Here is a 57,671-nt window from a genome sequence, read left to right on the forward strand (position 1 = left end):
AACACGTTCGGTTACTTTAATTCGTTTGGCAATTAATCTCGGATTTTCTGCAGGACCAGCAGTAGGTGGATTAATAATTACTTATTTAAGTTATAACGGACTTTTTTGGGTTGATGGAATTACTTGTTTGTTAGCAACTATTTTGTTGGTTAAAGTTTTAAATCCAAAGAAAACTAAGGAGCTTGATGTTATTGTAAATGAAAACCCAATATCAATAAAAAAAGATGCAGCTTTTTGGGTGTTTTTTATTGCTATGTTTTTATATGGATTTGTGTTTCTTCAGTATTTTTCTACAATTCCGTTATACTATAAAGACGCACATTTTTTGTCAGAATTTGAAATTGGCTTACTAATGGGAATGAATGGTTTTATCATTTTTGTATTAGAGATGCCACTGATTAAGTGGTTGGAAAGCAGTAAATATTCTACAGCATTTTTAATATTAGTAGGGATATTTTTAGTCGCTCTTAGTTTTTTTGTTTTAAACTTAACTTCTTGGACAGGAATATTGGTGATAGGAATGTTAATTATGACGATTGGAGAAATGATTGCTTTCCCGTTTTCAAATAAATTTGTTATCGATAGAGCCAAAAAAGGGAAACAAGGAGAGTATATGGCTTGGTATAGTATTGCCTTTTCTGCAGCACATATTTTTGGGCATAATTCGGGCATGCAATTAGTGGATGCGTTAGGGTTTGATAGAACTTGGACAATTATTACTGCACTTTCATTTGTAAGTGTTTTTGTTACTTATTTATTAATTAGAAAATTAAAAAGAGAATGAAATTAAATCAGATTACAATTCCATCTTTAGATGTACCAAAAGCAACTGAATTTTATAAAAAATTAGGATTGATTTTAATTGTTGATGCTTTACCAAGATATGTCCGTTTTGAATTGCCAGATGGCGATGCAACTTTCTCAATTCATGAAGTTGATAAATTACCAAAAGGAGAAGGTATAGCTATATATTTTCAAAATGAAAATTTAGATAAAGTTGTCGAAGAATTGCAGCAAAAAAGTTTTCAGTTCGATTTATTACCGACTGACCAACCTTGGTTGTGGCGTGAAGCTAGATTAAAAGATCTAGATGGAAATCAGCTTATTCTATATAAAGCTGGCGAAAACAGAAAAAATCCGCCATGGAGGGTTATTTAAACAGGTTTTCAAATGATTCCAAATCTTGCTAATATAAACCTAATAATAAAAGCTAGAATTCCTCCTATGATAATAAATATTATAGTAGTGATTATTAATACTAAAATGAATCTTATAAGTTTAGTAAATGATTTCCAAAACCTTAAACTATATAACTTCCCAAAAGAGTATAAATAGTAAAACATCAATAAAATCATACTGCCAGCAAAAATTTTAGGATGAATTAATAAACTAAGAAAGAAAAAAAATATAGAAAAATACATTGAGGTACCTTGTAAATAAGCATTTATTACAATATGTTCTCCATAATTATGAGGTTTTCTATAAGTCCATTTACTTAAAAATGCATAAAAAGGTATAAAAAGAAAAACAACAAAGTTGAAATTATGTAAGATAAAGTTTACATATTTTTCTAAAAAAACGATTGTTGTTTTAGCAGAATTTTGTTCAATTTGTAACTTTTTCAATTCTTTTTCAGAAAGGTTTTTTATTTTCGATAAATCTTTTTCAGCAGTCTCTTTCATTTTTTTTATTTGCCCTTCATTTAAAGAACTTTGTATTCTTTTATAATCTTCAGAGAAAAAATTAAAAACTAAAAGCGATAGTGCTGCACCTACAGCCAAATAAGCAAATGGATTAATATATTTTTTTCTAACTCCAATGATATATTCATTAATTACTATATGAGGAGCTGTAATCATTTTTTTTAATGTTAAAAAAAATTTACTATCTACTCCAAATACGTTGGTAAATAGTTCTATAATTAATAACTTAAAAGTTATTCTACTTTTAATCACTTTAGCGCCACAATTATCACAAAATTGAGCATTATCTTCTAGTGGGTCTTGGCAATTTTTACAATTCATAACCTTTTTATTTTAATATCGAAAATTGAATACTAGAATCAGTAAAAACAGTATGTGTTTGCGTTTTAAAATCCTCTTTATCGGCTTTAAAAATATTATCGACATAAGTTTGAGGATTCAAATCTATTAAAGGAAACCAAGTGCTTTGTACTTGAACTTGTAGTTTATGCCCTTTTTTAAATGTGTGAAAAACATCTTGTAATTTAATATTTACTTTCGTTTTTCTGTTTGGTGTAAACGGTTCTGGGGTTTCAAAACTATTTCTAAAACGACCTCGTAAAACTTCACTTCTTACCATTAAATGATAATTACTCATTTTTAAATGTCCTTGAAGTTTGTCGTTATTTTCTTCTGCATCTGCAGGATGTACATCAATTACTTTTACAATCCAATCTGCAGCCGTTCCTGTTGTTGCTACTTTTAGTTTGGCTAAAATATCACCCGCTAACGTGAAATCTTCTGTTAAAATATCAGTTTCAAAAACCAAAACATCTGGTCTTCTTGCTGCAAAACGTTGATCGTCTGTCATGTATTTTCTTGGTGTAAAAACGGTTTTAATATCTTCAGAATAAGGAACAGGACGTTTTACATCGCTTATAAAATTAATCTTAGAAGTATTTTTTTTATTTGAAGTTAGTTCTCCATTTTCAGATAAATACCAATCTTGTTTTACAATGTTTTTTGGCGGCCAAGAATCGTATGATTTCCAGTCTTTTCTTCCTGTATCATATACATAGGCTTCTGGTAAACCGGAGTTTTTATCACCTTTTCCTTTTAAGAAATGATTAAAGAATTTTGTTTCAATTTCTTTTTGAAATTTTATTGAAATAGAATCACCAAAATAATAGTTTCCTACTGCGTTTCTAACTCCTGAACTTGCCCAACGACCATGATCCCAAGGACCAAAAACCATGGTGTTGTAATTTTCTTTACCGTGTTTTTCTATTCCTTTATAAGTTTCTAATGGGCCGTATAAATCTTCAGCATCAAACCAACCACCAACAATCATTGTTGCTACTGATGAAGGAACTTTATTCATGTGTTGTATAATGCCTTTACTTTGCCAAACTGAATCATAATTTGGATGCTCAGAAATTTCTTTCCAAAAGAAATCGTCAATTCTATTTGGGTTTACAGGTTTGTTTCCATCAACAGTTTCATACTGAAAGTATTTGTTCAAGTTTTTTAAAGGGCCAGCATCTAAAAAGAATTGATATTGATCTTGTGTATTCATTTTAGGAAATGAATACCAAGCAGAATCTGTAGGTGTGTCTTTGTATTTTCCGAATAAAGAAATTGCTCTAAAATAACTTAATAAAAAAGCTCCGTTATGACGAAAATCATCAAAAAAGAAATCTCCAATACAGGCTTGTGGAGAAGCTGCTTTTAATGCAGGATGTGCGTCTATTGTAGAAACTGTAGCATAATGACCAGGATAAGAAATACCCCAAGTTCCTACTTTTCCGTTATTATTGTCAACATTTTTTATTAACCAATCGATAGTGTCATACGTGTCTGAAGCTTCATCAGATTGATTTTCTTTTTTATTAGGAATATATGCACGCATATTATCATAAACGCCTTCACTCATCCAACGTCCACGAACATCTTGATAGACAACAATATTTCCTTGTTTCATTAAATGCTTATTCGGACTGATTCTAGTCTTGTAAGAATCTTTTCCGTAAGGTCTACAACTATATGGTGTTCTTTGAAGTAGAATAGGATATGTCTTACTTTTATTTTTTGGAGAATAGACAACAGTATGAAGTCTTGTACCATCTCTCATGGTAATGTTCACTTCTTCTTTGTCATAATTTTCTTGAACGTAAGTGTCCTTCTTGTCAATTTTTTTTACAGTTTCTTTATTACAATTAAATAAAAAAATGATACAAATAAGGGATGAAAATGCTAATTGAATTGATTTTTTCATTTTAAATTCTAGTTAGTTTGCTATAAATCTACAAAAGAAAAATGAAAACTGTATATTTATAGAAATCTATTCTAAATGAAAAATTTCAAGGACAAAATAGTTGTAGTTACTGGAGCTGCTTCAGGAATGGGAAAAGCATATGCATTAGAATTTGCAAAATTAGGAGCTAAACTAGCATTATGTGATTTTAATTTTGAAGATTTACAAAAAGTTGCGTTAACAGTAGAATCAATAATTGGTAAAGAAAGCGTTTATACTCAAAACGTAGATGTTTCTGATAAAGATCAAGTTTTTGACTTTGCGGATAAAGTGAAATCAACTTTTGGTAATGCACATGTAGTAATTAATAATGCTGGAATAGAAGGAGCTGTGGTACAATTTAAAGATATAGATATATCCGACTATAAAAGGGTAATGGATATTAATTTTTATGGAGTTGTTTATGGGTCTAAAGCTTTTTTACCGCAATTAGAGGCGAACAATGAAGGTGCTTTAGTTAATGTAGCCAGTATATTTGGGTTAATAGGTGTTATAGCTAATACAGATTATTGTGCTTCAAAATTTGCTGTTACCGGTTTTACAGAATCATTAGTTTTAGAATATTATAAAAGTCCAATTTCTATCCATTGTTTACATCCAGGAGGTATCAATACTAATATTGCACATAAATCTGAGAATCAAGAATTTTCAAAAAAATATTTAATAACTCCTCCATCTGATATTGTAAAGTATGTTATTAAATCTATACAAGTTAATAGACCTAAAATAGTTTATGGTGAAGGTTCGTTTAAAGCGAGATTTGCAGCAAATTTTTTGCCTAAAAAACTCTACAACTTTTTAGCGTGGAAAGAATTTAAAAAAACATTAAAACATTAAAAGTTGAAAAACTTCAAAAATAAAATAGTAGTTGTTACAGGAGCTGCATCAGGCATGGGGAAATCGTATGCTATTGAATTTGCTAAATTGGGGGCTAAGTTAGCTTTATGTGATTTTAATTTTGACGGACTAAAAGAAGTTATTTTAGAAGTAGAGGCTATAATTGGTAAAGAAAATGTTTATATCCAAAAAGTAGATGTGTCTAATAAAGAACAGATATTTGACTTTGCCAATAATGTAAAAACAACTTTAGGAAATGCACATGTAGTAATTAACAATGCAGGAATTGAAGGTGATTTAAAACCTTTTTACAATATTGAAATTGATGATTTTAAAAGGTTAATGGATGTTAATTTTTACGGTGTTGTTTATGGTTCTAAAGCATTTTTACCACAATTAGTGGCAAATAAAGAAGGAGCTTTAGTAAATGTATCTAGTGTCTTTGGGTTAATTGCTCCTCCTATAAATTCTGATTATGCAGCATCTAAATTTGCTGTTCGAGGTTTTACAGAATCGTTAATGGCAGAATTTCATAAAAGCCCAATTTCTATCCATTGTTTACATCCAGGAGGAATTAAAACAAATATTTCCAAGAAAGAACATGTTGTAAAACATGTTGCTAAAAACTTAACAACTTCTCCAGAAAAAATTGTAAAACATGTTATAAAATCAATCGTTAAGAAACAACCAAAAATAGTTTATGGAAATGGTGCATTTAAGTTTTGGTTTATATCAAATTTTGTTCCTAAGAAATGGTTATTTTCATTTATGAGACGTGAATTAAAAAGTGATGTAAATACAGATTCATTTAAAACCTTTAATGCTAATTTTTAGTAAAAACTAAACGCTTTTCATTTATTTTATCAATCCTTAAAACTTTATAATCTAAAATAAAGTTTTGATACAATCTCCAAGGAAATCTATCACCTTGTTTAGGTAAAATGTCGATAGCTCTATGTATGTAACCAGAATCTAAATTGATTAAAGGGATTTGTCCTAAATTTTCTTCAATTACTTGTGATTTTACTGCGGAGTAATTATTTTTATCTAGGTATTTTAACATTCTAGAAATATACTCACTCGTTAAATCACTTTTTAAAGTCCAAGAAGCATTTGTATAGCCTGCAAAAACAAAAAAGTTTGGCAATTCACTTAGCATTAATCCTTTGTAAATAAATTGTTTTGTAATATCAAAAGGAACATTGTCCAAAGATATTTTTGCCCCACCAAAAGGTAAAAGGCTTAAACCTGTAGCGCTTACAATAATATCTGCTTCTACAATTTGACCTGAATTTAATTTGATGCCATTTTCTACAAAAGTATCAATTGTGTCTGTAATTACATCTGCTTTTCCAGCTTTTAAAGCCTTAAAAAAATCGCCATCTGGTACTAAACAAAAACGTTGATCCCAAGGTTTATAATTGGGTGTAAAATGAGGTTCTATAGGGAAATCGCCTAATTCTTTTTTTATTCCTTTGAAAATGAGTTTTTTCATTGTTTCAGGAAACTTTCTGCACAAATTAAAAAACAACATATCTGTTAAAATATTTTTAGTTCTCACTAAAGTATGTGCAATTTTACCTGGTAGTATTTTTTTTATAAAACCAGCAATTTTATCTTTGTTAGGAAGTGCTGCAATATAAGTAGGTGATCTTTGAAGCATGGTAACTTTTTGAACTTTATCAGCTATAGAAGGCACTATAGTTACTGCAGTTGCACCACTACCTATTACCACTACTTTTTTATTACTATAATCTAAATTAATATCCCATTTTTGCGGATGGATAAAAGTTCCTTTAAAATTTTCTAATCCTTTAAATTTAGGTGTGTAACCATGATCGTAATTATAGTAACCACTACAATTAAAAATATGATTTGAAGTATAGAAGGATTCTTCCTTGGTAATAGGATTGATCGTTTTTACAGTCCATAAATTGGTAGAAGTATCAAAATTACAAGAAATTACTTTTTGATTGAAAGTAATATTTTCTGTCACTTTAAATTCTTCTGAAGCCTCTTTTAAATATTTTAAGATTGAAGGTGCAGGTGCAAAAGATTTATCATCATCCCAAGTTTTAAAAGAATAACCAAATGTGTACATATCAGAATCTGAACGAATTCCTGGATATTTAAATAAACTCCAAGTACCCCCAATTTCTGTTCTTGCTTCTAAGATTTTGTATGTTTTGTTTTTGTTTTTTCTATGTAAATGGCAAGCAGCTCCAATGCCAGATAATCCTGCTCCTATAATAACGATGTCAAATTGATTTTTACTCATTTAATATTTTTAAAAGTGATTAAAAGTACGAAATAATTAATTGTAGAAAATTATCTTAAATTAATTGTAGAAAGAATTGTATTTTTAGATACTAAATTATTTAAATATGAAAAATATATTTTATGTTTTTTTGGTCGTTTTTTTAACTAGTTGCATGACTAAAGTTGATAAAGAAAATGTAGAACAAAGCGAAAAAAAGGTGTTTCCTAAACTAAAAAAAGATCGGTATAATGTTGCTTTTTTAATAATGGATGGAACCTATAATACAGAACTTACAGCTCCTTATGATATTTTTCAGCATACTATTTTTAGGAAAGGGATAAAACCAATGAATGTGTTTACGGTTGCAAATACAGATAAAGCAATAACTTCTTTTGAAGGAATGAGAATTCTTCCTGATTTCAATTATTTAAAAGATTCGTTACCTAAGATTGATATTTTAGTTGTGCCAAGTGCCGAACATCATTTAGATACAGATTTAGAAGATGAGAAATTAATAGCGTTTGTTCAAAAAGTTGATAAAGAAGCGCAATATATTACTTCTCATTGTGATGGTGCTTTTGTGCTAGCAAAGGCAGGAATTTTAGATGGTAAAGTATCTACTACTTTTCCTTCAGATATTGATAAAATGAGAATCATGTTTCCTGATTTAGACATAAGAAAAGAAGTTTTATTTGTTCATGATGGAAAATATATTACTTCAGCTGGTGGCGCAAAATCTTTTGAAGCAGCATTATATTTATGCGAATATTTATACGGACCAGAAATTGCTAGAAGTTTAGCAGGTGGATTAGTAATAGATTGGGATTTAGAAAAAGTGCCACATTTTATTATTAATGATTAAGAGTCTGGAATGATTTTTGATAAATTTTAACTATCTTTAAATCAGTATTCTAAAAAAAAAATATTATGAAAAAAACTACTTCTTTATTATTGGTTATGTTGTTTTTAGGATTGTCTGTACAATCTCAAACTACAAAAAATTCACTTCGTACAATTGCTGGAACTATCTCAAATGGGGAAAAAATAGTATCAAATGTTACTATTCTCAATAAGAATTCATTAAAAGGGACAGTAACAAATACTTACGGAAATTATGAAATTTCAGCAAAAACAAATGATGTTTTAGAATTTAGTTATGTAGGGTATAAAAAAGTAACTATTCAAATTGAAGACGTTACTAAAACGCTAAATATTACGTTGACTCAAGTACGAAATGAGTTAGATGAAGTAGTCGTAACAACCAAAAAAAGAGATAAAAGAACTCCCATAGAAAAAGCAATGACTATGGAGTTTACTAGTTTTGATGGGAGAAAAATTAAACCAGGAAGAAGTTCAGGTGCCGTATTTTATTATGATAATAAAGATTTGAAAGTATTTAACACGCAATTTTTAGATCAAGTATTAGCAAGTAGGTTTTTTAATGTTAGAAACTTGGATTATGATGGTGTTTTTTATAAAATTGCACAAGCACCACCAATAGAGTTTTCTGAAGTAGAGCATATGTTTGTTATGAAAAAAGCAAATTTAGTAATTATAAGAACAAAGAACCATCCAGATGTACGAAAAGCTAAGATAGCGGAAATAACTGCTAAAAACCAAAATCAATATTATTATGAAAAAGATGCATTGGCTATAAAAAAACTAAGTAAAGTAAAAGGAGAGTTAAAAAATATTACTGGTAGTGTTTCACACTTAGAAAATTCGTTAGAAGGTGTTCATGTTGTTAATAGAACTAGAAATTTAGGAGTAAAAACAGATGAAAATGGTCGTTATAGAATAGCAGTTAATACAGGTGATATTTTAAAATATTCTTATGTTGGGTTTAATTCAGTTCAGATAATTGTTGAAGATATTACTTCTGTATTAAATATAAAAATATCCCCAAAAGTTAGTCAATTAGATGAAGTAACTGTAGCAACTAAAAAAAGAGTTAAAAGAACGCCAATAGAAAAGGCAATGAAAATGGAGATTTCTGGTTTTGGGAAAGTTGCTAAAAGTTATGGAGCAGTATCTTATTTTGATAATGAAGCCATGAAAGTATTTGCACCAGGTCTCCCATTAGAAGAAGTGCTTAATGGTCGATTATCTTTAAGGAAAGAAAAAAATGATTTTGGTGAAGATGTTCTTAAGTTTAGAACTGTTTTTGGAGATTTAATAGAAGCTACTATAGATTATGATGGGGATTATTATAAAATAGCACCGCCAATAGATTTTTCTGAAGTGGAGCATATGTTTGTAATGAAAAAAGAGGCATTAATAATTATTAGAACAAAAAATCATCCAGATGTAAGAAAAGCCAAGATTGCTGAGGTAACTGCTCAGAATCAAAATCAAAATTATTATGAAGAAGATGCATTGGTTTTAAAAAAACCAAGTAAAGTTAAGGGAGGGTTAAAAAATATTACTGGTAGTGTTTCACACTTAGAAAATGCATTAGAAGGTGTTCATGTTGTTAATAGAACTAGAAATTTAGGAGTAAAAACAGATAAAAATGGTCATTATACAATAGCTGTTAATACAGGCGATATTTTAAAATATTCTTATGTTGGGTTTAATTCAGTTCAAATAGTTGTTGAAGATATTACTTCTGTATTAAATATAAAGATATCTCCAAAAGTTAACCAACTAGATAATGTAATAGTAACTAGTAAAAAGAAACAATTAAATAAAGTAGCATTGTATGGTCAAAAAGAAATAGCTACAATAAGTACTTCAGCTGGTAAATTAAATCTTAAAGGATCTGGTTTTGACGTTGATTATTTATCAGGAAAAGACCTACCATCTTACTGTGATGCAGCTCCAAAAGGAGCAAATCCATTAAAGTGTGCAGCTGAGAATAAATTTCCTTTTTTAGTTCGTTTACATGAGACTGATTCAGAACCAGTTTGGGATATAGATGGAGTTAAATATGATACTAATCAATTACCTCAATTTTCTGTTTCTGAAGTTACGGACATGTGGCTATTAAAAAATGCATCTGCAAGATTTGGCGCTAAAAAAGTGATTATTGTAAAAACGGTAAGAAACCTTGAAAATTTAAAAGCAGAAAAAGAGAAAGTTGCAGAAAAACATAAAAATCAACAATTTTATAAAGAGGATGCTTTTGTTGCCAAAAATAATATTTCTAATGAAAATAGTAAAAGGCAAAAAAGAAAAAATACTATAAGAATAATAATAGAAGGAAAAGTAGTTTCAAACAATGTACCCATAAGAGATGTAAATATTAGAGTAGAAGGAAGTGCTGTTGGTGTTTTTTCTAATGCTAATGGAGAATTTAAATTAGAAACCTATACTGGAGATATCTTACGTTTTAGTCATATTTCTTACGAAAATTTAGCTGTTGTTATAGAGAATGATACAAAAGTTTTAAACATTACTCTAACACCATTAATAAATGAGTTGGACGAAGTAACAGCTATAAATTTAAAATCGAAAGGCAGAGCCACTATTAAAGCTAAAAAAGCAAATAAAAAATTTGTTACTGCACGTGGTAATATCGATCCAAAAAGAACAGGTTTTGCAATGTCTTTTGTAGATGGAGAAGATATCTACAGTATATATCCATCAATAACTGATGCATTAGTTGGTAAAGTGCCCGGTGTTAGGAAAGATTTTATTACTGGAAAATTAATTATTAGAGAAAGTACTTCTATTAATACACCTTATTATGCTATTTGGGATGTAGATGGTTATATTTTTGAAGATGAACCTCCAATTGATTTAAATAATATTAAAAGTGTACGTATTTTAAAAACCTTAGCGGGTACAAATAAATACGGAACTAGAGGTGTTGGTGGGGTTGCAGTTGTAAAAACTAAATCAGGTAATTTTAACCCAAAAAATGCAGCACAAAATAAAATTAATGATAAATATACTAATAAAGAATTTTATAGAGATGATGCAGAAATTTTTGATCCTAATTCAAGTGATAATTCAATATTTGCAAATCTCTTAGAGAAGTTTAAAAGTAAGAAAGATGCATATGTTTACTATACACAAAATTTAAAAAATAAAGCTAAAAATTATTCAAATAATATTGATGTAGCACTTAAATTTATTAATCATTTTAAAGATCAAAACCTTGGAGTTTCAATATTTAAAGAAATTGCAATAAAGAATGATGAAAACCCTGAAATTTTAAAATCGATAGCCTACTATTATCAAGTTTTAAATGAAAGAAAAGAAGCTATTAAATTATATGAAAAGATTTATAGACTAAGACCAAAATATGCTCAATCCACAAGAGATTTGGGTAATGCGTATTTAGAAAATGATTTGTATAATAAAAGTTGGAAGCTTTACATGGGTTATTTATTAAAAGGGAATAATGTTAGTAAAGAAGGTATTGGTCAATTAATTTATAATGATATGGAGTGGCTGTATTTTCAAAGAGATAATCAGACTAAAATAACTCAAAAGTTCACACCTGTTAATAAGGATATTGATGAATTTAAAAATGATACAAGATTGGTTTTTGAGTGGAATACTTCGGAAGCAGAATTTGAATTAGAATTTGTGAATCCAGAATTAAGATCTTATGTTTTTGACCATAGTTTAGATGCAAATCCTGAACTAATCAAAGAAGAAAAAGCAATTGGTTATTCAAGTAAATACTTTTTCATTGATAACCTTCAAAATGGAGAATGGTTGGTGAATTTAAAATATAAAGGAAATAAAAAACCAGAACCTACATTTTTTAAAATAACAGCACATTATAATTGGGGTAAGCCTACAGAATATAAAAAAACCTATGTGTATAAAATGGAGAATCAAAGGAATAAAATCCAATTACTTAAAATTAATAAACAGCATTTAACGGTTGCAAATAATTAATTACTATTTTTAGGTTTAATTACTTAAAATCAGATTAATGAAACTTTTAAAAATAGTTTTTGCTATATTACTTTTTATAGCGAGTTCGATACATGCTCAAGATTCATATTTAGGAGAAGGTCCCTTTAAACAATTAATCATACGAGGAGTAACGCTTATAAACGGTGATGGATCACCTCCAAGAGGCCCAATAGATATTGTTGTAGAAAATAATAAAATTGTTAATATACAAGTTGTTGGTTATCCAGGGGTAAAAATTAATGAAGAGAAAAGACCAAAATTAAAATCAGGAGGAAAAGAATTAGATGCAGCTGGAATGTATTTGTTACCAGGTTTTGTAGATATGCATGGCCATATAGGTGGCGTTCATCAAGGAGCAGAACCAGAATATGTTTTTAAACTTTGGATGGCACATGGAATCACCACAGTTAGAGAACCAAGTGGAAGAGGTGTTGATTTTACTCTTAATTTAAAAAAATTAAGTAAAGAAAATAAAATCGTTGCACCAAGAATATTTAATTATACAGGCTTTGGTCAAACTTCAAAATCATTTAATCCATTAAATGATATTCCGATTAGCACTCCAGAACAGGCAAGGAAATGGGTGAGAGCAAATGCGAGTAAAGGCTCAGATGGAATTAAGTTTTTTGGTGCAGAGCCAGAAATAATGGCAGCTGCTTTAGATGAAAACAGAAAGCTTGGTTTAGGTTCAGCTTGTCATCATGCGCAATTAAGTGTAGCTAGATGGAATGTTTTACATTCAGCTAGAGCAGGTTTAACTACAATGGAACATTGGTATGGTTTGCCAGAGGCTTTATTTGATGATAAAACCGTGCAAGATTATCCTTTAGATTATAATTATCAAAATGAACAACATCGTTTTGAAGAAGCAGGAAAATTATGGAGTCAAGCAGCAAAGCCTTATTCAAAACATTGGAATAAAGTAATGGACGAATTATTGTCCTTAGATTTCACGTTAGATCCAACATTTAATATTTACGAAGCAAGTAGAGATTTACAAAGAGCTAGAAGGGCAGAATGGCACGAGGATTATACACTTCCATCTCTTTGGAAATTTTATGAGCCAAGTAAAATAAGTCATGGTAGTTATTGGCATTTTTGGGGGACAGAACAAGAAGTTGCCTGGAAAAAGAACTTTCAGTTATGGATGACATTTATTAATGAATATAAAAATAGAGGAGGTAGAGTAACCACAGGGTCGGATTCTGGATTTATCTATCAGTTATATGGATTTGCTTATATAAGAGAATTAGAATTATTAAGAGAAGCAGGTTTTCATCCACTAGAAGTAATTAGAGCTGCAACATTAAATGGTGCAGAAGCTTTAAAAATGGATGATAAAATAGGTTCAATTCAAATTGGAAAGTTAGCGGATTTTGTTATTGTTGATGAAAACCCATTAGTAAATTTGAAGGTTTTATATGGTACAGGAGCAATTAAATTAACGGAAGATAATAAAGTGATAAGAGCAGGAGGAGTTAAGTATACCATTAAAGATGGGGTAATTTATGATGCTAAAAGATTACTTTCTGATGTTAAGAAAATGGTAGATAAAGAGAAAGCTAAAACCAATTGGAAGTTATTACAGCCAGGTATTAAGAATTAAATAAAAACTTCAAGTAAAATTCTTGTATTTTTGCAAAATATGCAGGAAACTAAAAGACATCAATTAACAGATTGGTTACCAACTACAAACAAAGAAGTTAAAATTCGTGGTTGGGAACAATTAGATGTTATCCTTTTTAGTGGTGATGCGTATGTAGATCACCCATCTTTTGGTCCAGCAGTAATTGGGCGAATTTTAGAAAGTTATGGTTTACGAGTTGCTATTGTTCCGCAACCCAGTGTTACCGATAATCTCCAAGATTTTGAAAAATTAGGAAAACCTCGTTTGTTTTTTGGAGCAACTGGAGGCTGTATGGATCCAATGGTTTCTAATTACACAGCCAGTAAAAAACGAAGAGATAAAGATGCTTATACACCAAATGGAGATAAAGGGTTTAGACCAGATTATGCAACATCTGTGTATTCAAAAATATTAAAAGAAAAATTCCCAGATGTACCTGTTTTAATTGGTGGAATAGAAGCTTCGCTAAGACGTGTAACTCATTATGATTACTGGTCTGATAAACTATTACCAACTATTTTAGAAACTTCTAAAGCAGATATGTTGGTCTATGGAATGGGGGAACAACCCTTACGAGAAATTGTAGAATTATTACAAAAAGGCGTTCCATTTTCTAGTTTAAAAAACATCAAACAAACAGCGGTTTTAATCAATCAGAAAGAAGAAAAAATTCCTGTAATTAATGATTGGGAAGATGTTACTATCAATTCTCATGAAGCTTGTTTAAAAGATAAAAAAACATTTGCTTCCAATTTTAAAACAATTGAGCAAGAATCAAATAAATTAAAAGCAAGACGTATTTTTCAAGAAGTAGGAGAGAAGACGTTGGTTATTAATCCACCTTTTCCAACAATGACTTCAACCGAAATTGATGGTTCTTTTGATTTGCCTTATACACGACTACCACATCCAAAATATAACAAACGTGGTCCTATACCTGCGTTTGAAATGATAAAGTTTTCTATCAATATTCACAGAGGATGTTTTGGTGGATGTAGTTTTTGTACAATATCAGCACATCAAGGAAAATTTATTGCTAGTAGGAGTCAAGAATCAGTTTTAAAAGAAGTGGATAAAGTGGCAAATATGCCAGATTTTAAAGGCTATTTATCTGATATTGGTGGGCCTTCTGCAAACATGTATCAGATGAAAGGGAAAGTACAATCTATCTGTGACAAATGTGTTGCGCCAAGTTGTATTTCACCAGTGATTTGTTCTAATTTAGATACGTCTCATAAGCCGTTAACTGAATTATATCAGGCTGTAGATAAACACCCAAAGATTAAAAAATCATTTATTGGAAGTGGAATTCGACATGATATGTTAGTTCCAGAATTCAATAAAAATGCAGATCCAAAAGAGTTGGATGCGTATACAGAAGAGGTAATGACGAAACATGTTTCTGGTCGATTAAAAGTAGCGCCAGAACATACTTCAGATCCTGTTTTAAAGTTGATGCGTAAACCTTCTTTTACGTATTTCCATAAGTTTAAAGAGCGTTTTGATAGGATAAATATCAAGAAAAAGTTGAACTTACAATTGATTCCGTATTTTATTTCTAGTCACCCAGCAAGTGAGGTTGAGGATATGGCAAACTTGGCTGCAGAAACTAAGAATATGGGGTTTCAGTTAGAACAAGTTCAAGGTTTTACGCCAACACCAATGACAGTTGCTACGGTTATCTATTATTCTGGATTTCATCCGTATACAATGAAACCGACTAAAACTCCTAAGACTAAAAAGGAGAAAGAAGATCAACACAAGTTTTTCTTTTGGTATAAAAAAGAAAATAAAGATTGGATTAGAAACACCTTGAATAAAGTTGGTAGACAAGATTTATTAAAAGTGTTATTACCAGGGAACGATTCTTGGAAAAAGAATAAAAAAGCAAAAGAAACAAAAAATACGTTTGATGATGCTGTCCCTTTTAATCGAAGGAAAAAGAAAGCAACAAGATCAAAATCTAAAAAAAGAAGAAGGTAATTTGTTTTTAGTCCCAATAAATACTATTCTAACTTTTTAAATGGGTGTTAAAAAAATCAATTGTTCTTTTCCAAGATAAATCTGCAGATTCTTTGTCAAAACGCGGAGTTGTATTGTTGTGAAATCCATGGTTTGCATTTGGGTAAAAATGTGCTGTATGTTCAATTTTATTTGTCTTTAAGACTTTTTCGAAAGCTGGCCAACCTTTATTAACTCTTTTATCTAATTCACCATATTGTAATAATAAAGGTGATTTAATTTGAGCTGCCATTTCATCTGAAGGTTGCCTTCCATAGTAAGGAACAGCTGCACCTAAATCAGCTACTTGAACAGCCATCATATTCGAAATCCAACCACCAAAACAAAAACCTACAACACCAACTTTACCAGTACAGTTTTTATGGTTTTTTACAAAATTATAGGCAGCAATAAAATCTTCGAGCATTTCTAAACGATCTCTTTTTCTTTGCATTGTTCTTCCTTCGTCATCATTTCCAGGATAGCCTCCTAATGGTGTTAATGCATCTGGTGCTAAAGAAATAAAACCCTCTAAAGCGGCTCTTTTACCAACGTCTTTTATATAAGGGTTTAACCCTCTGTTTTCGTGTACTACAATAACTCCCGGTAACTTTCCTTTTGCGCCTTTTGGTAATGACAATAAACCATCAATTTTTAATCCACCTTTTGGAGAATCATAAGTAATCATTTGCGAATTTAATCGAGGGTCATCATCTTGAACAGTAATAGAATCGATATAATTTGGAGAAACAAAGCTTAAAAGAGCGGGTAAAGTAATTGCACCTACTGCATATAAAGATAGTTTGGCTAAAAATTCTTTTCTTGTAAGTTTATTATGAGCATAATCATCGTATAAATCGAATACTTCTTGGCTAATATCTTCTTTTTTAAGATCTATCATTTCGTTGAAATTTAAGTTGAGGTAAAATTTCATCTAATATAAATAAAAAAAAGAAGTACATTAACTACAAATTTTACAATCTTCTTTTTCTTGAATTTCACCAATTAGGTTTCCGTCAGAATTCATTACAAACCCACAACAATCCATAAACCCTTTTGCTATTAATTTACGAGCGCGTTGAATTTGAGATTTTGTAGTTGGTAAAGTTTGTTTTAGTTGAATTGCTACTTCTTGTTGTTTTAATCCTTTTATATCTGATAAAAATAAAGGGTCTCTGTATTTTTTTGGTAAGTTTTTTAAGATACCACGTAAACAATCTTTTTCCGTATGAACGTTTTCTGTAATTTCTGTTTCAGACTCAAAATTTGCTATTTCGAATGTTTGATTTGTAGTTTTCCAATAGTCTAAAATTGAGTTCCTAGCAATAGTAAAACACCATGGTTTCAATTTTTTGATATCTTGTAATTTATGAAGATTAGTATGAATCTTAAGAAAAGTATCCTGCAAAATATCATCAGCAATAGCAATATTTTTCACTTTGCTGATGATAAATCTTTTTAGATCTTCAGAATACTGTGTCCAAACTTGTTTTGTTGTCATTTAATTTAACAATTACAATTGTTACAAGAACAACTTTCACAAGTACAATTTGCACACTGTCCGTCTTTACATTGTTGACAATTACAAGTGCATTCGTTTTTATGTTTCATAATTTATCGTTTTAAAATTCATATAATAGACTAACAAATTACGAAAAAGATGCAGTTTTTTTATGAAATTATTTTTTTAATGTTTCAATTTCACTAATAATCATATCTAATTTGTTTAAATGTGTTGCATACAAAACTTTTGTTGATATACTAAATACAGTAAATGCTATTATTGAAGTTATTAATACAATTAATGAACCAATACCTAATATTTCAATAAATTTAGTTTCATTTGATATAAACTTATTTAAAAAACTTTTTTCTTTCACATAAAAAGTAATAACAAAAATTGATAATATAGCTATTGGAATAATAAATACTACAAGTTTTTTTGAAGATTTTGTGATTGAATTGATAACATTTTTATAGTTTTTTAAATAAGTGAGATTATCTGACTTTATATCTATATTATTAAAATTATTTAAAAGATTTCTATTATAAAAATATAAAAGAACCATTAAAAAAGAAGCATATATTCCTATAATGGCATTAGAAAATACAGACATTACGATTGCAAAAACAAGTGCTAAAGGTAGTAAGCTTTTATTGTCAATTTCATAAGTTCGTTTTATTTTATCAATTATTGATTTTGATTTTTGGTTATATAAATCATTTACTTTTGGTATTACTAATGAGTCTTCTTTAATAAAGGATTCATTCCAAATTTTTTCAATTGATTTTTCCATCTAATATTATTTTTAATTGTTTTTTTATTCTATTAATTCGAACAGCAATGTTATTAGAGCTTGTTCCTAATATATTTGCTATTTCTTGATAAGGATTTTCTTCTAAGTGCAATAAAATTATAGCTCTGTCAACATTAGATAATTTTTTAATTGCTTCATACAATAAATTTAAGTTTTCATTCTCAAAAGCTAGATTAGATTCAGATTTTTCTTTAATAAGTTCTTCTCTTTTAATTTTTCTATTCTTTTTCTTAGAAAGTGTTAAACAAATATTTAATGTAATTCTATATATCCATGTACTCCATTTAGATTTTTCTTGAAAAGCATTTCTACTTTTCCAAATTTGTAAGCAAACCTCTTGATAAAAATCTTCAAAATCTTCTTGAGTATCTGTATAGGCTCTGCAGATTTTAATTATAATACCTGAATATGGTAAAATTGATGATGTGTAAAAATCGTTACTCAAATTGTTTTTATTGTTTAGTATTCTTCAAATTAAAAATATTACAAGAAATTATATTTATTTTTTTGAAATAAAAAAATCCACACAAAATATGTGCGGATTTTCTTATTAAAATTAAGTGTTAGCTGTAAATTTATTTTGTTCTAACACCTACAAAATTATCAGACTTCAATTTAAATAATACATTAAAAGTGGTTAAGCTTCCATAGATTCTAGTAATGTACTGTTGTAAATCAATTTTATCTTGATCGTCTAACGTTTTACTTGAATTTATTTTTTGTTCCATCACTCTAATTCTATCTCTAACCATCACAATTTTATGGAAAAAAGTATCGATAGGGATTTCTTTCTCTGATAAATTAGAATCTTGTGGACGTAAAATAAGTGTTCCTTTTTTCCATCTATCTGCAATAGGAGCAATCTCTGTAACATCAGACCATTTTTGCAAAATGTCTTTTAAAGATTTTTCAACTTCGTAAAAACTAACAGTATCAACTTCATCTTCAACAGCATCAATCACTTCAAATTCACTTTCGATATCAATTGTTTCTAATCCATTTTTAATAAATGTTACCCAATAATGTTTACTTGTAACATTAGTTACAACACCAGAACCAAATTCTGAATGCTCAATTCTTGAGCCTATTCCTAATAATTTCATGTACTTTTTAATTTTTATTTAAAGATAATGATTTTAATAATTATCTGAAGGCATTACCTTCTACATATTCCTTCTATATTGTCCACCAACTTTAAATAAAGCTTCAGTAATTTGACCTAAAGAACAAACTTTTGTAGCTTCCATAAGTTTGTCAAATAAATTTTCATTCTGAATTGCTGCTTCTTGTAAAATTGCAATTTGCTCAACAACTTTAGTAGGATTTGCTTTATTAAGACTTTCTTTTGTATTAATTTGAAATTTCTTTTCATCTTCAGTAGCTCTAATAACTTCAGCAGGTTGAACTGTTGGCGATCCTTTAGAACTCAAAAAAGTGTTCACTCCAATAATTGGGAAATCACCATTATGTTTTAGCGTCTCATAATACAAACTTTCTTCCTGAATTTTAGAACGCTGATACATCGTTTCCATCGCTCCTAAAACACCACCACGTTCGGTAATTCTATCAAATTCTTCTAAAACAGCAGCTTCTACTAAATCAGTTAATTCTTCAATAATATAAGCACCTTGAATCGGATTTTCGTTTTTTGTCAATCCTAATTCTTTATTAATAATTAACTGAATTGCCATTGCTCTTCTCACAGAATCTTCTGTAGGTGTTGTTATCGCTTCATCGTAAGCGTTTGTATGTAAAGAATTGCAATTGTCGTAAATAGCATATAAAGCTTGAAGCGTAGTTCTAATGTCGTTAAAATCAATTTCTTGCGCGTGTAAAGAACGTCCAGAAGTTTGAATATGATACTTTAACATTTGCGCTCTTGGATTAGCGCCATATTTAAGTTTCATTGCTTTTGCCCAAATTTTACGAGCAACTCTACCTATAACAGCATATTCTGGATCAATTCCGTTTGAGAAGAAAAATGATAAGTTTGGACCAAATTTATTAATGTCCATTCCTCGACTTAAATAATATTCTACATAAGTAAAACCATTAGATAAAGTCAGTGCTAATTGAGTTATAGGATTTGCGCCAGCTTCTGCAATATGATAGCCAGAAATAGAAACTGAATAAAAATTACGAACTTGTTTTTCAATGAAATATTCCTGAACATCACCCATTAAACGTAAGGCAAATTCAGTTGAAAAAATACAGGTGTTTTGTGCTTGATCTTCTTTTAAAATATCAGCTTGAACCGTTCCTCTAACTTGCGCTAACGTATCTTTTTTTATTTGTTGATATACTTCTGATGGTAATACTAAATCACCAGTTAAACCTAAAAGAAGTAACCCTAAACCATTATTTCCTTCTGGTAATTTCCCTTGATATATTGGTCTTTCTAATCCTTTATAATCATAAACTTCTTTGAATTTTTCTTCAACATTTTTTTCAAGTTGATGTTCTTTGATGTATTTCTCACAATTTTGATCGATTGCCGCATTCATAAAGAATCCCAATAGCATTGGTGCTGGACCGTTAATCGTCATAGAAACTGATGTCATTTGGTGACTCAAATCGAAGCCAGAATATAATTTTTTAGCATCATCTAAACAGCAAATTGAAACGCCTGCATTCCCAATTTTACCGTAAATATCTGGTCTATGACCAGGATCGTTTCCGTATAAAGTAACAGAATCAAAAGCTGTAGAAAGTCTTTTAGCATCCATTCCTAAACTCACATAATGAAAACGTCTGTTAGTTCTTTCTGGACCACCTTCGCCAGCAAACATACGAGTTGGATCTTCACCAGTTCTTTTAAACGGATATAATCCAGCAGTATAAGGGAATTCTCCAGGAACATTTTCTTGTAAATTCCAACGTAATAAATCTCCCCAAGCTTTATATTTTGGCAAGCTTACTTTTGGTATTTTGGTGTGCGATAAAGACTCACTATGCGTTTCTATATTAATTTCTTTATCACGAACTTTAAACGAATAAATTAGATTTTTATATTTCTGAACTTTTTCATTCCAGTTTAAAATGATTTCCCAATTATAGGGATCAAGATTTAGTTTTACCTTTTCAAATTGAGCTAATAAAAGCTTCAAAAACTCTTTGTCATCTTGAGCACAGTCGAAAGACAGAATCTCATCAGTATTTAAACCAGTTTTTGTTAAAAAAGACTTCTCGACTGTGCTCGAAGTGACATCTGTTAACGATAATATTGTCTGATAAATACCATACAATTTTTGAGCAATGATAACTTGCTTATCAACTTTTTCATCATAATTCCTATTAGAATCAGCTATCTCTGATAAATAACGAACACGTTTAGGTGGAATTACAAATATCTTTTCAGACATTTTTTTGGTAATTTCTATATTCGATTTTAAATCTGTGCCAGTCTTTTCAACCAGTTTATCCATAATACGTTTGTATAACGTATTCATTCCTGGGTCGTTAAATTGTGAAGCAATAGTTCCAAAAACAGGCATGTCATCCATATGAACATCCCATAAATTATTGTTACGCATGTATTGTTTTTTTACATCACGTATCGCATCTAAAGCACCACGTTTATCAAATTTATTAATGGCTACTAAATCTGCAAAATCTAGCATGTCAATCTTCTCTAACTGAGTTGCAGCACCAAATTCTGGAGTCATCACATATAAAGAAGTATCTGAATGTTCAATAATTTCGGTATCTGATTGCCCAATTCCAGAAGTCTCTAAAATGATCAAATCAAACTCGGCAGCTTTTAAAACTTCGATAGCTTCATTCACATATTTAGACAATGCTAAATTAGATTGACGTGTTGCTAATGAACGCATATAAACTCGAGAATTATTGATTGCATTCATTCTAATTCTATCTCCTAAAAGTGCGCCACCCGTTTTTCTTTTTGATGGATCAACAGAAATTAAGCCTATTGTTTTATCAGGAAAATCAATTAAAAAACGACGAACTAATTCATCAACTAAAGAAGATTTTCCTGCGCCACCAGTTCCTGTAATTCCGAGAACTGGGGTGGAAGCCCCTTTTAATTTTCCCAAATGGGAAAAAAGCCTATCGAATTCTGTATGTTGATTTTCTGCAAAAGAAATTAATCTTGCTATTGTATTTGTATTTTTTTCTTTTAAAAAGTCTGCTATTTCCATCCCTTTGGGAAGGATTAAGGATGGGCTTTTGAAGTCTGATTTTTTAACCAAATCATTTATCATTCCTTGTAAACCCAATTCACGACCATCATCTGGAGAATAAATTCTTGTAATTCCATATTCCATTAATTCTTTAATCTCTTCAGGAAGAATTACACCGCCACCTCCGCCAAAAATTTTGATATGACCTGCACCTTTTTCTTGCAACAAATCATACATGTATTTAAAATACTCATTATGACCACCTTGATAAGATGTCATTGCAATAGCATTTACATCTTCTTGAATGGCACAGTTTACCACTTCTTCAACAGATCTATCATGTCCTAAATGAATGACTTCTACACCTGTAGATTGTATAATTCTTCGCATAATATTGATGGCTGCATCGTGTCCGTCAAATAATGAAGCTGCTGTTACAATACGAACTTTATGTGTAGGTTTATAAGGTTGAATTTGTTTCATTCGTAATAAATCAAGTGTTTTGAGGTTGCAATTTACGAAATTATCAATAAAAAAACGATTTTACTGATAATTATAAATAAGAAAAAAATGCCCAAGTTTTTCTTTTTTTAACATATTCGAGATTTTTTTCATGTTGATACGCTTCTCTTTCAAAACTTAAATTTTTATACGCAATATATCCGTTTTGATATTTCATATATTTTATAATCCATTCGATTCCGTAAAAAAGATAAAAGAAGATGATTAATAATTCGAGTTGTTGTTTTAAATGAATTTTTTCATGGTTGATTAGAATTATATCTTCTTTTAAATCTTTTCGTTTTAAAAAGATAAAAGGGAAAATTGTGATTCCAGTAAATCCTTTTGGAACCATAAATTTAGAAATAAATATCATCAGTATAAAAATAGACAAATATCAGTCCAATTTAAATATATTTGTAGAAACTTCATTAAAATGGATTTTATAACATTAAAATATAAAAAAAGGATTGAAGCTCAATATCACAGAGCAGATATCCGCTATCCATAGTTTTTGTCATTGATAGTGATTTTTTAATCAGTTTTTAATTTAATAAAATTAAAATTTAATAAAATGACATTTAAAGAACAAATACAAGAAGGAATTCCAACAGTTTTACCCGCTATAAAAAAGTATGATTTAGAAATTAATCATGCGCCGAAAAGAAAAGATATTTTAACTTCTGAAGAGAAGAAATTAGCATTAAAAAACGCGTTGCGTTATTTTGATAAAGAACATCATCAAGTGTTATTATCAGAATTTACTGAAGAATTAGAAAAATATGGTCGAATCTATATGTACAGATTTAGACCAGATTATAAAATGTTTGCAAGAGATATTTCTGAATACCCAGGTAAGTCTGAGCAAGCAAAGTCTATCATGCTCATGATTCAGAATAATTTGGATTATGCTGTGGCACAACATCCTCATGAATTAATTACTTATGGTGGAAATGGTGCTGTTTTTTCTAATTGGGCACAATATTTATTGACTATGAAATATTTATCAGAAATGACTGATAAACAAACATTAACAATGTATTCTGGTCATCCAATGGGGTTATTCCCTTCTAATAAAAATGCGCCAAGAGTTGTGGTTACTAATGGAATGATGATTCCTAATTATTCCAAACCAGATGATTGGGAGAAATTTAATGCATTAGGGGTTACCCAATATGGACAAATGACGGCAGGAAGTTACATGTATATTGGTCCTCAGGGAATTGTGCATGGAACAACAATTACTGTGTTAAATGGATTTAGAAAAATAAAAAAAGAACCTAAAGGAAATCTTTTTGTTACTTCTGGTTTAGGCGGAATGTCTGGTGCACAACCCAAAGCTGGTAATATTGCTGGTTGTATTACTGTTTGTGCAGAGGTAAACCCAAAAATTACTCAAGTTCGTTTAGACCAAGGTTGGATTGATGAAAAAATCACTGATTTAGACGAATTAGTTGCTCGCGTAAAAAAAGCAAAGTCAATTAAAGAAAGAGTTTCAATCGCTTATTTAGGTAATATTGTTGATGTCTGGGAAAAGTTTGATGTAGAAAATATTCATATCGATTTAGGATCAGACCAAACTTCTTTGCACAATCCTTGGGCAGGAGGTTATTATCCTGCTGATATTTCTTTTGAAGCTGCCAACGAAATGATGGCGAATCAACCAGAACTTTTTAAAGAAAAAGTACAAGAAACGTTAAGAAGACATGCGAAAGCAATAAATAAACATACAGAAAAAGGGACTTACTTTTTCGATTATGGAAATGCTTTTTTATTAGAAGCAAGTAGGGCAGGAGCAGATGTTATGAATCCGAATCCTACAATTGGAAGAGAATTTAAATATCCTAGTTATGTTCAGGATATTATGGGACCTATGTGTTTCGATTATGGTTTTGGACCTTTTAGATGGGTTTGCACTTCTGGAAAACCAGAAGATTTAGCAATAACTGATGCGATTGCTTGTAACGTGTTAGAAAAGATAAAAGAAAATTCACCGATTGAAATTCAGCAACAAATGGCTGATAATATCAAATGGATACAAGGTGCACAAGAGAATAAATTAGTAGTTGGATCACAAGCACGTATTTTATATGCTGATGCTGAAGGACGAATGAAAATTGCAAAAGCGTTTAATAAAGCGATTAAAAAAGGTGAGATTGGTGCTGTTGTGTTAGGAAGAGATCATCATGATGTTTCTGGTACAGATTCACCATATAGAGAAACATCAAATATCTATGATGGTTCTAGGTTTACAGCTGATATGGCGATCCAAAATGTGATTGGTGATAGTTTTAGAGGAGCTACTTGGGTTTCTATTCATAATGGAGGTGGAGTAGGCTGGGGAGAAGTGATAAATGGTGGTTTTGGCATGCTTCTTGATGGTTCTAAGCAGGCATCAAAGCGATTAAAATCAATGCTTTTCTGGGATGTTAATAACGGAATAGCAAGGCGTAGTTGGGCAAGAAATAATGAAGCTGTTTTTGCAATTAAACGCGCAATGGAAACAGAGAAAAAATTAAAGGTTACGCTACCTAATATTGTGGATGATGCATTGTTTAACAATAATTAAAATCCAAAGAAATGAAACGTAAACATTTACTTTTTTTACCCATACTAAGTTTGTTGGTAGCTTCTTGTAGTACTGTAAAAGTTGCTACAGATTATGATACCAAAGCAGATTTTACAAAACATAAAACATTCGCTTTTTATAAAAAAGGCATTGATAAAGCAAAAATTTCTGATTTAGATAAACGTAGAGTAATGCGTGCAGTTGAATCGGAATTAATTGCAAAAGGATTGCAAAAATCTGAAAATCCAGATATTTTGGTAAATATTTTTACAAAATCGAGAGATAGAGTAAATGTCAGGCAAAATAATTTTGGATATGGTTTTGGCTGGGGATGGAATCCATGGATGTGGAACGGAATGAATAATAATGTTAATGTTTCTCAATACACAGAAGGAACTTTATTTATCGATTTAATTGATAAAGAAAAGAAACAACTTGTATGGCAAGGTATTGGTACCGGTGCTTTATTAATGAGAAGCGCAGAGAAAAAAGAAATAAGAATAAAACAATTTGTTGGTGAGATTATGAAGAAATATCCACCAGAAAAACATAAAGATTAATTGTTGATTTATTAAAATCAGATTGGAAACGTCAAACAACTCATACTAGTTTAGTTTGACGTTTCTTTTTTTATGATATTTGTAGTATGTTTAAACCGCGGATTGAATTAGAGGATGGTGATTATTATCTTAATGATGATGGTTACAAGGTCTTTACAGAAAAATACCACCTAAAAAGAGGGCATTGCTGTAAAAGTGGATGTAAGCATTGTCCGTATGGATACGATAAAAAAACAGATAGTTTTAATAATTAATAAGTAAATAATGATAAAAAGAATTTTAGTTTTAGCAGTGGCAATTACATTTTCTGGATGTGCTGAATTACAAAAAGTGGTAAATACAGTATCACAAAGTGGTGTATTAAGTCAGGCACAAATTGGTAATGGATTGCGTCAAGCATTAGATAATGGAATTAAAAATCAGGTTTCTAAATTAACCGCAGCGGATGGTTTTTACAAAAATGAATTAGTAAAAATCTTATTGCCTAAAGAATTACAAGCTGTAAACGATGGTTTACGTAAAATTGGATTGGGTTCTGTTGCTAATGAAGGTATTAAAGCATTGAACAGAGCAGCAGAAGATGCGGTAAAAACGGCGACACCAATTTTTGTAAATGCGGTAAAAGATATTACGTTTGCTGATGCTAAAAATATATTATTAGGAGAACAAAATGCTGCTACTTCTTATTTATTGTCAAAAACTAATTCAGCTTTATACAATAAGTTTAATCCAGTAATTAAGAATTCTTTTGGTAAAGTAGGAGCAGATAAAATTTGGTCTGATTTAATTAATAAATATAATCGCATACCTTTTGTAAATAAAGTAAATCCAGACTTAACTGATTATGTAACTACCCAAGCATTAAAAGGTGTTTTTACTATGATAGAAGTAGAAGAAAAAGGGATTAGACAGAAAGTAGGTTTACGTAACACTGCATTGTTAAAACAAGTTTTTGCACTTCAAGATAATCGTTAAAATAATTAACATAATTAAGTTAAAATTCACTTAAATAAGAGTAAACTATTATCGGGAGATACCTAGTTAACGCTATTTTAACAAAAAATAACGTAAATTAGTAATTGGAATTTAAGTTTAACCAAGCTTATGAAGTCAATTAAAGTTTCCTTACTATTTTTATTAATATGCTGTTTTTTTAACAGTAAGAATTTTTATGCCTTCAATTTTGAAGAACGTAATCCAATAGCTACAGATAGTTTATTTATTGATAATCCTAATTTAAAAAAAGCAGCTTCCATTATAAAATGGCAAAAAGAGAATAGTTCTAAAAACTATACCGAAAACGAATTAAAAAACATTTCAATCTCTTATGCGCTTTTAAATAATAAAACTGAATCATTATTTTATTTAGAAAAATATATAAAGCAATATTATGATGTTTCAATCTTAGAAGAAAGTAATTTAAAAAATATAAAATCTTCAGAAGGGTATATCAACTTAGAAAAAAAATATAAGCCAGGAATTAATGGTTGGATTTTGTTTTTCTTCTCAACAGGTTTAATAGGATTGTTTTTGTCAGTGCTCATAAATCTTAGAAAGAAAGGAGATGTAATTGGAAACCTATTAATTAGTGTTTTTGTATTATTTCACTCTATTTTTATTATTCATCTATGTTTGTTCTTATCAAATTATAGTTTTAATTTCCCCCACACACTATATATATCTACTTCTTTTTCTTTTTTATATGGGCCACTATTATATTTTTACTTTATAAGAATATCTAGAAAGCACAAATTTAGACTGATAGATGGTTTGCATTTAATACCTTCTTTGCTATTGTTTTTATATTTCTTACCAATCTACTTATTGCCAGGTAGCGAAAAATTACACTTACTTTATAATAGAGATGAAGTGTTACATACTACTTTAATTTCTGTAGTTATTTTAAAATGTATTTCATTAATTGGTTATGCTTTTTTAATATTTAAAGTATATAGAAAAGTAAAAAGTAAAGAACAAAAACCTCATCAGAATATATTGAACTGGCAAAGAAATATGATGAGTCTTAACTTCTTATATGTGCTATTTTACATTATTTATGGTGCTGCTTTAATGAAGATTGTTACCTCTAATACGTTAATTTATCCTCAGATTTTTGCCATGTCTTTCATTATTTTATATGTTGGGTATACCGCGTATGTTCAGCCAAAAGTATTTAGCAAAAAATATCTTTTTAATAATTTTACGATTACTAAGTATAAAAAATCAGGATTAACAACAACTTTTTCTAATGAATTAAAAGAAGAATTAATAAGATTGTTGGAAGAAGAAAAGGTTTTTAGGCAAAGTAATTTAAACTTAGAATTATTAGCAGAGAAATTGGGAACTACAAGACATAATATCTCGCAAGTTATTAATGAGCATTTTCATGTTAATTATTTTAATTTAATTAATAAGTATAGAGTTAATGAAGCCATTGAAATATTAAAAAATGATTATAATAATAATCTAAATATTATTGATGTTGCCTACGATGTAGGATTTAATAACAAAGTAACTTTTAATAAAGCTTTTAAAGCTGAGAAAAACACGACTCCAAGTAACTACTTAAAAAACCTTGACAATCTAAGGCTTTCTAGAGCGTAAAAATTAAGTAAATATTTATCGGAAAAGGTAGTTATTATGGGATTTAACCCTATAAACTAATTAAAGCGGTTGATTTGAATTGTATTTGAATCAATTAAGCTGGTTATTATTTTAATTCACTTTATATTCCATTAAACTTTGACTTCATTCATAAGGCGTTTTTTATAATGCCAGCTTTTATTCAATTACACAACTTAATTCAAATGTTTAATTAAAAAAGTAATTTATGAAAGTAAAATTTTTTCTATTACTGATGATTTTGTTTATAAATGCATCAGTATTAGCGCAAGAAAAGACTATATCTGGAACCGTAACAGATAAGTCAGAACCTTTACCTGGTGTTAGTGTACTAATTAAAGGTACTAATCAAGGAACAGAAACAGATTTTGATGGAAAATATCAGATCAACGCAAAAAATGGCGATATCCTTGTTTTTAGATATCTAAGTTTTAATACCGTAGAAAGAACTGTAGGGTTATCAAGTAGTATTAATGTTTCAATGACTGAAAATAATACAGTTCTAGACGAAATTGTTGTTGTAGGATATGGTACACAAAGCAAAAGAAAATTAACCGATAATGTAGTTAAATTAAGTTCTAAAGATATTGATGGCATTCCTACACCCAATGTTTTTAACACAATTTCTGGTAAAGCTGCAGGTGTACAAGTGAATCAAACTAATGGTAAAGTAGAAGGAGGGCTTAATTTTAGAATTAGAGGTCAATCAAGTATTTCTGCAGGTACAAATCCTTTATTTGTGCTAGATGGTATTCCTTTAATTAGTGACGATGAATCTAATAATGGTGCACCAACAAATCCATTATTAACTTTAAGTCCAAATGAAATTGAATCTATAGATATTTTAAAAGATGCATCATCTGCAGCAATTTATGGAGCAAGAGGTGCAAATGGTGTTGTAATAATTACAACTAAACAGGGTAAATCTGGAAAAGCAAAACTTAATGTTAATTTATCTAATGGTTTTAGTTCTCCAGCAGGTAGTAGAGATTGGTTAAATGCAGATCAATATATAGAATTGTTTACAGAAGCAGCTGCAAATGGCTTGGCTTTTGGTGGTTGGCCTGGACCAGGTTTTGTTGAAGGCAGGTTTGATAGGTATTCTAATGGAACATGGAAAGAAAGAACCTACGACACAGATTGGGAAAGTCTAGCGTTGGTTAAAGGACATACTAGAGACTATGATTTTTCATTATCTGGAGGTAATGCAAAAACTACTTATTTTTTCTCTGGAGCATACAATGATACTAAAGGTATAGTAAGAGGTAATGAATTAAATAGAGTAAATGCTCGTTTAAACATTAAACATCAACTTTCTAAAAGGTTATCTACAGGAATGAATATGTCATTCTCAATAACAAATATTGATAGAATTGCTAATGATAATGCATTTGTTACACCATTACAAGCAATTGCACAATCGCCAATATCTCCGGCATTTGTAGATGGAGAGCCATTTGCAGGAACTGTGTATGCAAATTTCCTATTACAAGATAAACACTCATTTTTTAATACAAAAATTAGAAGAGTGACAGGTAAAGTATTTGGAAAACTAGAAATTCTACCAGAATTATCTTTTAATTCTGATTTAGCATATGATTTATATGATCAAACTGAAAATAGTTTTACTGGTAGATTAGCACCATTCCAATCAACAAATGGACAAGCTTTTGCTTCTGATGTTTTAACAGAGAACTTTATCTATAGTAACTATTTTACTTTTAATAAAGAATTTGGTGTTGATAATGATTTAAGTGTTGTAGGAGGAATGGAATTAACAAAAAGTAGAAGGCGTTTTAGTAGTGTTACTGGAACTCAATTCCCAACAGATGATTTTCAAACAATTAATAGTGCGGCAGAAATTACTGTAGGTCAAGGTAGTTTAACAGCCTATTCTTTTGTTGGATATTTCTTAAGAGCAACTTTTTCGTTAAAAGATCGATATTTCTTAAAAGCAAGTATAAGAAGAGATGGTTCTTCTAGGTTTGGTAAGGATAGTAGATTTGGAACTTTCCCCGCGGTTTCTGCTGGTTGGATTGTTTCTAATGAAGATTTTTTAGCTAATAATGATATTGTGTCATTTTTAAAATTAAGAGCAAGTTGGGGTAGAGTTGGAAATGCAGAAATTGGAAACTTTCCATCAAGAGGACTTTTTCAAGGAGTATCATATAATCAAAAGCCAGGTTTAGCGCCAACACAACCTTCTAATAAAGAATTAAGTTGGGAGTCTTCAGAACAAACTGATGTTGCATTAGAGTTTGGTTTTTTAGATGGAAGAATATCTGGGGAAGTTGCATATTATGAAAAAAATACAGATGATTTATTACTAAATGTGCCATTACCAGGAAGTTCTGGTGTACCAGATGTTTTGGGATTGCCAGGAGGAATAAATAAAAATATTGGAGAAATAACAAACAAAGGTTTAGAATTTACCTTACAGACTAAGAATATTCAAACAGAAAATTTTAGTTGGTCAACTAATTTAAATTTAGGACAGAATAATAATAAAATAAAATCTCTACCTAATAAAAATGACATTATAGCAGGGCAAAATATTTTAAGAGAAGGAGAAGTAATTAATGCATTTTATTTAATAGAATATGCAGGAGTTGATTCTACTAATGGAGATGCTTTGTATTATAAAAATACAGATACTAATGGTGTGTTAGATAAATCTACCACAAATGACCCGAATTTGGCAAGTAGAATTGTTACAGGTAACCCTTTCCCTACATTAGTAGGAGGGTTAACTAATACATTAACGTATAAGAAATTTGATTTAAATTTCACTTTACAAGGAGAATGGGGTGCAAGTATTTATAATGGAGCAGGTCGTTTTCAATCTACAAGTGCTTCTTGGTTTGATAATCAGACAGTAGATCAATTAAATAGATGGCAAAAACCTGGAGATATCACAGATGTGCCTCAAGCTAGATTAGGATATACAAATGGTGCAGGTCATTCAACAAGATTTTTGCAAGAGTCCGATTTTATTAGGCTTAGAAATGTCACTTTAGGATATAATATTCCTAAAAGTTTAACACAGAAATCAGGTATACAAAACATCAGATTATATTTAAGTGGATTTAATTTATTGACAATTACAGATTATGATGGTTATGATCCAGAAACAAGAAGTGATGCAGGTGGAGTTGGACAGATATTTTATTCTGCACCAGCCGCAAAGACTTATTCTGTAGGTGTAAATATCACATTTTAACTATAAAATTTAAAAGAAATGAAAACATTAAAATATATTTTACTAATTGTTTTAACAGCTATAGGAATTAGTTGTGAAAATGACTTAAATATTGAGCCAGCTCAGAGTATTTCAACAGAAACAGCTTTATCTTCAGAAGATAATATCATTAATATTCTAATTGGAGCTTATGATGAAGCAGGACAAGGACCTACATTTGGAGGTCAAACTCAAATCATAGCAGATTTATTAGGTAATTCTGGACAAGTGGGTTGGGGAGGATCATTTATAGATCCTAGACAATTAAACAACAAAAGCATTTTAACAAATAATGTATTTGTTAGAGATCTTTGGTATAATTCTTACGAAATTATTAATCAATCAAATTTAGTGATTGATAATATTAGTTTAGTAACTAGTGGGAAAGCGAATCAAGTAGAAGGGGAGGCTAAATTTTTAAGAGCCTTGTCTTATTTTGATTTAGTTCGTTTGTTTGGTAAGCAATATACAGCAGGAGGAGCAAATAGTCAGTTAGGAGTTCCTTTGCAATTAAAAGGGATTATAGAGTATGCAGAAGATTTGTCTATCGCAAGAAATACGGTAGAAGAGGTGTATACGCAAATTATTAATGATTTAAATGAAGCCTATAATAAATTGCCTGCTTCAAACAGTTATTTTGTCGATAAATATGCTGCAAAAGCACTTTTATCAAGAGTATATTTACAACAAGGAGCTTATGCGAATGCAAGAGATGCAGCACATGATGTTTTACAAAGTAGTGGTCATAGTTTAACTCCTACTTTTGCAGGTGCATTTAATAATAATGTTGATAGTTCTGAAGATATTTTTGCTTTTCAAGTTACCAGTCAGACTGGCGCGCAGCAATTAATTAATTTTTATGCTTCGCAAGCTAACGGAGGAAGACAAGGAGATATTACTATTCAGCCAGGTTATTTAGCTCTTTTTGATGATGTAGCTAATGATATTAGAGATAATTTTAACTATGTGAGTCCAGATAATGGCGAAGATTTGACGTCAAAATATACAAACCAATTTGCTAATATTTCTATGTTTAGAATTGCAGAAATGCACCTCATAAGAGCAGAAGCTAACTTTAGAGAAGGAAGTTCATTAGGTTTAGCACCTTTAGTAGAAATAAACACATTAAGAGCAAGATCATCAGCATCTCCTTTGGGAGCAGTCACTTTGGCGTTAATACTTAATGAAAGAGAACTAGAATTAGCTTTTGAAGGCTTCTTTTTACATGATTATAAGAGAACGCAACGTACAGTTGCTGGAATTTCTTTTGATAGCGATAGTTTAGTGCTTCCGATTCCAGATTTAGAAATGGATACCAATTCTAAAATGGTACAAAACCCCGGGTATACAAATTAAATTGCTTTTTTGAATTAACATTTAAAAGATCAGAAGATATTTTCTTCTGGTCTTTTTTTTATAAAAGAGCGCTCATTTGTTTTTGCAATTCTTCAGCTTTCTTTGCAGCTGCATCTGCAAAATCAGTATCTTTTGAAGCATAAATAATTCCTCTAGAAGAATTAATCAATAATCCAACAGTATCGGTCATTCCATATTTACAAACATCTTGTAAACTTCCTCCTTGTGCGCCCACACCAGGAACTAATAAAAAAGAATCTGGAATAATTTTTCTGATATCTGCTAAATATTCTGCTTTAGTAGCGCCAACAACATACATTAGGTTTTCTGAGTTTTTCCAACTTTTAGAAGTCTCTAAAACCTGTTTGTACAATTCTGTATTGTCAAGTTGTTTTGTTTGAAAATCGTAAGCACCTTGATTTGATGTTAGTGCTAATAAAATAGTGTGTTTATTTTCAAAAGCTAGAAAAGGTTCAACAGAATCTTTACCCATATAAGGTGCAACGGTAACAGAATCGAATGCTAAATCTTCAAAAAAAGCTTTTGCATACATGGTAGAGGTATTTCCAATATCTCCACGCTTTGCATCTGCAATTGTAAAAATCTCTGGATGCTTTTCATTTAAATACCTAATGGTTTTTTCTAAGGCTTTCCATCCTTTAATTCCATAGGCTTCATAAAAAGCCGTGTTAGGTTTGTAAGCAACACATAAATGATGCGTAGCATCAATAATTGCTTTGTTAAATTCAAATATTGGGTCTTCTAAGGCTAATAAATGCGGTGGAATTTTATCTAAATCAACATCTAAACCAATGCTTAGAAAAGATTTTTTCTTTCTAATTTCGGTAACCAATTGCTGTGTTGTCATGTCAAGAATTAAAAGTTATGCAAAGGTAAGTATTTTTAAGACTTTCGGTTATCTTTGTTTTAAATGATTCAGTATTTTCTTAACAAAATTTTCTACGGATTTTTAACGCTGTTTGGTGTGATAACGGTAATTTTCTTTCTATTTAATATTTTACCAGGAGATCCAGCACGTATGATGTTAGATCAACGAGAAGATGCAGCGCAATTAGAAATCATTAGAAAAAAATATGGTTTCGATCAGCCAGTTTTTACACAATACTTGTATTATTTAAATGATGTTTCACCAATTTCATTTCATTCTAATACAAGTGATAATTACACTTATTTATCAGAAAATAAATATACCTACACTAAACTATTTTCAATAGGCAATAGAACCACGGTTATTAAATACCCGTATTTGCGACAATCGTTTCAGAAAAGTGGAAAAAAAGTATCTGAAGTAATTTCAGAAACATTACCCAATACAGCAGTTTTAGCATTGTTTTCAATACTAATTGCGATTGTATTAGGAATCTTTTTCGGCATTATCTCAGCCTTAAAAAAAGATACGGTCTTCGATAGCGTTATTGCTGTAATTAGCACGTTTGGAATGAGTGTTCCGTCCTTTTTCTCGGCTATTTTATTCGCTTGGTTCTTTGGATTTGTTTTGCATGAATATACCCATTTAGAAATGACAGGGAGTTTGTATGTAGTCGATAATTTTGGAGAAGGAAGTTATATTCAATGGAAAAACTTATTGCTTCCAGCAGTTGTTTTAGGTATTAGGCCCTTAGCAGTTGTTATACAATTAACTCGTAATTCTTTGCTCGAAATTTTAACGCAAGATTATGTAAGAACCGCAAAGGCAAAAGGACTAAGTATGTATAATGTTGTAAAAAGACATGCGTTAAAAAATGCCTTGAATCCAGTAGTTACAGCAATTTCTGGTTGGTTTGCATCGATGTTAGCAGGGGCAGTTTTTGTTGAATATATTTTTAACTGGAACGGTTTGGGTAAAGAAATTGTAAACGCATTAAATACGCTAGATTTACCTGTAATCATGGGAAGTGTTTTGGTAATAGCAACATTGTTTATATTAATTAATATTCTAGTTGATGTTATCTATAGTTGGTTAGATCCTAGAATTCGTTTAGAATAAAAAATGAAAAAAATACTTTTACTACTGCTTGTTGTTTTTGCAAGCTGCGAAACGCCTACTCAATTTTCTGACATTGCTTTACAAGATACCGTGGTTACATTGCAAGATGAAACGGTAACCTTTATAGAAGTGCTTCATAAATATAAAGGGAAAAAAATATTGATTGATGTTTGGGCTTCTTGGTGTGGTGATTGTATAAAATCGTTACCAAGAACTAAAGAATTACAGCAAGAATTTCCAGAAGCTGTGTTTTTATTTTTATCGGTTGATAAAAACAATAAAGCTTGGAAAAACGGAATTAAAAGATTTCGAATATCTGGTGAGCATTATAATTTACCTAAAGGAATGAAAAAAGGTGATTTAGTAGATTTTTTAGGATTAAGATGGATCCCTAGATATCTTGTAATCAATGAAAACGGTTTCGTAGATTTATTTAAAGCAACCAAAGCTAGCGACTCAAATATAGTGGAAGCCTTAAAAAAATAACTTATTTTTGTGCTTTAAATATTGATATAAAAAACAACTAAAGTACTTTATAATGAGACAAAAAATAGTAGCTGGTAACTGGAAAATGAATAATGATAAAGATGCCACTAAAAAGTTGATCAAACAACTAAGAAAATCAACCAAGAAATTATCACTTAAAAATACTAGAGTTATTGTAGCTCCTACTTTTGTTAATCTTTCTGCTGCTATAAAAAGAGCAAAAAAATCTAAAATAGAAGTTGTAGCACAAAATATGCATCAAGCTAAAAATGGTGCTTTTACTGGAGAAATTTCTGCTGAGATGTTAAAATCTATCGGTGTAAAAACAGTTATTTTAGGACATTCTGAAAGAAGAACATACTTTGGTGAAACAGATGCTTTACTTGCAGAAAAAGTAAATGCAGTTTTAGAAAACAAGTTAGAAACTATTTTTTGTTTCGGTGAATTATTAGAAGATAGAAAGTCTGAAAATCATTTTGCTGTTGTAGAAAGTCAATTAAAAAATGGATTATTTCATTTAGAAGCATCTGCTTGGAAACATATTGTTTTAGCGTACGAACCAGTTTGGGCTATTGGTACTGGAGAAACTGCAAGTCCAGAACAAGCACAAGAAATGCACGCTTTTATAAGAAGTATTATAGAAAAGCAATACAATAAAGATGTTGCCGATAATGTATCTATCTTATATGGTGGAAGTGTAAAACCAGCTAATGCAGAAGAGATTTTTTCTAAGCCAGATGTAGATGGAGGTTTAATTGGTGGTGCAGCATTAAAAGCAGAAGATTTTACCGCAATTATAAAAGCAATATAAAGGAAGTTAAATTGTATTAATTCCTTAGAAAACTAATAAATTTGCATCAAGATTTTAAAAATCTTGATGCATTTTTTTATGGATAATATTTATATAGAATATAATTTTACAGTGACACCTAAAGAACCAGCTACTGAAATTCTAATTGCAGAATTAGGAGCTGTTGGTTTTGAAAGTTTTGTTGAAAACGATAATGGAGTAACTGCTTTCATTCAGAAAAATGATTGGAACTCAACTATTTTAAACGATTTATTTATTTTAAATTCAGAAGATTTTACCATAGAATATAATCATAATGAGGTAGCGCAGACTAATTGGAATGAAGAATGGGAAAAGAATTTTTCTCCAATTCAGGTTGACGATTTAGTGAGTATTCGCGCACCATTTCATGAAAATCCTAATCTGAAATACGATATTGTTATTGAACCAAAAATGAGTTTTGGTACGGGACATCATGAAACTACACACATGATGGTACAACATTTATTGCAAATAGATGTAACTGATAAGAAGGTATTAGATATGGGTTGCGGAACGGGTATTCTGGCAATTTTTGCAGAAATGAGAGGTGCAAATCCTATCGATGCCATAGATATAGATACTTGGTGCTATGAGAACTCGATAGAAAATGTTGCTCGAAATAAGTGTAAATATATTTTGGTGTACGAAGGAGACTCATCGTTATTAATCAATAAGAAATACGATCTAATCATAGCAAACATCAATAGGAATATCTTATTGATGGATATGAAAATATATACCAACTGTTTAAATGATAAAGGCGTTTTATTATTAAGTGGGTTCTATCAAGAAGATATTCCACTTATAGATGAAGAAGTTTCTAAATACGATTTGGAATTAGAAACCGTTATTGAAAGAAATAACTGGGTAGCGTTAAAATTTAATAAGAAGTAAAAAAATATTTTTACATTAGCAAGATGAGTACAAAAGAAAAAATACAAGAAGAAGTTGATGTTTTAGAAAAAGAAGTCTTTCAACACGAAATTGTTTTACACAATGATGAAGTAAATACTTTTGATTTTGTTATTGATTCTTTAATGGATGTTTGCGAGCATACTTTAGAGCAAGCAGAGCAATGTACCATATTAGTTCATTATAAAGGTAAATGCACGGTTAAATCTGGTGAGTATAAAGATTTAGAGCCAAGATGCTCTAAGTTATTACAGCTTGGTTTATCTGCAGAACTCGTTTAAATGGAGAACGTATTTAAATATTACGAGTTTTCCGACTTCAAAAAAGACGAATCTGATTCGTTTTCTAATAATGAAATAAGTTTTACTGAATTAAATTCGACTCATTTTTTAATTTTTGAAAAAAATAATGATACTTATACATTATATGTTTCAAAATATTCTTCTAAAAACGATATTGGCGTTAAATCACCAGAAATACTAGAGTTGTTAGTAGAAAACTACGATAAGAGTATTCCCGAACATCGTGTAATTTTAAGGCGATATCTTGAATAAAGTGTAGTTCGTCGAAAACCTTCCCAACCTTTTTTAAGTTTTTTTTTAATTTGTAGTGACTTTAAGAAATAATTAGGGTCATATAAATAGAAAGAAACAAAAAATGTTTAAAAATAATAAGATAAACATAATCTTAACATTTTTATTTCTGCTATCCTCAACACTATTAAGTGGTCAAATAGTACCACCGCCTGTGCCGCCGCCGCCGCCGCCAGGAATACCGATTAGTGGAGGAGTAGAAATACTTTTTGTAGGTGGATTGTTATACGGATTAATAAAAAAATATAAAGATAGTAGTAGTTAGTTTTTATACTAAGTTTGGTTAGATGAAAGGGCCTTGAATTTTATTCAAGGTCTTTTCTATTTTTAGGAAAGTTTACACAAAAGAAAAAGCGCATCTAGTAAGATGCGCTTTTTTGTTGTGACCATGGCAGGATTCAAACCTGCAACCTCTTGAGCCGTAATCAAGTGCGCTATTCAGTTGCGCCACATGGCCTTTTGCGGCTGCAAATATACTTGTAATTTCTAAATACAGAAATATTATTCAGTAATTTCTTTCCTATAATTTTCTATTATTGGTGTTGCTTTTTCTAAATCTTCATTTAAAATATATAATTCAACACTGTCTGGTAAGCTACCAAAACCACCTAAAACAGCAGAATGCACTTTGTCTTTTACAATGCTTACTATTTTAGTATCTTCTAAAAGATCTTTTAACCTGTTAACAATAATGTTACTGTTCGTAAATACTTTAATGTACTTGCTCATAATATTTGGTTTTTAATCTAACGACTTTTTAGTGATAAAAGCTCTCCAACCAATAATAGCTAATTGAAATTTGGAAGCTTTAGTTACGTCCAATCTTTTTTTTGTAAAAGAAGGTAAAATTGCTTTATTAAGTTTGGCAATAGTTTTATAAAGTTGTTTTTTCATTAAAGTTTGATTCTGAATCAAAAATAAGGAAAATTTCGTAGCAAAATAATAGGTATATTCTATTTTAGAATAGAATTAGAGAAATTATTTCTAATAGTTTTGCGATTAAGTTTAAGATAATTGAGATCATAGTTAGTTTGTTTTAGGTAATTTTTATAGCAATTTTTTATATGTCTTAACAATATATAACCAATCAAATAGTAGTTCCAAATTTTTTATAATCAATTAATTAATTTGAATTTATAATTATAGGTAATAAGATTGTTTTAGTTTTAATATGAAATGCATGTGCTTATGATTTAATTTGTAATGATAAGTCAAAAATGAATAATCAGTTTTAAAGTGTAATAAAGTAAAGGCGTTTTTTTTATGCTTTTAAAAAAGCAAAGGGAATTTCATCTTTTTTTAAGGTGTTTTTAGCCTTTTCATCTTTTTAGTAATTGGTAAACTGATAAAAATGTATCTTCGCAAAAAACAAATTAATGAGTGTTGTTTATATACTTTTAGGATTGGTATTATTGGTTTTTGGAGGTGATTTCTTAGTAAAAGCTTCTGTAGGTTTATCCTTTAAATTAAGTATTTCTAAAATGGTAATAGGTATGACGGTTGTTTCTTTTGCAACGTCAGCACCCGAGTTATTGGTGAGTTTACAAGCTGCTTTAGATGGTTTGCCTGCAATTGCAATAAATAATGTTATTGGCTCTAATATTGCCAATATTGGATTAGTTTTGGGTATAACCGCTTTAATTGGACCAATTGTTGTGAGTAAAGATTTTTATAAACTAAACTGGCCAGCAATGATGTTTTTTTCATTGCTTATTTATAGTTTTTTGAAAAACGATTCTCTTTTATCTCAAAATGAAGGCTTCATACTTGTTTCTGTTTTAATTCTTTTTTTAGTTTATTTAATAAAAACAGCTAAAAATACAGCTGCAAATGATGAAGTTGATGATGCACTTGCTGAGGTTGGTTATGCAAAAATTAGCCTTTGGTTATTATTAGGAGGTTTAGCTTTGTATTTTGGGTCTAAATGGTTAGTAGAAGGCGCAACAGAATTGGCAGAAAAAGTAGGTGTTAGTGAAGGAGTTATTTCGATAACTATGATTGCTATTGGAACCAGTGTTCCCGAATTATCGGCATCAGTCATTGCAGCCTTAAAAGGGGAGAAAGCAATTTCTTTAGGTAATTTAATTGGATCTAATATTTTTAATATTGCTTCTGTTTTAGGATTAACAGCAATTATTAAAGAAATTCCAGTTACAGAACCTCAAATATTGACGAATGATATTTTTTGGATGTTAGGATTTACGGCAATTATTTTACCGTTAGTATTTGTACCAAAGAAATTTGTGTTTAGTAGATATAAAGGAGGACTTCTATTTTTAGGATATCTTACCTTTATATATTTAGTTCTTAGCTAAAACTTAGTAATTTTCTATTACAGATTGAAAAAATGGATAGTAATATTCAGTTAAAATCAACCCTTTTTTATAGGCAATCATTTTTCCTTTATGATTAGTGAAAACTAATGTAGGATACGATCTAACTTTGTATTTCCTAATTAAATCAAAATTTACATCTAACTTTTCTGGAGTCACTAAATCCTTGTTTCTAGGATTGTCGGCTTCATAAATAATAAAGTTTTCATCCGCTAAATCTTTAAATTTTTGCGTGTGAAATAATCTTTTATCTAACATTTTACATGGCCCACACCAGTCTGATCCTGTAAAATAAATTAAGACAGGTTTCTTTTCTTTTTTTGAAGCTTTTAAAGCGTCTTTAAATGAATCTTTCCAGTTTAAATGAATTTCTTCTGCTACGACATCATCTTGAGAAAAACCAGAAAAAGTAATTCCTATTACAAGTATTAAAAATAAAACTCTTTTCATTTGTTAAAGTATATGTGTCAAATTTATCAAAAATAATACCATTTCACTAATTTTATTTAAATAGTGACTTTTTAAAAAATAATGTGTCTTATAAAATAAGCAAGAATGATATTTCTGTTCTAACTTAAAATCAAAAAAAACCGATACAATTAGTATCGGTTTTATTTTTTTAGATAATTGAGTATGTGAGTGTTAAATTTACTGGTATTCTTATTTAAAAATTTTGTTTCAATAGGTAAATAATATAAGTTATCAATTTTGTTAGAAATCCTCATAAAATCTTTTTCTGTAGTTAGAATTATTTTTTTAGACGATTTTATTGATTTAAAAGCAGTTTCAATTTCTGCAATATCTTTGTTTTTAAAGCTATAATGATCTGGATATTCTAAATGGGTGAACTTTACATTTAAACCGCTTAGATGTCTTAACATAGGTTTGGGATTCGCAATTCCTGTTACTAAAACAGTTTCATATTCATGTAAGGTGGTATTATTAATATTTTCTTTTCCGATACTTTTATCAGCATAAGAAATAGTTGTAAAGTAAATTTTTTGTTGTGAAATAGGTTTTAATTTCTTTATAATTTCTTGCTGTTTCGTTTCAGAAAGGTTTTCAGGACATTTTGTAACAATAATAATAGTTGCTCTTTGTGCGCCTCTTTTACTTTCTCTTAAATTTCCAGTAGGCAATAAAAAATCATCAGTATATAAATCATCATATTTTGTCAATAAAATATAACAATCTGCAGTTACTTTTCTATGTTGAAAAGCATCATCTAAAAGAATTACATCAAGTTTTTTTGTAAGTAATTGATTGATTCCGTTCACCCTGTCTTCATCAACTGCAACAGTGCATTTAGTGAATTTTTTAAAATATTGCAAAGGCTCATCACCAACATCATCTGCAGTGTGATTATTATCTACTAATACAAAACCGTTGGTTTTACGTTTATAGCCCCTGCTTAAAATCGCTATATTAAAAGTATCTTGTAATAAACGGATTAAATATTCTATTTGAGGCGTTTTACCAGTTCCGCCTACATTTAAATTTCCAACAGCTATGATAGGTGTTTTAAACGTTGTTGATTTAAAAATTTTAGTGTCGTAAAAGTAATTACGGATACTTGTAATTAAATCATACAGAATAGCAAAAGGGAATAATATAAAACGAAGTAGCTTCATTAAGACGAAAATACATTAAATATCTTAACTTTGATTTTCAATTTAATAAAAATGACAATAAAAGAAGTTGCAGATTATATAGAAAAGTTAGCACCACTTTCTTATACGGAAGATTTTGACAATGTTGGATTGTTGGTGGGTAACTATGCTACAAAAGTTACAGGTGTTCTGGTAACATTAGATACGTTAGAACAAACTGTAGATGAGGCAATCGCTAATAATTGTAATTTAATTGTTAGTTTTCATCCTATTATTTTTAGCGGATTAAAAAAGTTGAACGGAACTAATTATGTAGAACGCGTTGTGTTAAAAGCGATAAAACATGATATTGCTATTTATGCGACACATACGGCGTTAGATAATTCTGATAAAGGAGTTTCTGCAAAAATGTGTGAAGTTTTGGGCTTAGAGTATACGCAGGTGTTATTGCCAAAAAAAGGAATCATAAAAAAGTTAGCTGCTTATGTGCCTACAGAAAAAGCTACTGAGTTAAGGGATGCATTATTTAATGCAGGTGCAGGAAATATTGGTAACTATAGTAACTGTAGTTTTAATTCGGAAGGAAAAGGAACGTATAAAGGGAATGAAAATTCGAACCCTTCTATTGGAGAAAAAGGGGTTTTATCTATTGAAAATGAAACACGTATCACCGCAGTTTTTGAAAGTTATTTAGAATCTAAAGTTTTAAAAGCATTGTTTACAAATCATCCGTATGAAGAAGTTGCGTATGAAATTGTTACCCTAGATAATATCAATCAAAATATTGGTATGGGAATGATAGGAACGCTTCCAAATGAAATGGATGAAAAATCATTTTTAAGTTTTATTAAAAAAACTTTTAAAACTGATTGCGTTCGATATTCAGAATTTACAGATAAAAAGATAAAAAAAGTTGCTGTTCTGGGAGGTTCAGGAAGTTTTGCAATTAATGCTGCAATCAATTCAAAAGCAGACGCCTACATAAGTGCAGATTTTAAATATCACGACTTTTTTAAGGCAGAAAAGCAGATTTTATTGGCAGATATTGGTCATTATGAAAGCGAACAGTTTACAAAAGACCTTTTGTTTGAGTATCTTACAAAAAAAATTACTAATTTTGCAGTCGTTTTATCAGAAAGAAGTACAAATCCAATTTATTATTTATAAACATGGCAAAAAAGAAAGAAATATCGGTAGAAGAGAAGTTAAGAGCACTATATGATTTACAATTAATTGATTCTAGAATTGATGAAATTAGAAATGTACGTGGTGAGTTACCTTTAGAAGTTGAAGACTTAGAGGATGAAGTTGCTGGATTAAATACTAGAGTTTCTAATTTAGGTGAAGATGTAACTAATTTGGAAACTGACATTAATAATAAAAAAATTACGATTAACGAATCTAAAGCTTTGATGAAGAAATATGACGAGCAGCAAAAAAAGGTTCGTAATAATAGAGAGTTTGATTCTTTAACAAAAGAAATTGAATATCAAGATTTAGAAATTCAATTAGCTGAAAAAAGAATTAAAGAGTTTAAAGCTAAGATTGAGCAAAAAAATGAAGTAATTAATGCAACTAAAGAAAAGTTAGCAAAACAAGTAAATCATTTAGAGCATAAAAAATCTGAGTTAGACGCTATTTTAAAGGAAACAGAAAAAGAAGAAAAATTATTACATTCTAAATCTGAGGAGTATGCAGGATCTATAGAAGGTCATTTATTTACTGCCTATAGTAGAATTAGAAATAAAGTAAAAAATGGTTTAGCGGTTGTTGCAATTGAAAGAGGAGCTTCTGGAGGATCTTATTTTACAATTCCACCACAAGTACAATTAGAGATTGCTAATCGTAAAAAAATTATGATTGATGAGCACAGTGGTAGAATTTTAGTTGATGCTGCTTTAGCTGAAGAGGAGAAACAAAAAATTGATGCTATTTTTTCTTAAGAAAGAATACAAAATATTGATATAAAAAAAACGTCTAAATTTTATTTAGACGTTTTTTTATGCTCTTTATATGCGTTAGTATTTTAATCTTTTAAGATAATCTAACTTAACTTGCCAAACATCTAATTCGCTTTTAAATCCTTTAACGCGATCTCTTACATTTTTTACTAACGGATTATCTTCGGTAGCATTAGAAATAAAACCTAAATTATTTTCTAGTTGTTGCATCTCACGTACCGTTTCATCTATCTTTTTACGGATAAACATTTTTTCTGAATCTAATTTTCGTACATCGTTATTATTTACGAATCCATCAACAATATTGGTGAATTTCAACATAACAACTTCACTCTTATCTAAGTTTAATGATTCTAAAAGTTTATCTATTTGTTTGTTAAACTTCCCTTCTAAATGACGTGCATTTCTTGGTAAGCTACCAGCAGCATTCCAATTAGAAACCAATGCTAAAACTTCTTCTTTAGTAGTTGCTTTTGCATCTTTTAAATCTTCAATCAATTGTTTTTTAGTATCTACAATTTCTTGTTGTTCTGCATTTAGACTATTTCTGTTTTCATGAAATTTGTCGAAATAATGATTACAAGCTGCCTTAAAACGTTTCCAGATATCATCAGAAAATTTACGTGGTACATGCCCAATTCTTTTCCAATCGGCTTGTACTTTTTTCATTGCATTGGTAGTGTTTTCCCAATCATCACTATCTTTTAAGCTTTCTGCAAGCTCTATCAAAGCAATTTTCTTTTGTAAATTATCTTGTTGAGATGACTTTTCTTGTTTGTAAAAAACATTCTTAGCCTGATTGAATTTTTTAGTTGCTTCTTTAAATTTTTGCCAAACTTCTTCACTTTTAGAATACGGTAATTTACCTGCATTAAAATATTCTTGTCTTAATGATTCAATATCTTTTATACTTTTTTGCCAGTGATTATGTGTAGCGTTTTTAGAAGAATCGTATTGATCTATTTTTTCTATAACCAATAATTTAGCATCAATTATTTCTTGATATTTAGACTTCATTTCTCTAAAATAATCATGTCTTTTATCATGAATAGTTTTAGTTGCTAAGCTAAATCGTTGCCAAATTTCTTCTCTAGATTCTTTGGCAACAGGGCCAATATCTTCTTTCCAAAGTTTATGTAAATTTTGTAGCTCTTTAAAAGCTTCGTTAACATCTTTAGCTTCTGTAAGCTTTTCGGCTTTTTCTACAAGCTTAGTTTTTTCTACTAAGTTGTTTTTGAAATCTAAATCTCTTAAATCTTTACTTATATGTAATAAATCGTAAAAACGCTCTACATGATGATGGTAAATTTTCCAAGTATCGTTGTATTTTGTCTTAGGAATACCGCCAATACTTTTCCAGATGTTTTGTAAATCTCTAAATTTAGGATACATCGTTTGTGTATCTGCTTCTTCAATTAAAGCTTTTAAATCTGCTATAACTTGATTCCGTTTTTCTAAATTATCTTTGAGTTGTTTATCTAATTCAGCATAAAATTTATCACGTTGTGTTTTGTATTCTGAAAGTAAATTATTGTATTCTGTTTTAATCGGACTTGAAAATTGAAAATCAATAGAATTTCCTCCTTCTGCTAAAAACGCCTCTTTTTTCTCTTTTAATAAAGCACCAAATTGTTGATTGAAAGCACTTTTTATACCTTCAACTTGCGTCTTAATACGATTTATTGGATTGTTTTTGATGGTTTTTTTAAGTTCACTCACCAAAGCTTCGAAATCCATTTTATCATATTCTAAAACGGGTATTTCTACTTTTTCTTCTGTCTTTTCTTCTACTTTTTCTGCATCTTCAGCAACCTCATTTTCAACGCTTTCTACTGCGGCTTCTACTTCTTTAGCATTTGCGCTTTCTTCAGTTTCTACAACAGTTTCTGTTTTTTCTTCAGAAGTTACTTCCTCGGTATCTATAGTGGTTTCTTCTGCGTTAGTTGTGTTTTCTTCAGAAGTGTTATCTGTATTTTCAATATTTTCATCGCTTTGTTCTAACATATCTACAATGTTTAAGGTTCCAATTAATTAAGTCTATAAATATACAGATGTATTATAAAACAGCAAAAGAAAGCCGCGTTTAAGTATTTTTTAATTATTTATTCCAAATTTTCCAAGACGCCTCAGCTTGAAGTTCTAACATTTGAAATCCGTTTTTTATAGTTGCTCCTTTTTCTTTTCCTTTTGATAAAAAAGTAGTTTCTGTTGGATTGTAAATTAAGTCAAATAAAAGATGATTTTTTGTAAGATATTGATACGGAATATTTGGACTTTCATCAATATTTGGATGTGTTCCTAAGGGAGAGCAGTTCACAATAATTTGATATTTATTCAATACTTTTTCCGTTAACTCTTGGTAGGTAAATTGTTTCTTTTTTGAAGTTCTTGATACAAATTTTGATGGAATGTCTAATTGCTTAAAAGCATAAGCAATTGCTTTTGATGCACCACCAGTACCTAATATTAATGCTTTTTTATGATGCTTTTTTAATAAGGGAACTATCGAGTTTTTAAAACCAATAACATCGGTATTGTATCCTTTTAGTTTTCCTTTTTTAGTGAATTTAATGGTGTTTACAGCTCCAATTTCTTTAGCAACTTTATGTAAGCTATCAAGAAAAGGCATCACTTCTTGTTTATATGGAATGGTAACATTCATACCTTTTAGAGCTTGCTGATTTTTATGAATCTCTTCAGCTAAATCTTCTATTTGTTGAATATCAAAATTTATATATTGATGATTTTCTAAATTTAATTTTTTAAATTTTTCAGTAAAATATCCTTTAGAAAAAGAATAAGAGATATTCTTTCCTAATAATGCAAAGAGGTTTTTATTTTCGTTTTCTGTCATAAAAATCAATTAATAGTATGATGGCAACACCAATCAATATAAATAATAAAGCAATCCAAGTTTCATGTGTTGAAAAATTAGGGATGAAACGTTCATAATTCTCCACAATTTTATGTTGGTTTTTATCGAATAGAAAATCACCATTTTTTGTTTTAAAAATTGTTTTTTTCCATGGCCAAACAATTCCTAAAGATCCAGTTATAAAACCAATAATTACAGCGGTAACAATTTGTTTCCATCTTTTTAATACATAGCCTAAAACATGAGATATGGTTACAAGACCAAATGCAGAACCTGCAGTAAACATCCCCATTACTTTTAGGTAACGTATTTTTTCTGGATCTTGTAATATTGCCCAATTTCCAGCTATTAAGTTGGTAATTACACTAAATAAAGCATTTACAGAATCAACTAAAAGCAGTACATAGTTTCCTAATAGTATTAATATAAATGAGCCAGAAAGTCCTGGAAGCGTCATTCCAGAAACACCTATAATTCCACAAATAAAAACAAACCAAAGTGCATCATTTTCTGTTGCAGGTGTTAAAAAACTGATTCCAATTCCTATAGAAATTCCAATTAATAATGAAAAGATATTTTTAAAATTCCATTCACCAAAATCTTTTCCGATATAATAAATCGAGCCTAAAATCATTCCAAAAAACCAAGACCAAACAAAGAGTTCATAGTTTTTTAAAAAGTAATCTAACACTAGTGAAATACTAAAATAACTAAAAGCACTTCCAGTTAAGATTAGGGTTAAAAAACCGGCATTGGTATAGGTTAAGAATTGTTTGAATTTCCCTGTAAAAAGTAACTTAAATGCTTTTGCATTAATTTTTCTAAAGGAATTAATTAGTTCTTCGTAAAAACCTAAAACAAAAGCTACCGTACCGCCAGAAACCCCAGGAACTTTATTAGCAGCTCCCATGGTTAATCCTTTAAAAAATAATGCTATTTTATCTTTAGAAGTACGCACTTTGTTTTAGAATTATTCGTTTTTGTTGACGGCTAGTTTTTCTAATAAAAGGATTAATCCAAAACCTAGTATGGCAAATATAATAGCGTACATTAATTGTGGATTTCCATCAAAAGAAAAAGGAGATACACTTTTTTCTAAAAGTGGTTTTAATGCTCCATGTCTGTCTGTATAAGTTGTTAAGGTGGTTTTCCAAGGCCAAACTTTATTTAAAGAGCCTAACATAATTCCTGTTAAAACGACCAGCATTTGGTTCTTATAATTTGAAAATAAAAATTTTAAAAACTTAGAGAATGCAATTAGCCCAATCATAACTCCAATGGCAACAGCAGATAATACTTTTAAATCTTTGCTTGTTATGGCGGCCATTACTGTTGGGTAAACACCAATTAAAAGTAAAATATAGGAACCAGAAATTCCCGGTAAAATCATAGCGCAAGAAGCTATTGCACCAGCAACAACTAAAAATATGAAACTTGTTTCTTGCCCGTTAACAGAAGGAATAATGGTAATTATGTAACCAAAAGCAACTCCTAAAACTCCTAATACTATATTTTTATAATTCCAATTCGTAATTTGTTTTGCTATATAAATAATACTAGCTAAAACCAATCCAAAAAAGAAAGACCATAATAGTACAGGTTGGTTTTCTAATAACCATTTAATTGCCTTGGCTAATGAAACAATACTTGTGAAAATCCCAATAAAAAGGGCTAATAAAAAATTACCATTTGCTTGTTTCCAAGCTGCTTTAAAACCTTTATTTTTTAGGGTTTTTAATAGTGAAAGATTTATGTTACTGATGCTAGATAAAAGTTCTTCATAAATTCCAGAAATAAAAGCAATTGTTCCGCCAGAAACTCCAGGTACAACATCAGCAGCACCCATGCCTAAACCTTTTAATCCAATAATGATATAATCTTTTAATTTTCTACTCATTTTAAGTTTGATTTTTGGTGAAACGAAGATAGTGGAAAATGGTTAAAATTTAATAGTTTTAGATATACTAAACATAAGAATTAAAATTTATTATATTTATAGAAAAAATCACGATATGAAAAAAAGTAAATTAGGTTACATTATATTTTTTACGTTATTAATTTTAAGTTCTTGTTCAAAAGAGAGGAGTGATACTGAATTTATATCAACTGAGAACAAAATTAATAACGAAAATGAAAGCAAAATTGAAAGTAAAATTGATGAAAAAGGAAAAAATAAAAGTAATAACGATGTAGTTAGGTCGGAAATTATAGAAGGCGGATTTAATTCTTTAGTTGATAATCAATATCATAAGTATGTTTTATATGTGCCAGATAGTTATTACACTTCACAATCAACTCCTTTAATAATTTATTTGCATGGAGCAAGTAGTACAGCAAAAGATGATTTAAAAGTAAAAGGTCCTTTTAGAGCTATAAATAAAGGTATAGAGCTCGATTTCGTTGTAGCTTCACCTCATTCTAGAGGCTGGAACCCTAAAGTTGTAGATGAATTTTTAGAAAACATTGTTTTAAAACATTTTGAAAATATAGATAGCAAAAGAGTATACGTTACAGGGCACAGTATGGGGGGATTTGGAACTCTTGATTTTGCAGTTGAATATCCAGAAAAAGTAGCAGCTATAATACCAATAGCTGGTGCTAATTTAGAAAGTGGAAGAAAATGTAATTTAAGAGATATTCCTGCTTGGTTTTTCCATAGTAGAGATGACAAAGCTGTACCATTTAGTTTTTCAGAAAATGCAGTAAATTTAATTAATACATGTTGTCCATCTATACCTCCTAAGTTTACTATTTTTGAAACAAAAGGTCATGGTATTTCTTGGTTTATTTATAATAAATCAGTTGAAGAAATTGATATTTATTCTTGGATGCTGCAGTATTCTAAATAAAAAACAACTAGCTATGAGGACAAAAGGATTAAGTTATATTATATTTTTTATGTTATTAATTTTAAGTTCTTGTTCAAAAGAGAGAGTGCCATCTACAACCACAAAAGTAACTTACCAGCCAAATATTATAGAAGATGGATATGTTTCAAAAGTAGATAATTTGTATCATAAATATGCTGTATATCTACCTGATAATTATTATTCTTCAGAATCGACGCCTTTAATAATTTTTCTACACGGGGCAGGAGGAGGAAGGAACCCAGAAGATTTAACAAAAAAAGGGCCATATAGAGCTATTAATAAAGGTATAAAACTTGACTTTGTTGTAGCATCATTGTTAAACCCAGATATAATTTTACATGGTAGGGAAATGGTAAATCTTTGGAATTCTGAAGTTATTAATGAATTTTTAGAAAAAGAGATTAAAGTTTTATATAAAAATATTGATATTAAAAGAATTTATATAACAGGTCACAGTATGGGAGCAGGTGGGACTGTAAGATATGCTGCCGATTACCCAGAAAAAGTTGCAGCCATTGTACCAATATCTGGAGGACGTTTACCTGAAGAAAAAAAATGTAATTTAAAAGAAGTTCCAGCTTGGTTTTTTCATAGTAAAGATGATATAGCAGTGCCAATTAGTGTTTCGCAAAACACTGTGGATTTAATTAATTCTTGCTTACCTACGGTTATTCCTAAATTTACAGTTTTTAATAAGTTAGGACATGGTATCTCTTACTTTATTTATGATAAATCAGATGAAGAAATTGATATTTATTCTTGGATGCTCCAGTATTCAAAATAAAAAAAGCCAAAGCAAAGCTTTGACTTTTTATTCAATAAACTCCCTAAGCTTATGTTATCCCATCGCTTTTTTATAGTTGATGAGTAATTTTTTTACTTTAGTGTTTTCTGTTATGATTGGGAAAAGTTCATTCATAATTGTATGATAGTCATAATCTATTTTCATACCATTTATTAAATGATCAATTCCGTAATTTTCTTTATTTAAAATAATAAACAATCCAGCCAATCTATATTCTATTTCAGCAAAATATTTGTAGGTCTTTTGTGCTTTGAATAGTATTTTTAAAGCGTCATTAAAATCGCCTAAAAATAATAATACATCCGCTAAGGCAATATAAATTTCTATAGCAATATCATTTAACTCAATACATTTTTCAAAACCATTTACGGCTTCCTCAAAAAAGTTAAGTTTTATATTTATTTCAGAATATTTACGCCAATATAACGAATTGTCTTCATCAATTTTTAATGCTTTTGCAATGTAATATGCCGCTTTTTGATAGTCTTTTTGTTTGTAGTAAGCATTAGTTAATAGTAACCAACCTTTATCTAATAAAGGATCTTCATGTACCGCTTTTTTATAATAACTAACTGCAGTATCTTCTTGCTTAATTTTTTCGTAGCATTCACCAATTCTTACATACACAAAAGCTGTAGGATCATCTAATTCTAAAGTAATTAAATAATTTTCTATGGCTTCTTTATATTGACCAAGTTCTTCTAAAGTTTTGGCTTTTTCTAAATAACCGCCAATAAAACTTTCGTCAATTAAAACAGCATAATCAAAAGAAGTTAAGGCTTCTTTAAACATGTTTAGAACAAAGTATTGTCTCCCTAATTGATGCCAAGCAACTTCGCTATATGGGTTTCTATTGATGTATGAATTTAAAAAATGAATGGCATCTTCATGTTCTTTTTGCATATCAAAACAATACACAATATTATACAATGCAGAATAATCTTCATAATCTACATCAATACATTTTGCAAAACTTAAACGCGCATTTTCAAAATCGTCTAAAAATAAATATTCCATTCCCATTAAAGACCAAAGATCAACTTGCTCATCAGAAAAAGTTAATCCGATTTTTAAAGCTTCAATAGCTTTTTCATGTTGACCACCTTTTGATAAAATAGTTGCTTTTTGAATGTATACTTCATCATTTTCTGGTGCAATTTTTTCTAATCTTTTTACTGATTTTGCTGCATCATCAAACTTTCCTTCAAAAATTAACAACTCTACATGGAGTAATTTTAAATCGATAGAAGTAGGGTGTTGTTGTAAGCCTAATTTAACGGCTTTATTGGCTAAAGAGTGTTTTCCACAATCTAAATAATGGACGATAATTTCTTCAAATTCAACCAAATCAAAGAAATAAACACTGTTGGTTTTTAGCATTGATTCAAATTTTGATAGAGACATAGGCTATTGTATTTGAATTATTACTCTAAGGTACACTAAGTCTTAAAGAGCATTTAATTTCATTCGAATTGTTTTCAACAATTTAATTAACAGTTTGATTGTTTTTTGATAAAAAGAAAGAAATTTTGTCCATCGACATTTTTTGTAGTAGCTTTGCGCTTTGATAACTATTAGGAATAATTCTATTAGGTTTCAAAAACAATGAGCAGAAAAACATTACTTAACTCTAAAGAAATTGAAATAATTCTGCATCGATTAGCATGTCAGCTAATTGAAAATCACAACGATTTTTCTAATACCGTTTTAATTGGTCTACAACCTAGAGGTTCTTTCTTAGCTAATAGATTGGTAGATTTACTTAAAAATGAATACGGAATTAAAAATCTTGAGCTTGGTCTTTTAGACATCACTTTTTATAGAGATGATTTTAGAAGAAGAGACGAGCCTTTGGAAGCTACACCTACTGAAATTGATTTTTTAATTGAAGACAAGAAAGTAGTGATTATTGATGATGTGTTGTATTCTGGTAGAAGTGTAAGAGCTGCTTTAACTGCAATTCAATCGTACGGAAGACCCGATAATATTGAGTTATTGGTATTAATTGATAGACGATTTAGTAGACATTTACCAATTCAACCGAATTACAAAGGAAGACAGGTTGATGCAATTAACGAAGAAAAAGTAATTGTAAATTGGAAAGAAACGCATAAAAAAGATGTTATTTATTTAGATAATACGGTAGAATGAAGGAGCTAAGTGTAGAAAATTTATTAGGCATAAAATACCTCACTAAAAGTGATGTAAATCTTATTTTTGAAACTGCAGATCATTTTAAAGAAGTTTTAAATAGACCGATAAAGAAAGTTCCATCGCTTAGAGATATTACGATTGCCAATTTATTTTTTGAAAATAGTACACGAACAAAATTATCGTTCGAACTGGCAGAAAAAAGATTATCTGCAGATGTAATTAATTTTTCTGCAAGTCAATCTTCAGTAAAAAAAGGAGAAACTTTAATAGATACAGTAAACAATATTTTATCAATGAAAGTTGATATTGTTGTGATGCGTCATCCAAATGTTGGGGCAGGAGTTTTCTTATCTAAACATGTTGATGCTAAAATTATTAATGCAGGTGATGGAACCCATGAACATCCAACACAAGCTTTATTAGATTCGTACTCTATTAGAGAAAAACTTGGAACCGTAAAAGGAAAGAAAATTGTAATTGTAGGTGATGTTTTACATTCTAGAGTTGCACTATCAAATATTTTTGCATTAAAATTACAAGGAGCACAAGTAAAAGTTTGTGGCCCAACAACGTTAATTCCTAAGCATATTACAAGTTTAGGAGTAGAGGTAGAGACCAATCTCAAGAAAGCATTAGAATGGTGTGATGTTGCAAATGTTTTGCGTGTTCAACATGAACGTATGGATATTAAATATTTTCCTTCTACAAGAGAATACACACAGCTTTTCGGAATAAATAAACAGATTTTAGATAATCTTGGCAAGAAAATTGTAATCATGCATCCAGGGCCAATTAACCGTGGTGTAGAAATTACAAGTGACGTTGCAGATGCAGATCAATCTATAATTTTAAACCAAGTAGAAAATGGTGTTGCCGTTAGAATGGCAGTCATTTATTTATTGGCGCAACAAATTAAAAGATAAAGTTTATTCCCAATGAATATAGTACATAAAGAAGGATATCATCTTATAACTTCTGATGAAGATTCGTTTTCATCTTTTTTTAAAAACTTTTCTAAAGCGTTTTCTTCTTTAGAAAAAAATCATGTTATTATTCAACTTTCTGAGAATCTTAACGTTGTGAAAGACGAAATTTCATTATTTTTGGATTTTAGTTCTAGGTTACAACAAAATGGCATGTCCTTTGTAGTAATTATTAAGAATGTAAATGTTGATGATTTTCCAGAAGAATTTAACATAGTGCCTACTTTAGTAGAAGCAGAAGATGTAATTGATATGGAAAACATGCAACGAGAATTAGGGTTTTAAAGAATAATATGATTAAAAAGTTACTTTTTATTTCTTTTCTATTGATTGCTACTATTGGTTTTGCTCAGCAAAAATCAATTAGTAAGTTGGTTACTACACCAAATCCTTTTACAGAAAAAACCACAATTCATTTTAATGCTACTTCTACGCAAAAAATTACTCTAAGTGTTAGTAATATTTTAGGAAAGGTAGTTTACAAGAAAATACATAAAGTAAAAAAAGGAAAAAATTCAATTCCATTCTCTAGAAATAATTTACAAACAGGTATGTACATTTATGTACTACAAAACCATAAAGAAATTATTTCTAAACGTTTTGTAATTAAATGATTGCAAAACTCACTATTCTAGGCTGTCATTCTGCAACCCCGCGTGTAAACGCACACCCAACATCACAACATTTAGAGTTAAATAATCGTCATTTTTTAATAGATTGCGGAGAAGGTACACAGCGTCAAATGCGCAAGTATAAAGTTGGTTTTGCTAAAATCAATCAGATCTTTATTTCACATTTACATGGAGATCATTTTTTTGGATTAATCGGATTAATATCAACTTTCGGAATTTTAGGTAGAGAAAATCCATTGCATGTTTTTGGACCTAAAGGAATAAAGGAGATTATTACTTTGCAATTAAAATTGTCTAAATCGTATGCAAAATACGAGATGATTTTTCATGAACTTTCTTCAACTGAAAGTGAACTTATTTTTGAAGATGATAAAGTGACGGTGCATACAATTCCATTAGAACATCGCGTATATACAAATGGCTACTTATTTACAGAAAAAGAGAAGCCAATAAAATTACATATAGAAAATATAAGACAATATCCAGAAATAGAAGTTTGTGATTATCATGCAATTAAAGCAGGAAAAGATGTTACGTTACAATCTGGAGAAATTATTGCTAATAAAGAATTAACGTTACCTCCAGAAAAATCAAAAAGCTATGCTTTTTGTAGTGATACAGTTTATAAACCTTCCATAGCACCTATTATAAAAAATGCTGATTTGTTATATCATGAAGCTACTTTTTTAAATGATAGAGAAGATTTAGCAGAAAAAACAAAACATGCTACGGCACAACAAGCGGCACAAATAGCAAAAGATGCTGGAGTTCAAAAATTAATTATTGGCCACTATTCTAGTAGATATTCAGATATATCAAAATTTAAAAAAGAAGCATCAGTAGTTTTTGATAATACCATGTTAGCAGAAGCAGGAAAAGTGTTTACTTTTTAATACTGATTTGTTGCTAATAAAACTAAGGTACAAGCAACTTCTGAAATAATATTATTTTCTAACAACTGCTTTACAAATTTTTCGTTTTCTGTTCCTGGATTAAAAATGACTCTATTCGGTTTTAATGCAATAATATACTTGTAATATTCTTTTTGTCGCTTTGGGTTAAGATATAAAGTAACTGTATCTATATCTTCATAAAATATTTTTTGATTTTCGATTGTTACATCATCTACGATACCTTGCCTCAATCCAATTGCTTTTACTTGTTTATTATTACTTCTTAATCTTTTAATAGCCTTATTAGAATACCTTTCTTCTTTTAATGAAGCTCCTAAAACTAATGTTACATTTTTCATTTGTTAATAATACGTTAAACTCTGTTAAACACCGTAACAAAGATATCCAGTTATACGTCTATAAGACATCAATAAAAATATAATTAATCAAACACGATGAAAAAAATAATACTATTTTTTATGCTAACAATAACTATGAGTTCATTTGCTCAGTTAGCCAAAAGCGACTTACCTAAACCTGGAACTATCTCTGGTAAAGTTGTAGACGAAAAAACCAAAGAACCCTTACCGTATGTTAATATTGTTGTACGAGATATAGCAAAAAAAGTATTAACAGGAGGTATTACTAGTGAAAATGGAACTTTTAAAATTAAAGGAATTCCAGAAGGAAATAGTGTAGTAGAGGTACAATATATTGGATATGAAAAATTTACGCGTAACATAAGTGTAACTAATAAAAGACGTTCAATTAATTTAGGAACTATCGGATTAAAAGAGGATAGTGCACAATTAGATGAAGTTGTTGTACGTGCAGAAACATCTACAGTTGTACAGAAAGTTGACAGAAAAGTAATTAATGTTGGAAAGGATTTAACATCTGCTGGTGCAACTGCATCAGAATTACTAAATAACGTACAATCTGTTAGTGTAGATAGTCAAACTGGAAATATTAGTTTACGTGGAAACGAGAATGTAAGAGTTCTTGTAGACGGTAAACCAACCAATATGCCTGCTGCACAATTATTAAAACAAATTCCTTCAACATCTATAAAAAGCGTTGAGTTAATTACAAATCCATCAGCAAAATACAATCCAGAAGGAATGAGTGGAATTATAAATATTGTATTAAATAAAAGTGCAAATTTAGGATTCAATGGTTCTTTAAATACCGGAATAGAAGCTGGACATTATGTGCGTTATAACGCATCTACAAATATGAATTACAAAACCGGAAAAGTTAACTTTTTTGGTAATTATGGATATAGATCTGGAGAACGATATAATTTTGGCTATGTAAATAGACCTGGTGTTAATAATCAAGATTTTATTTTTGTAAATGATAATACATCACATTTATTAAAATTAGGAGCCGATATTTACTTAGATAAAAAGAATACTTTGTCTTTTTATACAACGCAGAATATGAATGATAATTTTGCAGATGGAACAGCAAAAATTACATTAGCTGGCGGAACTCTTTTCGAAAATTCACCTAACTCTCAAAAATCTGAGACTAAAAATCAAACATACAATGCTAACTTTAAGCATGATTTTGATGATAAAGGTCATAATATTGAAGTAGAAGCTACTTATTCTAAAAATAATACTCCAACTTTTCTTGAAAATCAATTTCAATTAGCAACTCAGCCAAATTATATTAATGATATCACTAATGATAGAACGAATACATTAATTAATTTAGATTATACCAATCCGGTATCTAAGAACGGAAAATTAGAGTTGGGACTTGAGTATCGAGTTAATAAAACAGAGAATACGAATAACACTACTCAACTAGGTTTTAATAATTCATCATTTACTTATGATAGAGATATCTATTCTGGATATGTAAATTATGGGCATAAATTTGGAAAAATAACCATGCAATTAGGTGCGAGGTTAGAACAATATGAAATTGAAGGTAACTTTAGCCAAGTTTCTTTACCTTCTGCAAAAGTTACTGATGAGATATTTTCTATATATCCATCTGCATTCTTTACTTTTAATCCATCTGATAAAAATCAATTTCAGTTAAGTTATAGTAAAAGAGTAGATAGACCAAGTATAGGACAAGTTAATCCTATTAGAGAATGGAGTACACCATTAATTACTTCTGTTGGTAATGAAAACCTTGTTCCACAGTTTACAAATTCTTTTGAGGTTAATTATACTAGAAAAATAAAAGGCGGTTCGTTAACTTTCGGAACTTTTTATAGAAATATTAATGATGCAATTAACAGAGTTACTTCTAGAGATCTATCAGATCCAAATAGACAAATTCTATCATTCGCAAATTTTGATGATACCAGTTCTTATGGTTTAGAGTTTTCTACCAATTATAAAGTTGCAAAATGGTGGAGAGCCAATGCAAGTTTAGATTTTTACTCTCAAAAGCAATTTGGTGTAACAGATTTAAGTAATCCAAATACTCCAAGAATAGAAGTTCAAAACGAAGTGTTTAATGCAAGATTAAGCAATAGTTTTACGGTAACTAAAAAGTTGCGTATGCAATTATTTGCTATGTATAGAGGTGCTAATAAAGATATTCAATGGGAAACACAGCCAATGAAAATGATAAATCTAGGTGCTAGTTATTCTGTTTTTAAAAGAAAGGGAACTATTTCATTTAGAGTTAATGATATTTTTAATTCCATGCGATTTGCTTTTAATTCAAACAGTCCTTTTGTACAAAATGGACAGTTTAAATGGGAAAGTAGAACAGCTTTCTTAGGATTTAATTACAGATTTGGTGGTGGGAAGAATAAAGCAAAAAGAAGAAGAAATAGAGATAATAACGAGAAG

Annotated in this window: 54 protein-coding genes and 1 tRNA gene (2 of these 55 cut by a window edge); 33 read left to right on the forward strand and 22 right to left on the reverse strand. The window is 29.7% G+C overall.

Annotated elements, in window-relative coordinates; all coding sequences use genetic code 11:
• On the forward strand, positions 1-784 hold the 3' portion of the coding sequence (locus tag OD91_RS11970; RefSeq protein WP_144896619.1) for an MFS transporter. Its footprint begins 416 nt before the window's first position; the window shows 784 of its 1,200 coding nt (coding positions 417-1,200); the start codon falls outside the window, past its left edge; it ends in the stop codon at positions 782-784.
• Positions 781-1,158 (forward strand): VOC family protein, encoded by a 378-nt coding sequence (locus OD91_RS11975; RefSeq protein WP_144896620.1) that lies wholly within the window; start codon positions 781-783, stop codon positions 1,156-1,158. The genes OD91_RS11970 and OD91_RS11975 overlap by 4 nt, the downstream gene beginning before the upstream one ends.
• An 8-nt stretch (positions 1,159-1,166) precedes the next feature.
• Here OD91_RS11975 and OD91_RS11980 read toward each other — a convergent pair whose 3' ends face one another.
• Both OD91_RS11980 and OD91_RS11985 read right to left on the reverse strand, forming a co-directional pair.
• Positions 1,167-2,024, reverse strand: a complete 858-nt coding sequence (locus OD91_RS11980; RefSeq protein ID WP_144896621.1) for a DUF3667 domain-containing protein — start codon at positions 2,022-2,024, stop codon at positions 1,167-1,169.
• A 7-nt stretch (positions 2,025-2,031) separates the two neighbouring features.
• On the reverse strand, positions 2,032-3,957 hold the full coding sequence (locus tag OD91_RS11985) for a CocE/NonD family hydrolase (protein WP_144896622.1): 1,926 nt from the start codon (positions 3,955-3,957) through the stop codon (positions 2,032-2,034).
• A 75-nt stretch (positions 3,958-4,032) separates the two neighbouring features.
• On the opposite strand from OD91_RS11985, the gene OD91_RS11990 reads away from it, so the two are divergent.
• Together OD91_RS11990 and OD91_RS11995 are read left to right on the forward strand one after the other, a co-directional pair.
• Positions 4,033-4,833, forward strand: coding sequence for an SDR family oxidoreductase (locus OD91_RS11990; RefSeq protein ID WP_144896623.1), 801 nt, complete (start codon positions 4,033-4,035; stop codon positions 4,831-4,833).
• Between the two features lie 3 nt (positions 4,834-4,836).
• Positions 4,837-5,667: an SDR family oxidoreductase gene (locus OD91_RS11995; protein ID WP_144896624.1), complete on the forward strand. Its 831-nt coding sequence runs from the start codon at positions 4,837-4,839 to the stop codon at positions 5,665-5,667.
• On the opposite strand, the gene OD91_RS12000 is transcribed toward OD91_RS11995, so the two are convergent.
• Complete coding sequence (locus tag OD91_RS12000; RefSeq protein WP_144896625.1) at positions 5,657-7,111, reverse strand: NAD(P)/FAD-dependent oxidoreductase; 1,455 nt, start codon at positions 7,109-7,111, stop codon at positions 5,657-5,659. The genes OD91_RS11995 and OD91_RS12000 overlap by 11 nt on opposite strands.
• A gap of 154 nt (positions 7,112-7,265) precedes the next feature.
• Between OD91_RS12000 and OD91_RS12005 the strand changes: the two genes are divergently transcribed.
• The 4 genes from OD91_RS12005 (at position 7,266) to OD91_RS12020 (ending at position 15,578) form a co-directional block, all read left to right on the forward strand.
• Complete coding sequence (locus tag OD91_RS12005; protein WP_255513250.1) at positions 7,266-7,955, forward strand: DJ-1/PfpI family protein; 690 nt, start codon at positions 7,266-7,268, stop codon at positions 7,953-7,955.
• Between the two features lie 65 nt (positions 7,956-8,020).
• Positions 8,021-11,947 (forward strand): carboxypeptidase-like regulatory domain-containing protein, encoded by a 3,927-nt coding sequence (locus OD91_RS12010; RefSeq protein ID WP_144896627.1) that lies wholly within the window; start codon positions 8,021-8,023, stop codon positions 11,945-11,947.
• Positions 11,948-11,984: 37 nt separating this feature from the next.
• A complete protein-coding gene (locus OD91_RS12015; protein WP_144896628.1) occupies positions 11,985-13,574 on the forward strand; it encodes an amidohydrolase family protein in 1,590 nt (529 codons plus the stop codon).
• Between the two features lie 39 nt (positions 13,575-13,613).
• Positions 13,614-15,578, forward strand: a complete 1,965-nt coding sequence (locus OD91_RS12020) for a YgiQ family radical SAM protein (protein WP_144896629.1) — start codon at positions 13,614-13,616, stop codon at positions 15,576-15,578.
• Positions 15,579-15,606: 28 nt separating this feature from the next.
• Here OD91_RS12020 and OD91_RS12025 read toward each other — a convergent pair whose 3' ends face one another.
• The 7 genes from OD91_RS12025 to OD91_RS12055 all read right to left on the reverse strand — a co-directional run bounded on the left by OD91_RS12025 (position 15,607) and on the right by OD91_RS12055 (position 22,912).
• Positions 15,607-16,497 carry a dienelactone hydrolase family protein gene (locus tag OD91_RS12025; protein ID WP_144896630.1) on the reverse strand — a complete coding sequence of 297 codons (891 nt, stop codon included), beginning with the start codon at positions 16,495-16,497 and terminating at the stop codon, positions 15,607-15,609.
• A 60-nt stretch (positions 16,498-16,557) separates the two neighbouring features.
• The gene (locus tag OD91_RS12030) at positions 16,558-17,097 is read right to left on the reverse strand and encodes a sigma-70 family RNA polymerase sigma factor (protein WP_144896631.1); all 540 of its coding nucleotides are present in this window, start codon (positions 17,095-17,097) and stop codon (positions 16,558-16,560) included.
• A 178-nt stretch (positions 17,098-17,275) separates the two neighbouring features.
• A complete protein-coding gene (locus OD91_RS12035) occupies positions 17,276-17,893 on the reverse strand; it encodes a hypothetical protein (RefSeq protein WP_144896632.1) in 618 nt (205 codons plus the stop codon).
• Positions 17,877-18,359, reverse strand: coding sequence for an RNA polymerase sigma factor (locus tag OD91_RS12040; RefSeq protein WP_144896633.1), 483 nt, complete (start codon positions 18,357-18,359; stop codon positions 17,877-17,879). Before OD91_RS12040 ends, OD91_RS12035 begins: the two co-directional genes overlap by 17 nt.
• Before the next feature lie 130 nt (positions 18,360-18,489).
• Entirely contained in the window at positions 18,490-19,017 is a 528-nt protein-coding gene (locus OD91_RS12045; protein ID WP_144896634.1) for a hypothetical protein, read from the reverse strand.
• A gap of 60 nt (positions 19,018-19,077) precedes the next feature.
• Entirely contained in the window at positions 19,078-22,539 is a 3,462-nt protein-coding gene (locus OD91_RS12050; RefSeq protein ID WP_144896635.1) for a methylmalonyl-CoA mutase family protein, read from the reverse strand.
• Between the two features lie 70 nt (positions 22,540-22,609).
• Positions 22,610-22,912, reverse strand: a complete 303-nt coding sequence (locus OD91_RS12055) for a hypothetical protein (protein ID WP_370511747.1) — start codon at positions 22,910-22,912, stop codon at positions 22,610-22,612.
• 219 nt (positions 22,913-23,131) lie between these two features.
• Between OD91_RS12055 and OD91_RS12060 the strand changes: the two genes are divergently transcribed.
• The 7 genes from OD91_RS12060 (at position 23,132) to OD91_RS12085 (ending at position 32,902) form a co-directional block, all read left to right on the forward strand.
• Entirely contained in the window at positions 23,132-25,126 is a 1,995-nt protein-coding gene (locus OD91_RS12060) for a urocanate hydratase (protein WP_144896637.1), read from the forward strand.
• A gap of 11 nt (positions 25,127-25,137) precedes the next feature.
• Complete coding sequence (locus OD91_RS12065) at positions 25,138-25,686, forward strand: DUF4136 domain-containing protein (RefSeq protein WP_144896638.1); 549 nt, start codon at positions 25,138-25,140, stop codon at positions 25,684-25,686.
• Positions 25,687-25,772: 86 nt separating this feature from the next.
• Positions 25,773-25,940, forward strand: a complete 168-nt coding sequence (locus OD91_RS13555; protein ID WP_186434450.1) for a DUF5522 domain-containing protein — start codon at positions 25,773-25,775, stop codon at positions 25,938-25,940.
• A 10-nt stretch (positions 25,941-25,950) separates the two neighbouring features.
• Positions 25,951-26,661: a DUF4197 domain-containing protein gene (locus OD91_RS12070; RefSeq protein ID WP_144896639.1), complete on the forward strand. Its 711-nt coding sequence runs from the start codon at positions 25,951-25,953 to the stop codon at positions 26,659-26,661.
• Between the two features lie 129 nt (positions 26,662-26,790).
• On the forward strand, positions 26,791-28,290 hold the full coding sequence (locus tag OD91_RS12075; RefSeq protein WP_144896640.1) for an AraC family transcriptional regulator: 1,500 nt from the start codon (positions 26,791-26,793) through the stop codon (positions 28,288-28,290).
• A 226-nt stretch (positions 28,291-28,516) separates the two neighbouring features.
• Positions 28,517-31,528: a TonB-dependent receptor gene (locus tag OD91_RS12080; protein WP_144896641.1), complete on the forward strand. Its 3,012-nt coding sequence runs from the start codon at positions 28,517-28,519 to the stop codon at positions 31,526-31,528.
• Between the two features lie 18 nt (positions 31,529-31,546).
• Entirely contained in the window at positions 31,547-32,902 is a 1,356-nt protein-coding gene (locus OD91_RS12085) for a RagB/SusD family nutrient uptake outer membrane protein (RefSeq protein ID WP_144896642.1), read from the forward strand.
• A gap of 58 nt (positions 32,903-32,960) precedes the next feature.
• Here the strand turns inward: OD91_RS12085 and pyrF are convergent, their stop codons facing one another.
• The gene (gene pyrF / locus OD91_RS12090) at positions 32,961-33,770 is read right to left on the reverse strand and encodes an orotidine-5'-phosphate decarboxylase (RefSeq protein ID WP_144896643.1); all 810 of its coding nucleotides are present in this window, start codon (positions 33,768-33,770) and stop codon (positions 32,961-32,963) included.
• Positions 33,771-33,833: 63 nt separating this feature from the next.
• Between pyrF and OD91_RS12095 the strand changes: the two genes are divergently transcribed.
• The 7 genes from OD91_RS12095 to OD91_RS12125 all read left to right on the forward strand — a co-directional run bounded on the left by OD91_RS12095 (position 33,834) and on the right by OD91_RS12125 (position 37,998).
• On the forward strand, positions 33,834-34,910 hold the full coding sequence (locus tag OD91_RS12095) for an ABC transporter permease (RefSeq protein WP_144896644.1): 1,077 nt from the start codon (positions 33,834-33,836) through the stop codon (positions 34,908-34,910).
• Between the two features lie 3 nt (positions 34,911-34,913).
• Positions 34,914-35,396 (forward strand): TlpA disulfide reductase family protein, encoded by a 483-nt coding sequence (locus tag OD91_RS12100; protein WP_144896645.1) that lies wholly within the window; start codon positions 34,914-34,916, stop codon positions 35,394-35,396.
• 52 nt (positions 35,397-35,448) lie between these two features.
• Entirely contained in the window at positions 35,449-36,207 is a 759-nt protein-coding gene (gene tpiA / locus OD91_RS12105; RefSeq protein WP_144896646.1) for a triose-phosphate isomerase, read from the forward strand.
• 78 nt (positions 36,208-36,285) lie between these two features.
• Complete coding sequence (prmA, locus tag OD91_RS12110; RefSeq protein ID WP_144896647.1) at positions 36,286-37,122, forward strand: 50S ribosomal protein L11 methyltransferase; 837 nt, start codon at positions 36,286-36,288, stop codon at positions 37,120-37,122.
• A 23-nt stretch (positions 37,123-37,145) separates the two neighbouring features.
• The gene (locus tag OD91_RS12115; RefSeq protein WP_144896648.1) at positions 37,146-37,421 is read left to right on the forward strand and encodes an ATP-dependent Clp protease adaptor ClpS; all 276 of its coding nucleotides are present in this window, start codon (positions 37,146-37,148) and stop codon (positions 37,419-37,421) included.
• Positions 37,422-37,694 carry a hypothetical protein gene (locus OD91_RS12120; RefSeq protein WP_144896649.1) on the forward strand — a complete coding sequence of 91 codons (273 nt, stop codon included), beginning with the start codon at positions 37,422-37,424 and terminating at the stop codon, positions 37,692-37,694. It abuts the gene before it with no gap.
• A gap of 103 nt (positions 37,695-37,797) precedes the next feature.
• A complete protein-coding gene (locus OD91_RS12125) occupies positions 37,798-37,998 on the forward strand; it encodes a hypothetical protein (RefSeq protein WP_144896650.1) in 201 nt (66 codons plus the stop codon).
• A 118-nt stretch (positions 37,999-38,116) separates the two neighbouring features.
• Here OD91_RS12125 and OD91_RS12130 read toward each other — a convergent pair.
• The 3 genes from OD91_RS12130 to OD91_RS12140 form a co-directional block, all read right to left on the reverse strand.
• A tRNA-Arg gene (locus OD91_RS12130) sits at positions 38,117-38,190 on the reverse strand.
• A 44-nt stretch (positions 38,191-38,234) separates the two neighbouring features.
• A complete protein-coding gene (locus OD91_RS12135) occupies positions 38,235-38,462 on the reverse strand; it encodes a DUF2007 domain-containing protein (RefSeq protein WP_255513251.1) in 228 nt (75 codons plus the stop codon).
• A gap of 12 nt (positions 38,463-38,474) precedes the next feature.
• A complete protein-coding gene (locus tag OD91_RS12140; RefSeq protein ID WP_144896652.1) occupies positions 38,475-38,627 on the reverse strand; it encodes an SsrA-binding protein in 153 nt (50 codons plus the stop codon).
• Between the two features lie 482 nt (positions 38,628-39,109).
• On the opposite strand from OD91_RS12140, the gene OD91_RS12145 reads away from it, so the two are divergent.
• The gene (locus tag OD91_RS12145; protein ID WP_144896653.1) at positions 39,110-40,048 is read left to right on the forward strand and encodes a calcium/sodium antiporter; all 939 of its coding nucleotides are present in this window, start codon (positions 39,110-39,112) and stop codon (positions 40,046-40,048) included.
• A 3-nt stretch (positions 40,049-40,051) separates the two neighbouring features.
• Here OD91_RS12145 and OD91_RS12150 read toward each other — a convergent pair whose 3' ends face one another.
• Both OD91_RS12150 and lpxK read right to left on the reverse strand, forming a co-directional pair.
• Positions 40,052-40,516, reverse strand: a complete 465-nt coding sequence (locus tag OD91_RS12150) for a thioredoxin fold domain-containing protein (protein ID WP_144896654.1) — start codon at positions 40,514-40,516, stop codon at positions 40,052-40,054.
• A 161-nt stretch (positions 40,517-40,677) separates the two neighbouring features.
• Positions 40,678-41,697, reverse strand: coding sequence for a tetraacyldisaccharide 4'-kinase (lpxK, locus tag OD91_RS12155; RefSeq protein WP_144896655.1), 1,020 nt, complete (start codon positions 41,695-41,697; stop codon positions 40,678-40,680).
• 51 nt (positions 41,698-41,748) lie between these two features.
• Between lpxK and OD91_RS12160 the strand changes: the two genes are divergently transcribed.
• Together OD91_RS12160 and OD91_RS12165 are read left to right on the forward strand one after the other, a co-directional pair.
• Positions 41,749-42,843, forward strand: a complete 1,095-nt coding sequence (locus OD91_RS12160; protein ID WP_144896656.1) for a Nif3-like dinuclear metal center hexameric protein — start codon at positions 41,749-41,751, stop codon at positions 42,841-42,843.
• A 2-nt stretch (positions 42,844-42,845) separates the two neighbouring features.
• Positions 42,846-43,619, forward strand: a complete 774-nt coding sequence (locus OD91_RS12165) for a zinc ribbon domain-containing protein (protein ID WP_144896657.1) — start codon at positions 42,846-42,848, stop codon at positions 43,617-43,619.
• Between the two features lie 75 nt (positions 43,620-43,694).
• On the opposite strand, the gene OD91_RS12170 is transcribed toward OD91_RS12165, so the two are convergent.
• The 4 genes from OD91_RS12170 to OD91_RS12185 all read right to left on the reverse strand — a co-directional run bounded on the left by OD91_RS12170 (position 43,695) and on the right by OD91_RS12185 (position 48,409).
• Complete coding sequence (locus OD91_RS12170; protein ID WP_144896658.1) at positions 43,695-45,641, reverse strand: DUF349 domain-containing protein; 1,947 nt, start codon at positions 45,639-45,641, stop codon at positions 43,695-43,697.
• A gap of 94 nt (positions 45,642-45,735) precedes the next feature.
• Positions 45,736-46,491 (reverse strand): shikimate dehydrogenase, encoded by a 756-nt coding sequence (locus tag OD91_RS12175; protein ID WP_144896659.1) that lies wholly within the window; start codon positions 46,489-46,491, stop codon positions 45,736-45,738.
• On the reverse strand, positions 46,472-47,422 hold the full coding sequence (locus OD91_RS12180; RefSeq protein ID WP_144896969.1) for a DUF368 domain-containing protein: 951 nt from the start codon (positions 47,420-47,422) through the stop codon (positions 46,472-46,474). Before OD91_RS12180 ends, OD91_RS12175 begins: the two co-directional genes overlap by 20 nt.
• A gap of 60 nt (positions 47,423-47,482) precedes the next feature.
• Positions 47,483-48,409 (reverse strand): DUF368 domain-containing protein, encoded by a 927-nt coding sequence (locus OD91_RS12185; RefSeq protein ID WP_144896660.1) that lies wholly within the window; start codon positions 48,407-48,409, stop codon positions 47,483-47,485.
• A 115-nt stretch (positions 48,410-48,524) separates the two neighbouring features.
• Between OD91_RS12185 and OD91_RS12190 the strand changes: the two genes are divergently transcribed.
• Together OD91_RS12190 and OD91_RS12195 are read left to right on the forward strand one after the other, a co-directional pair.
• Positions 48,525-49,361: a hypothetical protein gene (locus tag OD91_RS12190; protein WP_144896661.1), complete on the forward strand. Its 837-nt coding sequence runs from the start codon at positions 48,525-48,527 to the stop codon at positions 49,359-49,361.
• 13 nt (positions 49,362-49,374) lie between these two features.
• Positions 49,375-50,166 carry an alpha/beta fold hydrolase gene (locus OD91_RS12195; RefSeq protein WP_186434451.1) on the forward strand — a complete coding sequence of 264 codons (792 nt, stop codon included), beginning with the start codon at positions 49,375-49,377 and terminating at the stop codon, positions 50,164-50,166.
• Between the two features lie 54 nt (positions 50,167-50,220).
• Here OD91_RS12195 and OD91_RS12200 read toward each other — a convergent pair whose 3' ends face one another.
• Positions 50,221-51,567, reverse strand: a complete 1,347-nt coding sequence (locus OD91_RS12200) for a lipopolysaccharide assembly protein LapB (protein WP_255513253.1) — start codon at positions 51,565-51,567, stop codon at positions 50,221-50,223.
• A 225-nt stretch (positions 51,568-51,792) separates the two neighbouring features.
• Between OD91_RS12200 and pyrR the strand changes: the two genes are divergently transcribed.
• From pyrR to OD91_RS12225, 5 genes are read left to right on the forward strand one after another with little or no spacing between them, the layout of a single operon-like run.
• Positions 51,793-52,338, forward strand: a complete 546-nt coding sequence (gene pyrR, locus OD91_RS12205) for a bifunctional pyr operon transcriptional regulator/uracil phosphoribosyltransferase PyrR (protein WP_144896664.1) — start codon at positions 51,793-51,795, stop codon at positions 52,336-52,338.
• Positions 52,335-53,264 carry an aspartate carbamoyltransferase catalytic subunit gene (locus tag OD91_RS12210; protein ID WP_144896665.1) on the forward strand — a complete coding sequence of 310 codons (930 nt, stop codon included), beginning with the start codon at positions 52,335-52,337 and terminating at the stop codon, positions 53,262-53,264. Before pyrR ends, OD91_RS12210 begins: the two co-directional genes overlap by 4 nt.
• A gap of 12 nt (positions 53,265-53,276) precedes the next feature.
• Positions 53,277-53,609, forward strand: a complete 333-nt coding sequence (locus tag OD91_RS12215; RefSeq protein ID WP_144896666.1) for a hypothetical protein — start codon at positions 53,277-53,279, stop codon at positions 53,607-53,609.
• 8 nt (positions 53,610-53,617) lie between these two features.
• Positions 53,618-53,938, forward strand: coding sequence for a T9SS type A sorting domain-containing protein (locus tag OD91_RS12220; protein ID WP_144896667.1), 321 nt, complete (start codon positions 53,618-53,620; stop codon positions 53,936-53,938).
• Positions 53,935-54,849: a ribonuclease Z gene (locus OD91_RS12225; RefSeq protein ID WP_186434452.1), complete on the forward strand. Its 915-nt coding sequence runs from the start codon at positions 53,935-53,937 to the stop codon at positions 54,847-54,849. Before OD91_RS12220 ends, OD91_RS12225 begins: the two co-directional genes overlap by 4 nt.
• On the opposite strand, the gene OD91_RS12230 is transcribed toward OD91_RS12225, so the two are convergent.
• Positions 54,846-55,208: a CoA-binding protein gene (locus tag OD91_RS12230; RefSeq protein ID WP_144896668.1), complete on the reverse strand. Its 363-nt coding sequence runs from the start codon at positions 55,206-55,208 to the stop codon at positions 54,846-54,848. The two genes, OD91_RS12225 and OD91_RS12230, sit on opposite strands and share 4 nt — an antisense overlap.
• Before the next feature lie 96 nt (positions 55,209-55,304).
• Between OD91_RS12230 and OD91_RS12235 the strand changes: the two genes are divergently transcribed.
• Positions 55,305-57,671, forward strand: the 5' portion of a protein-coding gene (locus tag OD91_RS12235) for a TonB-dependent receptor domain-containing protein (RefSeq protein WP_144896669.1). Its footprint extends 24 nt past the window's final position; the window shows 2,367 of its 2,391 coding nt (coding positions 1-2,367); the start codon lies at positions 55,305-55,307; its stop codon lies off the right edge, out of view.

The sequence above is a fragment of the Lutibacter sp. Hel_I_33_5 genome (assembly GCF_007827455.1).
Lineage (GTDB): Bacteria > Bacteroidota > Bacteroidia > Flavobacteriales > Flavobacteriaceae > Polaribacter.

Bases quoted from the DNA above. Each gene is read 5' to 3' on its own strand.
- OD91_RS11975 (WP_144896620.1), top strand. From the start codon at position 781: ATGAAATTAAATCAGATTACAATTCCATCTTTAGATGTACCAAAAGCA.
- OD91_RS11980 (WP_144896621.1), bottom strand. From the start codon at position 2,024: ATGAATTGTAAAAATTGCCAAGACCCACTAGAAGATAATGCTCAATTT.
- OD91_RS11985 (WP_144896622.1), bottom strand. From the start codon at position 3,957: ATGAAAAAATCAATTCAATTAGCATTTTCATCCCTTATTTGTATCATT.
- OD91_RS11990 (WP_144896623.1), top strand. From the start codon at position 4,033: ATGAAAAATTTCAAGGACAAAATAGTTGTAGTTACTGGAGCTGCTTCA.
- OD91_RS12000 (WP_144896625.1), bottom strand. From the start codon at position 7,111: ATGAGTAAAAATCAATTTGACATCGTTATTATAGGAGCAGGATTATCT.
- OD91_RS12005 (WP_255513250.1), top strand. From the start codon at position 7,266: ATGACTAAAGTTGATAAAGAAAATGTAGAACAAAGCGAAAAAAAGGTG.
- OD91_RS12010 (WP_144896627.1), top strand. From the start codon at position 8,021: ATGAAAAAAACTACTTCTTTATTATTGGTTATGTTGTTTTTAGGATTG.
- OD91_RS12015 (WP_144896628.1), top strand. From the start codon at position 11,985: ATGAAACTTTTAAAAATAGTTTTTGCTATATTACTTTTTATAGCGAGT.
- OD91_RS12020 (WP_144896629.1), top strand. From the start codon at position 13,614: ATGCAGGAAACTAAAAGACATCAATTAACAGATTGGTTACCAACTACA.
- OD91_RS12025 (WP_144896630.1), bottom strand. From the start codon at position 16,497: ATGATAGATCTTAAAAAAGAAGATATTAGCCAAGAAGTATTCGATTTA.
- OD91_RS12030 (WP_144896631.1), bottom strand. From the start codon at position 17,097: ATGACAACAAAACAAGTTTGGACACAGTATTCTGAAGATCTAAAAAGA.
- OD91_RS12035 (WP_144896632.1), bottom strand. From the start codon at position 17,893: ATGGAAAAATCAATTGAAAAAATTTGGAATGAATCCTTTATTAAAGAA.
- OD91_RS12045 (WP_144896634.1), bottom strand. From the start codon at position 19,017: ATGAAATTATTAGGAATAGGCTCAAGAATTGAGCATTCAGAATTTGGT.
- OD91_RS12050 (WP_144896635.1), bottom strand. From the start codon at position 22,539: ATGAAACAAATTCAACCTTATAAACCTACACATAAAGTTCGTATTGTA.
- OD91_RS12055 (WP_370511747.1), bottom strand. From the start codon at position 22,912: ATGGTTCCAAAAGGATTTACTGGAATCACAATTTTCCCTTTTATCTTT.
- OD91_RS12060 (WP_144896637.1), top strand. From the start codon at position 23,132: ATGACATTTAAAGAACAAATACAAGAAGGAATTCCAACAGTTTTACCC.
- OD91_RS12065 (WP_144896638.1), top strand. From the start codon at position 25,138: ATGAAACGTAAACATTTACTTTTTTTACCCATACTAAGTTTGTTGGTA.
- OD91_RS13555 (WP_186434450.1), top strand. From the start codon at position 25,773: ATGTTTAAACCGCGGATTGAATTAGAGGATGGTGATTATTATCTTAAT.
- OD91_RS12070 (WP_144896639.1), top strand. From the start codon at position 25,951: ATGATAAAAAGAATTTTAGTTTTAGCAGTGGCAATTACATTTTCTGGA.
- OD91_RS12075 (WP_144896640.1), top strand. From the start codon at position 26,791: ATGAAGTCAATTAAAGTTTCCTTACTATTTTTATTAATATGCTGTTTT.
- OD91_RS12080 (WP_144896641.1), top strand. From the start codon at position 28,517: ATGAAAGTAAAATTTTTTCTATTACTGATGATTTTGTTTATAAATGCA.
- OD91_RS12085 (WP_144896642.1), top strand. From the start codon at position 31,547: ATGAAAACATTAAAATATATTTTACTAATTGTTTTAACAGCTATAGGA.
- pyrF (WP_144896643.1), bottom strand. From the start codon at position 33,770: ATGACAACACAGCAATTGGTTACCGAAATTAGAAAGAAAAAATCTTTT.
- OD91_RS12095 (WP_144896644.1), top strand. From the start codon at position 33,834: ATGATTCAGTATTTTCTTAACAAAATTTTCTACGGATTTTTAACGCTG.
- OD91_RS12100 (WP_144896645.1), top strand. From the start codon at position 34,914: ATGAAAAAAATACTTTTACTACTGCTTGTTGTTTTTGCAAGCTGCGAA.
- tpiA (WP_144896646.1), top strand. From the start codon at position 35,449: ATGAGACAAAAAATAGTAGCTGGTAACTGGAAAATGAATAATGATAAA.
- prmA (WP_144896647.1), top strand. From the start codon at position 36,286: ATGGATAATATTTATATAGAATATAATTTTACAGTGACACCTAAAGAA.
- OD91_RS12115 (WP_144896648.1), top strand. From the start codon at position 37,146: ATGAGTACAAAAGAAAAAATACAAGAAGAAGTTGATGTTTTAGAAAAA.
- OD91_RS12120 (WP_144896649.1), top strand. From the start codon at position 37,422: ATGGAGAACGTATTTAAATATTACGAGTTTTCCGACTTCAAAAAAGAC.
- OD91_RS12125 (WP_144896650.1), top strand. From the start codon at position 37,798: ATGTTTAAAAATAATAAGATAAACATAATCTTAACATTTTTATTTCTG.
- OD91_RS12135 (WP_255513251.1), bottom strand. From the start codon at position 38,462: ATGAGCAAGTACATTAAAGTATTTACGAACAGTAACATTATTGTTAAC.
- OD91_RS12140 (WP_144896652.1), bottom strand. From the start codon at position 38,627: ATGAAAAAACAACTTTATAAAACTATTGCCAAACTTAATAAAGCAATT.
- OD91_RS12145 (WP_144896653.1), top strand. From the start codon at position 39,110: ATGAGTGTTGTTTATATACTTTTAGGATTGGTATTATTGGTTTTTGGA.
- OD91_RS12150 (WP_144896654.1), bottom strand. From the start codon at position 40,516: ATGAAAAGAGTTTTATTTTTAATACTTGTAATAGGAATTACTTTTTCT.
- lpxK (WP_144896655.1), bottom strand. From the start codon at position 41,697: ATGAAGCTACTTCGTTTTATATTATTCCCTTTTGCTATTCTGTATGAT.
- OD91_RS12160 (WP_144896656.1), top strand. From the start codon at position 41,749: ATGACAATAAAAGAAGTTGCAGATTATATAGAAAAGTTAGCACCACTT.
- OD91_RS12165 (WP_144896657.1), top strand. From the start codon at position 42,846: ATGGCAAAAAAGAAAGAAATATCGGTAGAAGAGAAGTTAAGAGCACTA.
- OD91_RS12170 (WP_144896658.1), bottom strand. From the start codon at position 45,641: ATGTTAGAACAAAGCGATGAAAATATTGAAAATACAGATAACACTTCT.
- OD91_RS12175 (WP_144896659.1), bottom strand. From the start codon at position 46,491: ATGACAGAAAACGAAAATAAAAACCTCTTTGCATTATTAGGAAAGAAT.
- OD91_RS12180 (WP_144896969.1), bottom strand. From the start codon at position 47,422: ATGGGAGCTGCTAATAAAGTTCCTGGGGTTTCTGGCGGTACGGTAGCT.
- OD91_RS12185 (WP_144896660.1), bottom strand. From the start codon at position 48,409: ATGAGTAGAAAATTAAAAGATTATATCATTATTGGATTAAAAGGTTTA.
- OD91_RS12190 (WP_144896661.1), top strand. From the start codon at position 48,525: ATGAAAAAAAGTAAATTAGGTTACATTATATTTTTTACGTTATTAATT.
- OD91_RS12195 (WP_186434451.1), top strand. From the start codon at position 49,375: ATGAGGACAAAAGGATTAAGTTATATTATATTTTTTATGTTATTAATT.
- OD91_RS12200 (WP_255513253.1), bottom strand. From the start codon at position 51,567: ATGCTAAAAACCAACAGTGTTTATTTCTTTGATTTGGTTGAATTTGAA.
- pyrR (WP_144896664.1), top strand. From the start codon at position 51,793: ATGAGCAGAAAAACATTACTTAACTCTAAAGAAATTGAAATAATTCTG.
- OD91_RS12210 (WP_144896665.1), top strand. From the start codon at position 52,335: ATGAAGGAGCTAAGTGTAGAAAATTTATTAGGCATAAAATACCTCACT.
- OD91_RS12215 (WP_144896666.1), top strand. From the start codon at position 53,277: ATGAATATAGTACATAAAGAAGGATATCATCTTATAACTTCTGATGAA.
- OD91_RS12220 (WP_144896667.1), top strand. From the start codon at position 53,618: ATGATTAAAAAGTTACTTTTTATTTCTTTTCTATTGATTGCTACTATT.
- OD91_RS12225 (WP_186434452.1), top strand. From the start codon at position 53,935: ATGATTGCAAAACTCACTATTCTAGGCTGTCATTCTGCAACCCCGCGT.
- OD91_RS12230 (WP_144896668.1), bottom strand. From the start codon at position 55,208: ATGAAAAATGTAACATTAGTTTTAGGAGCTTCATTAAAAGAAGAAAGG.